This is a genomic window from Bacteroidota bacterium (assembly GCA_016722565.1).
Classification (GTDB): domain Bacteria; phylum Bacteroidota; class Bacteroidia; order 2-12-FULL-35-15; family 2-12-FULL-35-15; genus 2-12-FULL-35-15.
In genome coordinates this window covers 403,701-461,371 of the sequence record JADKIU010000001.1, presented here as the reverse complement: position 1 = coordinate 461,371, position 57,671 = coordinate 403,701, and the positions used below count along the sequence as shown (strand labels likewise).

Annotated in this window: 48 protein-coding genes and 2 tRNA genes (2 of these 50 cut by a window edge); 22 read left to right on the top strand and 28 right to left on the bottom strand. The window is 37.6% G+C overall.

Going from position 1 to position 57,671, the window contains the following annotated elements; genetic code table 11:
- Nucleotides 1-265, bottom strand: partial view of a T9SS type A sorting domain-containing protein gene (locus IPP64_01820; GenBank protein ID MBL0328172.1) — the beginning only. The gene continues 476 nt to the left of window position 1, outside the view; only the first 265 of its 741 coding nucleotides appear in the window; the start codon lies at nucleotides 263-265; its stop codon lies beyond the left edge, outside the window.
- A gap of 121 nt (nucleotides 266-386) precedes the next feature.
- On the bottom strand, nucleotides 387-1,913 hold the full coding sequence (locus IPP64_01815) for a hypothetical protein (GenBank protein ID MBL0328171.1): 1,527 nt from the start codon (nucleotides 1,911-1,913) through the stop codon (nucleotides 387-389).
- A 333-nt stretch (nucleotides 1,914-2,246) separates the two neighbouring features.
- On the opposite strand from IPP64_01815, the gene IPP64_01810 reads away from it, so the two are divergent.
- The 7 genes from IPP64_01810 to IPP64_01780 all read left to right on the top strand — a co-directional run bounded on the left by IPP64_01810 (nucleotide 2,247) and on the right by IPP64_01780 (nucleotide 8,781).
- Nucleotides 2,247-3,914: a choice-of-anchor J domain-containing protein gene (locus IPP64_01810; protein MBL0328170.1), complete on the top strand. Its 1,668-nt coding sequence runs from the start codon at nucleotides 2,247-2,249 to the stop codon at nucleotides 3,912-3,914.
- A gap of 137 nt (nucleotides 3,915-4,051) precedes the next feature.
- Nucleotides 4,052-4,564: a TlpA family protein disulfide reductase gene (locus IPP64_01805; protein MBL0328169.1), complete on the top strand. Its 513-nt coding sequence runs from the start codon at nucleotides 4,052-4,054 to the stop codon at nucleotides 4,562-4,564.
- 18 nt (nucleotides 4,565-4,582) lie between these two features.
- A complete protein-coding gene (locus IPP64_01800; protein ID MBL0328168.1) occupies nucleotides 4,583-6,244 on the top strand; it encodes a hypothetical protein in 1,662 nt (553 codons plus the stop codon).
- Between the two features lie 12 nt (nucleotides 6,245-6,256).
- Complete coding sequence (locus IPP64_01795; GenBank protein ID MBL0328167.1) at nucleotides 6,257-7,168, top strand: Omp28-related outer membrane protein; 912 nt, start codon at nucleotides 6,257-6,259, stop codon at nucleotides 7,166-7,168.
- A gap of 72 nt (nucleotides 7,169-7,240) precedes the next feature.
- On the top strand, nucleotides 7,241-7,861 hold the full coding sequence (locus IPP64_01790) for a PorT family protein (GenBank protein ID MBL0328166.1): 621 nt from the start codon (nucleotides 7,241-7,243) through the stop codon (nucleotides 7,859-7,861).
- A complete protein-coding gene (locus tag IPP64_01785) occupies nucleotides 7,845-8,420 on the top strand; it encodes a UbiX family flavin prenyltransferase (protein ID MBL0328165.1) in 576 nt (191 codons plus the stop codon). The genes IPP64_01790 and IPP64_01785 overlap by 17 nt, the downstream gene beginning before the upstream one ends.
- Nucleotides 8,421-8,586: 166 nt before the next feature.
- Nucleotides 8,587-8,781 carry a hypothetical protein gene (locus IPP64_01780; protein MBL0328164.1) on the top strand — a complete coding sequence of 65 codons (195 nt, stop codon included), beginning with the start codon at nucleotides 8,587-8,589 and terminating at the stop codon, nucleotides 8,779-8,781.
- Here the strand turns inward: IPP64_01780 and queG are convergent.
- The 3 genes from queG to IPP64_01765 are packed head-to-tail and all read right to left on the bottom strand — an operon-like array spanning nucleotide 8,771 to nucleotide 11,703.
- Nucleotides 8,771-9,694, bottom strand: coding sequence for a tRNA epoxyqueuosine(34) reductase QueG (queG, locus tag IPP64_01775; protein ID MBL0328163.1), 924 nt, complete (start codon nucleotides 9,692-9,694; stop codon nucleotides 8,771-8,773). The genes IPP64_01780 and queG overlap by 11 nt on opposite strands.
- An 11-nt stretch (nucleotides 9,695-9,705) precedes the next feature.
- Nucleotides 9,706-10,737 carry a Holliday junction branch migration DNA helicase RuvB gene (gene ruvB / locus IPP64_01770; GenBank protein ID MBL0328162.1) on the bottom strand — a complete coding sequence of 344 codons (1,032 nt, stop codon included), beginning with the start codon at nucleotides 10,735-10,737 and terminating at the stop codon, nucleotides 9,706-9,708.
- A gap of 48 nt (nucleotides 10,738-10,785) precedes the next feature.
- On the bottom strand, nucleotides 10,786-11,703 hold the full coding sequence (locus IPP64_01765; protein MBL0328161.1) for a hypothetical protein: 918 nt from the start codon (nucleotides 11,701-11,703) through the stop codon (nucleotides 10,786-10,788).
- Between the two features lie 66 nt (nucleotides 11,704-11,769).
- Here IPP64_01765 and IPP64_01760 point away from each other — a divergent pair, with 66 nt between their 5' ends.
- The 3 genes from IPP64_01760 (at nucleotide 11,770) to IPP64_01750 (ending at nucleotide 14,795) form a co-directional block, all read left to right on the top strand.
- A complete protein-coding gene (locus IPP64_01760) occupies nucleotides 11,770-12,453 on the top strand; it encodes a ComF family protein (protein ID MBL0328160.1) in 684 nt (227 codons plus the stop codon).
- A gap of 103 nt (nucleotides 12,454-12,556) precedes the next feature.
- Complete coding sequence (locus tag IPP64_01755; protein ID MBL0328159.1) at nucleotides 12,557-13,042, top strand: GAF domain-containing protein; 486 nt, start codon at nucleotides 12,557-12,559, stop codon at nucleotides 13,040-13,042.
- A gap of 76 nt (nucleotides 13,043-13,118) precedes the next feature.
- The gene (locus IPP64_01750; GenBank protein ID MBL0328158.1) at nucleotides 13,119-14,795 is read left to right on the top strand and encodes an Ig-like domain-containing protein; all 1,677 of its coding nucleotides are present in this window, start codon (nucleotides 13,119-13,121) and stop codon (nucleotides 14,793-14,795) included.
- 113 nt (nucleotides 14,796-14,908) lie between these two features.
- Here the strand turns inward: IPP64_01750 and IPP64_01745 are convergent, their stop codons facing one another.
- Both IPP64_01745 and IPP64_01740 read right to left on the bottom strand, forming a co-directional pair.
- The gene (locus IPP64_01745) at nucleotides 14,909-15,691 is read right to left on the bottom strand and encodes an amidohydrolase (GenBank protein MBL0328157.1); all 783 of its coding nucleotides are present in this window, start codon (nucleotides 15,689-15,691) and stop codon (nucleotides 14,909-14,911) included.
- A 137-nt stretch (nucleotides 15,692-15,828) separates the two neighbouring features.
- Nucleotides 15,829-16,983 (bottom strand): methionine aminotransferase, encoded by a 1,155-nt coding sequence (locus IPP64_01740; GenBank protein ID MBL0328156.1) that lies wholly within the window; start codon nucleotides 16,981-16,983, stop codon nucleotides 15,829-15,831.
- Between the two features lie 112 nt (nucleotides 16,984-17,095).
- Here IPP64_01740 and IPP64_01735 point away from each other — a divergent pair, with 112 nt between their 5' ends.
- The 3 genes from IPP64_01735 (at nucleotide 17,096) to IPP64_01725 (ending at nucleotide 18,890) form a co-directional block, all read left to right on the top strand.
- Nucleotides 17,096-17,602, top strand: a complete 507-nt coding sequence (locus IPP64_01735; protein MBL0328155.1) for an FKBP-type peptidyl-prolyl cis-trans isomerase — start codon at nucleotides 17,096-17,098, stop codon at nucleotides 17,600-17,602.
- Between the two features lie 62 nt (nucleotides 17,603-17,664).
- Nucleotides 17,665-18,075 (top strand): GNAT family N-acetyltransferase, encoded by a 411-nt coding sequence (locus IPP64_01730; GenBank protein MBL0328154.1) that lies wholly within the window; start codon nucleotides 17,665-17,667, stop codon nucleotides 18,073-18,075.
- A gap of 260 nt (nucleotides 18,076-18,335) precedes the next feature.
- Nucleotides 18,336-18,890: a hypothetical protein gene (locus IPP64_01725; GenBank protein ID MBL0328153.1), complete on the top strand. Its 555-nt coding sequence runs from the start codon at nucleotides 18,336-18,338 to the stop codon at nucleotides 18,888-18,890.
- Here IPP64_01725 and IPP64_01720 read toward each other — a convergent pair.
- Nucleotides 18,887-19,879: a CHAT domain-containing protein gene (locus IPP64_01720; GenBank protein ID MBL0328152.1), complete on the bottom strand. Its 993-nt coding sequence runs from the start codon at nucleotides 19,877-19,879 to the stop codon at nucleotides 18,887-18,889. The two genes, IPP64_01725 and IPP64_01720, sit on opposite strands and share 4 nt — an antisense overlap.
- Nucleotides 19,873-21,720 (bottom strand): tetratricopeptide repeat protein, encoded by a 1,848-nt coding sequence (locus tag IPP64_01715; protein ID MBL0328151.1) that lies wholly within the window; start codon nucleotides 21,718-21,720, stop codon nucleotides 19,873-19,875. The genes IPP64_01720 and IPP64_01715 overlap by 7 nt, the downstream gene beginning before the upstream one ends.
- 181 nt (nucleotides 21,721-21,901) lie before the next feature.
- On the opposite strand from IPP64_01715, the gene IPP64_01710 reads away from it, so the two are divergent.
- On the top strand, nucleotides 21,902-22,660 hold the full coding sequence (locus IPP64_01710) for a HEAT repeat domain-containing protein (protein MBL0328150.1): 759 nt from the start codon (nucleotides 21,902-21,904) through the stop codon (nucleotides 22,658-22,660).
- A gap of 103 nt (nucleotides 22,661-22,763) precedes the next feature.
- On the opposite strand, the gene IPP64_01705 is transcribed toward IPP64_01710, so the two are convergent.
- Together IPP64_01705 and IPP64_01700 are read right to left on the bottom strand one after the other, a co-directional pair.
- Nucleotides 22,764-23,375 carry a polysaccharide deacetylase family protein gene (locus IPP64_01705; protein MBL0328149.1) on the bottom strand — a complete coding sequence of 204 codons (612 nt, stop codon included), beginning with the start codon at nucleotides 23,373-23,375 and terminating at the stop codon, nucleotides 22,764-22,766.
- 165 nt (nucleotides 23,376-23,540) lie between these two features.
- Nucleotides 23,541-26,684 carry a DUF2723 domain-containing protein gene (locus IPP64_01700; protein MBL0328148.1) on the bottom strand — a complete coding sequence of 1,048 codons (3,144 nt, stop codon included), beginning with the start codon at nucleotides 26,682-26,684 and terminating at the stop codon, nucleotides 23,541-23,543.
- 358 nt (nucleotides 26,685-27,042) lie between these two features.
- Here IPP64_01700 and IPP64_01695 point away from each other — a divergent pair.
- From IPP64_01695 to IPP64_01685, 3 genes are all read left to right on the top strand, one after another.
- A tRNA-Gln gene (locus IPP64_01695) sits at nucleotides 27,043-27,115 on the top strand.
- A gap of 77 nt (nucleotides 27,116-27,192) precedes the next feature.
- Nucleotides 27,193-28,311, top strand: coding sequence for a peptidylprolyl isomerase (locus tag IPP64_01690; GenBank protein ID MBL0328147.1), 1,119 nt, complete (start codon nucleotides 27,193-27,195; stop codon nucleotides 28,309-28,311).
- Between the two features lie 22 nt (nucleotides 28,312-28,333).
- Nucleotides 28,334-28,888: a hypothetical protein gene (locus IPP64_01685; protein ID MBL0328146.1), complete on the top strand. Its 555-nt coding sequence runs from the start codon at nucleotides 28,334-28,336 to the stop codon at nucleotides 28,886-28,888.
- A gap of 14 nt (nucleotides 28,889-28,902) precedes the next feature.
- Here IPP64_01685 and IPP64_01680 read toward each other — a convergent pair whose 3' ends face one another.
- From IPP64_01680 to IPP64_01670, 3 genes are all read right to left on the bottom strand, one after another.
- Nucleotides 28,903-29,598, bottom strand: coding sequence for a response regulator transcription factor (locus IPP64_01680; GenBank protein ID MBL0328145.1), 696 nt, complete (start codon nucleotides 29,596-29,598; stop codon nucleotides 28,903-28,905).
- Nucleotides 29,599-29,823: 225 nt separating this feature from the next.
- Nucleotides 29,824-30,924, bottom strand: a complete 1,101-nt coding sequence (locus IPP64_01675; protein MBL0328144.1) for a HAMP domain-containing histidine kinase — start codon at nucleotides 30,922-30,924, stop codon at nucleotides 29,824-29,826.
- A gap of 74 nt (nucleotides 30,925-30,998) precedes the next feature.
- The gene (locus IPP64_01670) at nucleotides 30,999-31,433 is read right to left on the bottom strand and encodes a hypothetical protein (protein MBL0328143.1); all 435 of its coding nucleotides are present in this window, start codon (nucleotides 31,431-31,433) and stop codon (nucleotides 30,999-31,001) included.
- Between the two features lie 177 nt (nucleotides 31,434-31,610).
- Between IPP64_01670 and IPP64_01665 the strand changes: the two genes are divergently transcribed.
- Both IPP64_01665 and IPP64_01660 read left to right on the top strand, forming a co-directional pair.
- Nucleotides 31,611-32,306: a T9SS type A sorting domain-containing protein gene (locus IPP64_01665; GenBank protein ID MBL0328142.1), complete on the top strand. Its 696-nt coding sequence runs from the start codon at nucleotides 31,611-31,613 to the stop codon at nucleotides 32,304-32,306.
- A gap of 186 nt (nucleotides 32,307-32,492) precedes the next feature.
- A complete protein-coding gene (locus IPP64_01660; protein MBL0328141.1) occupies nucleotides 32,493-33,938 on the top strand; it encodes an aldehyde dehydrogenase in 1,446 nt (481 codons plus the stop codon).
- Between the two features lies 1 nt (nucleotide 33,939).
- On the opposite strand, the gene IPP64_01655 is transcribed toward IPP64_01660, so the two are convergent.
- Together IPP64_01655 and IPP64_01650 are read right to left on the bottom strand one after the other, a co-directional pair.
- Nucleotides 33,940-35,085 carry a sterol desaturase family protein gene (locus IPP64_01655; GenBank protein ID MBL0328140.1) on the bottom strand — a complete coding sequence of 382 codons (1,146 nt, stop codon included), beginning with the start codon at nucleotides 35,083-35,085 and terminating at the stop codon, nucleotides 33,940-33,942.
- Between the two features lie 11 nt (nucleotides 35,086-35,096).
- Nucleotides 35,097-38,504: a lamin tail domain-containing protein gene (locus IPP64_01650; GenBank protein MBL0328139.1), complete on the bottom strand. Its 3,408-nt coding sequence runs from the start codon at nucleotides 38,502-38,504 to the stop codon at nucleotides 35,097-35,099.
- A gap of 264 nt (nucleotides 38,505-38,768) precedes the next feature.
- Between IPP64_01650 and IPP64_01645 the strand changes: the two genes are divergently transcribed.
- On the top strand, nucleotides 38,769-39,755 hold the full coding sequence (locus IPP64_01645; protein ID MBL0328138.1) for an aspartate-semialdehyde dehydrogenase: 987 nt from the start codon (nucleotides 38,769-38,771) through the stop codon (nucleotides 39,753-39,755).
- A 150-nt stretch (nucleotides 39,756-39,905) separates the two neighbouring features.
- On the opposite strand, the gene IPP64_01640 is transcribed toward IPP64_01645, so the two are convergent.
- The 9 genes from IPP64_01640 to IPP64_01600 form a co-directional block, all read right to left on the bottom strand.
- Entirely contained in the window at nucleotides 39,906-40,571 is a 666-nt protein-coding gene (locus tag IPP64_01640) for a YdcF family protein (protein MBL0328137.1), read from the bottom strand.
- A gap of 14 nt (nucleotides 40,572-40,585) precedes the next feature.
- Complete coding sequence (locus IPP64_01635) at nucleotides 40,586-41,281, bottom strand: lipoprotein signal peptidase (GenBank protein ID MBL0328136.1); 696 nt, start codon at nucleotides 41,279-41,281, stop codon at nucleotides 40,586-40,588.
- Nucleotides 41,282-41,386: 105 nt separating this feature from the next.
- On the bottom strand, nucleotides 41,387-41,797 hold the full coding sequence (locus IPP64_01630) for a TraR/DksA family transcriptional regulator (GenBank protein MBL0328135.1): 411 nt from the start codon (nucleotides 41,795-41,797) through the stop codon (nucleotides 41,387-41,389).
- Nucleotides 41,798-42,330: 533 nt separating this feature from the next.
- Nucleotides 42,331-45,768 (bottom strand): isoleucine--tRNA ligase, encoded by a 3,438-nt coding sequence (locus IPP64_01625; protein ID MBL0328134.1) that lies wholly within the window; start codon nucleotides 45,766-45,768, stop codon nucleotides 42,331-42,333.
- 78 nt (nucleotides 45,769-45,846) lie between these two features.
- Complete coding sequence (locus IPP64_01620) at nucleotides 45,847-46,509, bottom strand: DUF2306 domain-containing protein (GenBank protein MBL0328133.1); 663 nt, start codon at nucleotides 46,507-46,509, stop codon at nucleotides 45,847-45,849.
- Nucleotides 46,510-46,513: 4 nt separating this feature from the next.
- Complete coding sequence (locus tag IPP64_01615) at nucleotides 46,514-46,930, bottom strand: RidA family protein (GenBank protein MBL0328132.1); 417 nt, start codon at nucleotides 46,928-46,930, stop codon at nucleotides 46,514-46,516.
- A gap of 128 nt (nucleotides 46,931-47,058) precedes the next feature.
- Complete coding sequence (locus IPP64_01610; protein ID MBL0328131.1) at nucleotides 47,059-47,847, bottom strand: hypothetical protein; 789 nt, start codon at nucleotides 47,845-47,847, stop codon at nucleotides 47,059-47,061.
- 310 nt (nucleotides 47,848-48,157) lie between these two features.
- A tRNA-Ala gene (locus IPP64_01605) sits at nucleotides 48,158-48,231 on the bottom strand.
- Between the two features lie 37 nt (nucleotides 48,232-48,268).
- A complete protein-coding gene (locus IPP64_01600; protein MBL0328130.1) occupies nucleotides 48,269-49,786 on the bottom strand; it encodes a tetratricopeptide repeat protein in 1,518 nt (505 codons plus the stop codon).
- A gap of 120 nt (nucleotides 49,787-49,906) precedes the next feature.
- On the opposite strand from IPP64_01600, the gene IPP64_01595 reads away from it, so the two are divergent.
- Complete coding sequence (locus IPP64_01595; protein MBL0328129.1) at nucleotides 49,907-52,297, top strand: gliding motility-associated C-terminal domain-containing protein; 2,391 nt, start codon at nucleotides 49,907-49,909, stop codon at nucleotides 52,295-52,297.
- 46 nt (nucleotides 52,298-52,343) lie between these two features.
- Nucleotides 52,344-53,084 carry a class I SAM-dependent methyltransferase gene (locus IPP64_01590; protein MBL0328128.1) on the top strand — a complete coding sequence of 247 codons (741 nt, stop codon included), beginning with the start codon at nucleotides 52,344-52,346 and terminating at the stop codon, nucleotides 53,082-53,084.
- Here IPP64_01590 and IPP64_01585 read toward each other — a convergent pair whose 3' ends face one another.
- The 3 genes from IPP64_01585 to IPP64_01575 form a co-directional block, all read right to left on the bottom strand.
- Nucleotides 53,085-54,074 carry an NAD-dependent epimerase/dehydratase family protein gene (locus IPP64_01585; GenBank protein ID MBL0328127.1) on the bottom strand — a complete coding sequence of 330 codons (990 nt, stop codon included), beginning with the start codon at nucleotides 54,072-54,074 and terminating at the stop codon, nucleotides 53,085-53,087.
- Between the two features lie 61 nt (nucleotides 54,075-54,135).
- Nucleotides 54,136-57,276, bottom strand: a complete 3,141-nt coding sequence (locus IPP64_01580; protein MBL0328126.1) for a CHAT domain-containing protein — start codon at nucleotides 57,274-57,276, stop codon at nucleotides 54,136-54,138.
- 36 nt (nucleotides 57,277-57,312) lie between these two features.
- On the bottom strand, nucleotides 57,313-57,671 hold the 3' portion of the coding sequence (locus tag IPP64_01575; protein MBL0328125.1) for a glycosyltransferase family 2 protein. It continues 295 nt past the right edge of the window; only the last 359 of its 654 coding nucleotides appear in the window; the start codon falls outside the window, past its right edge; it ends in the stop codon at nucleotides 57,313-57,315.

The following is a 57,671-nucleotide window of genomic DNA, read 5'->3' as shown; positions in this document are numbered from 1 at the left end:
AGTTGTAGCACAAACCTCCCCAACAAAAACGGGTAGAATCATCAGCAGCAACAGAGTAAATAGTTCTTCTGCATCTGTAAGTATGGGAAACAGCATCGGTATTGGTCACCAAAAACTCAGTAATGATACTGGTATTCGGACCAAGATTTACATCAAAAATGGTGTTTGAAATCTCAGTATGTGTTTCGTCTAACACATCCAAATTTTGTGCAAATCCAATAAAACTAAGTGCACCGAATAAAAAAGAAGTAATTATTTTTTTCATTGTAAAAACGTTTATTAAATAAAGGGATGATTTCTAATTGTAAGCTTATATACTTACAAATCTACAATTTGTTTCGAACTAATCCAAGTTTTTTAAATTGATTCTTAGTAATCGGAAAGCATTAAACACGCAATGGTTTTAACTTTCCTTTCACCACTTCTGCAAATTTTTTATTTTCTGTTTTGCTTTCCAACCACGACATGATATCAAAATACACCAAGAATTTTTCTTCCAACGGATCTTTCACAACCGGCTCCAACTCCTTGTGTAGCTGTTGAAAAAACAGCATAGATTCCTTTTTGGAATTCACATTTATCAACTTACGAATAGAGGTTAAAATGATTTTTTCCAGCTTGTACAGCTTTTGTTTGCTGGCAAGGAAACGATATGTTGACTTTATCCGATACTCCATAATATCAAATTTCCCTAATTCATAATGCAATACGATCTCCATGATTCTACCAATGCACTCTAAATCCTGTCGTATGTTGTAATTTTCTGCAATATTGGCTCTTACCAACCATTTCAGCGCCTGTTTATATTCTTCAGCAATCATCAAAAGAGCGGTTACTTGCCAATAAATAATTTCTTTTAATAGTTTATCTGACTCTTTGTTTTTCTCGAGCAATACTTCTATTTCAGGAATTAGCTGAAGGCATTTTTTCATGTTTCCCATTCGGAAATAGACATTCAGTTTTGTATTGTAAGCCTTTAAAAGAATGTTTAGCTTTTGAACGTCACTTTTGGGCTTTAAAATTTCCATTTTACTAATGTATTCTAAAGCCTCGTGGTACTTTCCGATGTTATAACATTGGATGCTGTGACGGTATAAAAACTGAGTCGGAAAATTGACATTCGTTTCGATTACTTGTGGATTCAACTCCAGCAAACTGATGAGTTTAGATGAAAACTCATAACATTTATTATGGTCTTCGATGTAGTTATAATAACTTGCATACAACTCAAAATACAACACCTTTGCATTAATGGAAAGCGCCTGTTTGTCGTTTTTTAAAAGCGGATTTTTTAAAAACCAATCGTAGCTCTTAATTTCTCTCTCGTTGCGAAGAACGCCCATTTCGATTCGCTGCACATACAGTCTGTTTTTCAGACTTTCGAACTCGGCCATGTTTTTAATTTTCATAGCACATTGTTCAATTTCCTCAATCAAATTATCGGAGTTATCCTTAATGTCACCAACATCGTACTGCATTCGATAGATACTTTGTTCCATTAAATTTATTTCAGGAATATAAGTAAGCTTTTCGTTTGTAAGTGCCATTTCCTTCGCCTTTTTAAGCAATTTTTTGGCTTGTGAATGCAATCCCTTATCAACCAATATTTCAATACGGTTGAGGATACTGCGGATTTCGGTTGTTGAATTTTTATGATAGGCTTCTAAACTTTCCAAAATCATATCGTAGAGATAATTTTTGGCTACGGCAAATTGATTGATGAAGCGTTCTGTCCTGAACTTCTGCAAAATCTTCTTTTCATCGTATTCCTTTTGATTATCAATCGCATCAAAAATTTTTGTGTAATTATTCTGTTCATTACGTACGTGAAAGTTGGCATACTTTTTAAAATAGCCCTTTTCCGATTTACTTAACGACTTAACCAGCTTGAATAAATTATCTGATGTTTTCACTTCAATCAATGTTATAGAATGACAAATTAAAACCTTTTATTTCAATTATCTACAAAAAAAATGAAAATTTCTTGCAAAACATAGTCATCGAATACTAAATTTTTACTTCACAAAAGCACTGTTTTTATTGATTTTTATGCTTATTGGCAACATTCAAATGCTAATATTAAATTTAATTGCACTTGAAAACGGATGAGTGGTCGTCTAAATTTGGTTTATCGAATGAATAGAAAAGAACTGAATTTATTTTGTTTTTCTTTTAAATAAGTGCTAAATTCGTTATTCGTGAAACAAAATCTCAAGCTTTATAATTAACCTAAATCCCAAATGAAAATGAAAAAAATTTTACAACTTATCGCGGCTGTGACTTTAACCTTCACAGCTGTTGAAAGTAAGGCACAATTGGCCGATGGAAGCATCGCTCCGGATTGGACACTTACTGACTTAAATGGTACCACACATAACTTGTACACCTATTTAAATGCTGGCAAAACAGTATTCATTGACGTATCTGCTACTTGGTGTGGGCCATGTTGGGGATACCACAACACCCATGCTTTAAGAGATCTTTATGATAACTATGGTCCGGGTGGAACAAATGAGTTAATGGTATTCTACATCGAAGGTGATGGAGCAACAACTTTAGCTGATTTAAATGGAACAACTGCAGCATCGCAAGGTGACTGGGTAACAGGAACAACTTACCCAATCATTAACCCTTCTGCGTCTGCAACAACTACTTTCAACGCAAACTATGCAATTGGTTATTTTCCAACCATTTACATGATTTGCCCAGATCGTTCAATTACAGAAGTTGGTCAAGCACCAATGACTACATTGTATGCTGCAAAATCTTCATGTTCAGTTGCTACTGCTGCTGTTGATGCTCAAATGATGTTATCATCTGCATTAAACACATCTTTAGCTTCTTGTGATAGCGTAACTCCTACTTTCCGTATTGGTAACGTAGGAACTACAACATTAACTTCTGCAACAATCACATTAAAAGTGGATGGTGTTACTCAAAAAACATTCACTTGGACAGGTTCTTTAGCAACTTATGGCAACACTACATTTACAGGTGTTAAAGTTGGTTCTTCGGTACCGGGATCTCACACAATTACTTGTGAAGTTTCTAATCCAAATGGTGTTGCTGATCCAACTGCAACAAACAACTCAACAACTGCTAACTTTATCATTTATCCTTCAACTGGTGGAGCATTAACTGTTCAATCTTTTGAAGCATCTGGTATGCCTGCAGCTTGGACGATTAGCAATGGTGGTGATGCATTAACTTGGGAAAATGCAACTACCGGTTATTCTTCTTCAAAAAGTATCAAATTGATGTGGTTCAATATTCCTTCTGGAGATATTGATATGGTAACATTAGAGCCAATGTCTTTCTTAACTGGAACTGGACATACAATGACGTTTGATGTTGCTTACCGTCAGTACTCATCTGAAAATGATAACTTAAAAGTTGAAGTTTCTACAAACTGTGGAACTACTTGGGCAACTGCTTACAATAAATCAGGAGCTACTTTGTCTACAATGGCTGCTTCAACTACATCATTCGTTCCATCTGCTGCTTCAAACTGGAGAAACGAAACTGTAAATTTATCAGCGTATGCTGGTCAATCTAACGTTTTAGTTCGTTTCAAAGGAACATCTGCTTATGGTAACAACATCTATATTGATAACATCAATGTTGCTGCTGCTGTAGGTGTTGAAGAAAACTCTTTGGTTAATGGAGTAAATGTATATCCAAACCCAATGGCGAACAATGCATCAGTTGATTTCAACTTAACTGCTGAAAACACAGTTTCTATTGTTCTAGTTAACACAGTTGGACAATTGGTTCAAAGTGAAAACCTTGGTAACATGAGCACAGGTATCCATACTTACCAATTGGATGCTTCTTCATTAAGCAATGGATTATACTTCTTAAACATTACTGTTGGAAACAACACAATCACTAAAAAAGTGTCTATTAACAAATAGTCATTACTAATAAAAAATAAATCAGCTTTTGGTATGTTTATTGACATTCAAAGCTGATTTATTTTTTTATTAATCTTTCAAAATAACATTTTATGAACCACAACGTATTCACAAATGCTGTAAGAGCAAAATCTCTGATGAGTAAAAAACTTATTTTTGCCGCAATTGCAATCATTGCTTTTGTTACAGTTCAAGCACAAACTACAAGTTCAATCCCTGCTGCAGATGTGAAAGCATTGGATGGGAAAACTGTAAACACCTCCAAATTCAGTAATGATGGGAAACCCATCATTATCAGCTTTTGGGCAACCTGGTGCAAACCATGCAAAAAAGAATTAGATGCCATTGCGGAAGTATATCCGGATTGGCAAAAAGAAACAGGCGTAAAGTTGATTGCTATCTCTACTGACGACTCTCGTAGTTCAGCAAAGGTAGCAACCGATGTTAAAAGTAAAGGATGGGAATACGAGGTGTATCAGGACGAGAACCAAGATTTTAAACGTGCCATGAATGTTGGAGATATTCCGCATACATTTGTGCTTAACGGCAAAGGCGAAATTGTTTGGCAACACAATGGCTATGCGGATGGTGATGAAGAACACCTGATTGAAATCATAAGAAAAGTTGCCAAAGGAGAAAAAGTAGATTAACCTATTATCTTATTTTTTGTGAGAAAAAAATATTTTGACACGATTAAATCATCCGTTCTTTTATGCGGATTATGTTATAGCGGTATTGCTACCGCACAAATTAATTTAAATAACCTGCCCAACATGGGCGATGTGCATGGTAATTTTCAGGCAACTGCACAATACTATGTTCCCGATACAACCATTGGAGCACCCAATGTTCCTGAAAAAATGTTGATGAACGGCTTTGCCAACATCATTTATACAAAAGGGAAATTCACTGCCGGTATTCGTTACGAATCCTATTTAGGTGCCTTGCAGGGATTTGATCCTCGCTATCAAGGGAATGGAATTCAATACCGTTTTGCCAGCTACAAATCAGATGCATTGGAAGTAACCGTTGGTAATTTTTACCAGCAATTTGGAAACGGATTGGTTTTACGGAGCTATGAAGAACGTGGATTAGGATTCGACAATGCGCTAGATGGTGTTCGATTAAAATACGAGGTAATTAAAGGTATTTATCTAACCGGCTTGGTTGGTAAACAGCGTTCATTCATGACGCAAGGTCCCGGACTTGTTCGTGGTTTTGACGGAGAGTTAAATATCAACGAAGTGTTTACAAAATTAGCTGAGAAAAAATTACGCGTTACTTTAGGTGGTAGCTTTGTGAGCCGCTACCAAAAAGATGAAGATCCTGCATTGGTCCTTCCGGAAAATGTTGGAGCCTCAGCCGGACGATTAGAATTAAATTATGAAGATTTCCGATTGAATGCCGAATATGCATATAAAATTAACGACCCGAATTCCGCTAACTTAGTTGGTAAAATTTACAAACCGGGCGATGCACAAATCATCATGGCCAGCTATGCTAAAAAGGGAATTGCAATCTCAGCAAGTGCCAGTAGAGCCGACAACATGAACTTTCGCTCCGACAGAGAAGCATCCGTGAACAATTTACTTTTAAATTACACCCCTGCATTGAATAAAAATCACACGTACAATCTTTTGACGTTTTATCCATATGCATCTCAACCAAATGGCGAATTCCAATATTCGGGTGAAGTAAGTGCTAAGCTTATTAAAAAACCAAAATGGAAAATGGATATTTTAATCAATTATTCAGGCTCCAACGATTTAGACACAACTCTTTTAAATCCTGCAACAGATAGCACGTTGCAAGGATATACCGTAAATTCCTACGGTCCCGGAAAGCAAGTTTACTTCCGTGATTTTTATGTGGAGTTGAATCAGAAATTTGGAAAAAAAATCAAAACATCTTTGATTTATTCACATCAGATTTATAACAAAAGTGTAATTCAAAAAGCAGGATTCCCAACCATCCATTCGGACATCATCGTTGCTGACATTTCCTACCGTTTGAAAAAAGAAGGAACTATCCGACTTGAAGCACAAGTACTCTCTACGAATGACGACCACCAAGATTGGGGGATGCTACTATTAGAATACACTATCAATTCACATTGGTTCATTGCAGCATTAGATCAATATAATTTTGGGAATGACCATGTAAATGAGCGCTATCACTACCCAAATGCAACGGTAGGTTACAATAAAAATTCCAACCGAATTACATTGAGCTACGGAAAACAACGTGCTGGTATTTTTTGTGTAGGCGGTATTTGCCGATTAGTGCCGGCATCCAATGGTGTTACCTTAACTGTTACAAGTAGTTTCTAAAACATTTTGACCATGAAGAAGTTTTTAATTTTATCGTTTGTGTCTTCCATCTTTTTCACTTCTTGTGATTTTGTAGAAAACCCTTACCCGGATACAAATGCAAACTTAGGGGATACCGCATCTTGTCCAACACCAACATTCCCAACAGTTACCACGCACATCAAAAAAATATTGATTGAAGATTTTACCGGCCACACGTGCGGAAACTGCCCGCGTGCCGCTAAAGAATTGCATGAAATTGATTCGATGTATGCCGGACAAATTGTAGGTTTGGGAATTCATGTTGGAAGTTTTGCTGTGCCTGCTCCAGGGTATGCTGGTTCTCCTTCAACTGCATTTACACAAGACTATCGAACAGATGTAGGTGATGCCTATGATGCTACATTCGGTGCATCTGATTTTGGATTACCACAAGGGATGTTCAACAGAAAAGAATTTGATGCAACATCCTTATCCCATTTAAAGTTTTTTCCGGGCTGGAAACCTTATGTTGCCGGCATCATTGGTGAACCGTCTGTTGTAGACTTACAAATAGCTGTTGACTATGATTTAGCTACCCGAAAAATTTGTTGTTCTATAAAAGATTCTTTCTTAACCACAATGAGTGATACATTAAGAATGGTTGTATTATTATCACAAGATAGTATTGTTAGTTATCAGGATAGTGTTGGAAACATTAAACCATTTTATGTTCACCGTCACATGCTACGCGATGCAATTACTCCATCCGGTGCGTGGGGTGAGCCGTTGGCAACTGGTAGCATTCCAGTAGGAACAACGCACATTAAAAAGTTTGCATATACTATTCCTGCTGCCTATAAAGGTGTTGTTTGTGATGAGCATCACTGTCATCTAATTGCATATATCTATCGTGTGAGTACCAAAGAAATTATTCAAGTGGAGGAAGTCAAGCTCCTCCCTTAAAATTAGCTGCCATTTCTCAAACGCCCATACATCAATTGTGTGGGCGTTTGTATTTTAATTAACTTTGTTACAATGAAGAATGCAGTCATAATCACACTATTTATTTGTGCTTTCACTTGTACAGCAAAAGCGCAAACGCGTTTTAAACCGGGTTTAAAAGCGGGAATTGCCACCAGTCAGGTGGAGGGAGATACCTATGGAGGATTTGATAAATTTGGTTTTGATGGTGGGGTAACGTTAAATGGAAAACTCAGTGAAAAATGGCGTGCACAATTCGAAATCTTGTTTGTGCAAAAAGGGAGCAAACATATTGGCGATGGCAGCAAAGGCGATTATAGTTTTTATTTGATGAGACTAAACTATGTGGAAGTTCCTTTGTTATTACAGTATCAGCTAAAGAAATTCACATTTGAAATCGGGCCGGGAATTGGTTATTTAATCAATGCAAAAGAATACGATGCAGTTGGAGAAATTTACAATCCGATTCCGTTTTATAAAACAGAAGTAAGTGCAAGCATTGGAATCAATTATCAGATTTATAAAAAATTAGGAATCAACTGGCGATTTACAAATTCAATGCTACCCATTCGCAAATACGCTTCCGGAGCGAGTTTTTGGTTTAATCCCGGACAAAGAAACAACGTATTAGCGTTTACTTTAACTTATCGATTTGGAGATGCAGAACAACCCTAAACATAAAATAGTAGTAGCCATTACAGGTGCAAGCGGTTCCATTTATGCGAAAGTGTTGTTGCAAAAATTACAAGCACTGCATGAACAAATTGAAACTGTTGGCATTGTGATGAGCGACAATGCAAAAGATGTGTGGAAGTTCGAATTGGGAAATTCCGATTATGAAAAACTCCCGTTTACCATTTATAACAAATCAGATTTTTTTGCGCCTTTTGCATCCGGCTCAGCAAAATATAACACGATGATTATTTGCCCTTGTTCGATGGGAACCCTTGCACGCATCGCTAGTGGCATCTCCAACGATTTAACATCACGTGCTGCTGATGTAGTTTTAAAAGAGCGCAGAAAATTAATATTGGTAACACGTGATACACCTCTGAGTTTGATTCATATCAACAATATGAAAACCATTACCGAAGCCGGAGGAATTATTTGTCCGGCCAGCCCCTCTTTCTACAGCAATCCCCAAAGCTTCGAAGAGCTTGCCGCTACTGTAATTGATCGCGTGATTGATTTAGCTGGACTGGAACAACAATCGTTTCGCTGGAGCGAGAAATAATAATTCTTGTCAACCTAGGTGAAGCAGAAGGCTTTACCATTTTTTAACAAAAATTTCATCAAAAATTCCTTTTTAAAAAAGTAACTTTGTCCTTGACTTTTCGTTTTAAATGAAGTAATTTAGTTCTAGTCAATAATAAGAGTGGTAAACCCTTAATACAAAGAGTATGTTTGAATTAAGTAAGAATATATTAGAAAAAGTGAGTTTTGATAAAGCACTTTTTCGCAAAGAGTTAATGAAAGCCGTAAAATGGCTAAAACCTGAGGAGAAAGCATTATTGATGATTTGGTGCTTAACTACATTCGGACATCAATATAAAGATGTGATTAACGAAGTGTATAAATCGGTTGTTAAGTCTTAAGAAACTCCATATTCCTTTTTAGTCCCGCAAACTTGGTTCGCTTTACTGCTGAATCCTTAAACACGCGCCTGAAGGTTTCTTCGGTGAGCTCTTCCCAATCTTGCCTTTTCATTCCTAAAAGTTCAGCATTTGCTTTGAAATGGGGTTCTGCATGTGGTTTTGAAAAACTGTTCCATGGACAAACATCCTGGCAGATGTCGCAGCCGAACATCCAGTTATTAAATTTTCCCTTTACTTCATTCGGAATGTTCTCTTTTAACTCTATCGTAAAATACGAAATGCATTTGCTGCCATCTACTACATAAGGTGCAACAATCGCATCCGTAGGACAAGCATCAATGCATTTGGTACAAGTTCCGCAATAATCTTTTATTGCTCCATCATATTCTAAATCCAAATCCACAATGAGTTCGGCAATAAAATAAAACGAACCGCTAGATTTATTGATGAGATTACTGTTTTTTCCAATCCAACCCAAGCCACTTTTTTTTGCCCATGCTTTGTCTAAAACAGGCGCTGAATCAACAAAAGCACGACCATCTACTTCTCCGATGTTTTCTTTAATAAATTCCAACAGCTCATTTAATTTTTCTTTGATGACTAAATGATAATCTTTTCCGTACGCATATTTGCTGATTTTTGGAGCTGCATCGTCAACTTGTTTTTCGGAAGGATAATAATTCAACAAAAGTGAAATCACTGCTTTGGCTCCAGGAACAAGCAATCGAGGATCTAAGCGCTTGTCAAAATAATTTTGCATGTAACTCATTTGTCCATGCATATTCTTATTCAACCAGTTTTCTAATCTTGGTGCTTCTTCTGCTAAAAAATCTGCTTTGGAAATGCCCACATAATCGAAACCGAGACGTTTGGCTTCTGCTTTAATGAGGGCAGTATGTTTGGAGGAGTTCATTGATGAATGAACTATTTCGTGTCAAATAAACTTCCTTTAAATCCACGAGGGATTTTACCAAGGTGTTTGTAAGCTTGATCTGTAGCTTCTCTTCCACGTGGTGTACGAACAAGATAACCTTCCTGGATTAAAAAAGGTTCATAAACTTCTTCAATGGTTCCTGCTTCTTCTCCAACAGCTGTAGAAATGGTTGTTAAACCAACAGGTCCGCCTTTAAATTTTTCAATTAACGTTGAAAGAATACGAATATCCATTTCATCCAACCCATTCTTATCTACGTTTAGTGCGGACAGTCCGATGTGTGCGATTTCAATATCGATTGAACCGTTTCCCTTTATCTGAGCAAAATCCCTGATGCGTCTCAACAAAGCATTCGCAATACGAGGTGTACCGCGACTTCTTCGAGAAATTTCATTGGCTGCATCTTCGGTGATGGGAACATTTAAAATTCCAGCTGCACGAATAATAATTTTTTTCAGCAACTTGGAATCATAATAATTCAATCTAGAATTGATTCCAAAACGAGCACGTAACGGGGCTGTAAGTAAACCACTTCGTGTAGTAGCACCAACCAATGTAAACGGATTTAATTTGATTTGAACACTACGCGCATTCGGACCGCTATCAATCATGATATCGATTTTATAATCTTCCATTGCAGAATAGAGGTACTCTTCCACAATCGGACTTAACCGATGAATTTCATCAATAAACAATACATCATTTTCTTCGAGGTTGGTTAACAAACCGGCTAAATCGCCCGGTTTATCAAGTACAGGGCCGGAAGTGATTTTTATATTCACCCCAAGTTCAGAGGCAACAATGTTTGCTAAGGTTGTTTTTCCTAATCCCGGAGGGCCATGAAGAAGTATATGATCCAAAGCTTCACTACGCTGTTTGGCCGCTTGCACAAATATTTTCAGGTTTTCAACCACTTCATGCTGACCAGTAAAATCATCAAACTCGGCCGGACGCAAAACTTTTTCGAACTCCTTTTCGGAAGAACTTAAGTTTTCACTATCTGGGTTGATGTTTGGATTCATATAATTTCTACTCCCTCTCCTTTTTCAAGGAGAGGGTTGGGGTGAGGTTTATTTCAACATAATGCTGGTTTGTCCAACAATAACATCATCACAAATGATATCAATTAAATACTTTCCAGGGATAAATCCACTTGGGCTTGGACATAATACATCAACCGCAACATCTTCATTGGTATAATTGATATCCTGTTTTGCCGCATAGTATCCTTTAGAACCATTAAATTTCACCATGTTTCCTTCGTCAGCTGATTTAGTAACTTCTTTCCCATCTGGTGACATGATGCGCACATAAACCGGTTTTACGCCTTTCTTTGCAATTTTATTTTCTCCGATTACAAACGAAACTTTAATGCGTTCAACACGAGAAGCTTTGGTTGTTTCCACTTCTTTTTTTCCCCCAGATTTAAACTTCACACCTTTAACAGTTGGGTTTTCCGCTTTTAAAATGGAACCAAGGTTTACAGTACTTTGCAACGATTCTTTTTCTTTTGTAAGTTGAGTCGTTACGCCTTTTTCAGCGGTAAGATCAGCTGTTACTTTATCTTTTTCTGCAATAATAACTTTGTTGTAGGTGTTCAAAGAATCAATTTGTACCACAAAATGTTTCATGATGGAACGCAAGGTCTCTGTTTCTTTTCTCAATTTAGAAATGATGTATGCATCACCTTTGTGTTTTTCTGCTTGAATAATTAATTCTGCAATTTCCGCTCTCTTTGCTTCTAATTCAGCTTGTACAGCTTTATCAGATGACTCCAACTTGGAATACTCATCTTGTAATTGCAACAAATCGTTTTTCACATTATCACGTTCAACAATCACTTCTTGTTTCTCAACAACAACGGTATTGGCTCTGTTTCTTTCTTTCCACCAAAGGAATCCGAATATACCATTACCGCCTAATAACAGCAATAACAGAATCCATAAAATTTTATTATTTGATTTTTTTTCTTCTTTATTGGTTTCCATATTTGAGGATTGTTTATTTTCGATATACAAAAGTAATAATTTTTAGCCTTTATTTCACAAAATCTTATGCTGAACGACTTTATTTCACTGATATTCCCACAAGTTTGCGCATCCTGCGGAAACAGTCTGTATAAGAACGAACAAACCCTATGTACTTATTGTGTTTATCATTTGCCAAAAACCAATTTTCACCTGAACAATGACAATCCGGTTGCTAAAATTTTCTGGGGAAGAGTGGATATCCAATCTGCCGCAGCATTTTATGGTTTCAACAAAGGTGGAAGGGTACAACACATTATTCACCAGTTGAAATACAAAGGGCGAAAAGAAGTCGGGTTTGCAGTTGGGAAGCTCTACGGTTATGAGTTAAAAATGTGTGATTCGTTTAAAACGGTGGATACCATTATTCCCGTTCCACTTCATTCTAAGAAAATTAAAAAAAGAGGGTACAACCAAAGTGAAGCGTTTGCCGAAGGATTGTCTGTCAGTATGGGCGTTCCTGCCAATGTGAAAACATTGTTCCGTGCCTATGAATCAGAAACGCAAACCAAAAAATCGCGTTTCAGTCGCTGGCAAAATGTAGAGTCGATTTTTCAATTAAAAGATATCAAATCACTGGAAGGGAAACATGTTTTATTGGTTGATGATGTGGTGACAACAGGCGCTACATTAGAAGCATGCGCACAAACCTTACAACAGATTCCCGGCATTAAGATTAGTGTGGCAACGATTGCATACGCAAGCAATTAGATCTCATCCCTAACCCCTCTAAAAAGGAGAGGGGAATAGCTACGCAATAGAAATATTACTCAAAATCATTTTCTTATCTTTGCAACCATAAGTAAAATCAACAATGGCTGAATCACTTTCTGTTTCGGGTACTACAAAAAAAGAGAAGTATGAATCACTTCTCCCTCAAATCAATGCTCTGGTTGAAGGAGAAACCGATTTTATTGCTAACCTGTCGAATATCATGTCTGCATTAAAATTTGGGATGGACTTTTTTTGGGTCGGCATTTACTTTGTGAAAGACAATGAACTTGTACTTGGACCGTTTCAAGGTCCGGTTGCTTGTACGCGAATTGGTTTAGGCAAAGGTGTTTGTGGAGCGGCTTGGAAAGAAAAAAGAACAATTGTAGTAGAAGATGTAGACCAATTTCCCGGACATATTGCTTGCAGTAGTTTATCGAAATCAGAAATTGTTTTACCTGCTTTTGATAAAAGTGGAACAGTAACGCTGATACTGGATATTGATAGCGAGCATTTGGCAACATTTGATGAAACCGATAGATTATATTTGGAACAATTAATGAGATTGATAGAGAACCTCAAGCAATAATATGTTGAATAAAAAAACAATAAAAAATTTCTTTGCTTCCTCAGCATCATTCCCTGCGGTAAAATTTTTCCTTTTCGTGCTCTTGCTTTCATCCTGCGCTCAGGTGGTTGCTCCCGGAGGTGGACCAAAAGATAACGTTCCACCCAAAGCGCTGAAATTTGTTCCCGACAGTGCACAATTGAACTTCAACTCTAAAAACATTGCTATTGAATTTAATGAATTTGTTACGTTAAAGGATTTAAACAATCAATTGCTTATTTCTCCACCTTTGGCTAAAACACCCGATGTCACAGTCAAAAACAAAACGTTAACCATTGAATTGGATAAGGCAGAAGTATTAAAACCAAATACCACCTATTGCATCAGTTTCGGAAATGCACTTCAGGATTTAAATGAAAACAATCCGCTTGAAAACTTTCAATACATTTTTTCTACCGGGACATTTATTGATTCGTTAAAACTAAAAGGGAAAGTACAAAACGCATTTAATCAATCAACCGAAAAAGGCTTACTCGTGATGCTGTACAGCGATTTAACAGATAGTGTTGTGTATAAATCACAACCCGATTATTTTGCAAAAACGGATAAAGAGGGAGCCTTTCAAATCAATAATATTAAAGCAGGAAAGTATAAGTTGGTAACGATAAAAGATGCAAACAACAATTACAAATACGATGGAGAGTCGGAAAGCATTGGTTTTGTAGATGCTCCAATAGATGTATCGGAGAAACAAAACATCTTGATTGATTTGTTTCAAGAACCATCAAAAAAAACATTCTTAAAAAAATACATTCATGATTCGTACGGAAAAGTCAGTTTGTATTTCAACCAAGGATCCGATAGTTTAAGAGTACAGCCGTTAAACAACGACCAGAAAGGGGTACAGGAGTATTTAGAGTTTTCTAAAAACAACGACACGTTAACGTATTGGATTAAAAACGTCCAAAAAGACTCGTTGATTTTACAAGTCAGCAATGGGAATAAAGTATTGGATACCCTTTCCATAAAATTTATCAAACGGGAAGATGCGGAAAAATCGAAAAAAAATCCGTTGAAATTGAAATTGGTGAGCAGTCCGGATGGGAATGAGAGTTTTGATTTAAACAGTAGCATTGCACTGAAATTTTCCAACCTCATTTCTACAAAAGAAAATGCTCAAAATGTTATTTTCAGAGAAGATACACTCACGTATAAATCCAAATGGTATCTAGGATTTTCAGGCTATAACGATGATCTGGTAAAAATTGGATATTGGGACTCTATAAGTAATGTAGCTGAAGATGCAAATAATCCTGGAACATATATTTGTTCTCCTGAATTTAAAAATTTCAGTCTGAAAGAAAACACCAACTACCATTTACTAATTCTGCCCGGCACTTTTACAGATTTTTTCGGGCTAACAAACGATTCCATAAAAATTAAATTTAAAACCCGTGAAGAAAAATATTATGGAAGTGTGAAGTTGAATTTAACGGTTCCACCAACGGATGGCATTTACATTGTGCATTTGATGGACGAAAGCGGGAATGTGATACGAGAAGAATTTGTGAGCAAATCGGTTGTATTGGATTATGGTTATTTATACCCAAGAAAGTATAAATTAAAAATCATTTATGATGACAATCGCAATCGTAAGTGGGATACAGGAAATTATCTAAAAAAGACTCAACCCGAAAAGGTCATTTATAATTCGGAGTTAATTAATATCCGTTCGAATTGGGATGCAGAGCTGGAATGGAAGATTACGGAATAACGGACAAAAACACACCCCTAACCCCTCTCTAGAGGGGAATAGATTCTACTCATCAACAAAATAATCTGTGAATCCCTATAGCTATCGGGACTGAGTAATCTGTGGTAAAAGCTTTAGTTAATTTCAAAATCATCCGCATCCAACATCACCGGAAAGGCTTTTCTAAACTCTACCAACTCTTGATAGCTTAAAGTGATTGTTTCAATTATTTCCTTTCCTGGCTCGATTTTGCTGATTGCTTCACCTTTAAAATTTAATGCAACCGAATCGCCTGAATGGTAAATAGCATTTCCGTCATTTCCTACCCTGTTCACTCCAATGGTATAACTTTGATTTTCGATGGCACGTGCTACCAGCAATGATTTCCAAGGATGTGCTCTTCTTTCCGGCCAGTTGGCAACATAAATCAAAACATCATACAAATTCTCTTTTGTGTTTCTTGCCCAAACCGGAAAACGTAAATCGTAGCAAATAAGCGGAGAAATTTTCCAACCTTTTAAATCAACGATTAGTTTTTTGTCTCCATGACCATAATGTTTATCTTCATCTCCCATTCTGAACAGGTGGCGTTTATCGTAGGTGCTAAAAGTGCCGTCAGCCTTCATCCACATCAATCGATTAAAATACATTCCATTCTCTTCACAAACAAAACTTCCAGTGATAACGCAGTTTTTTTCTTTTGCCTTTGTTTTCATCCACGCGATTGTTGCGCCTGTCATGGTTTCTGCAAACGCTTCCGGGCGCATTGTAAAGCCGGTTGTAAACATCTCTGGAAGTACTATCAAATCAGTTGCTTCAGAGATGGATGCAATTTTTTGAGAAAACTGTTCAAGATTTTTCTCTTTGTTTTCCCAATGTAAATCGGATTGTATGATGGTTATTTTTAGGTCGTTCATAGTGTTCGAGATTTTGCCACAGATTCACAGATTTGTCTATCAAAGAAAGAATTAAACGGATTTATTTAAAAAAATATTTTTGTAATTTCTTTACAAATAATTAAATCGGTGAATTTGTGGCTTCCTTTGTTGTAAAGCTAAATCATATTCAATATCTCAGCAGCTTTTGCTAATGTCTCTTCTTTCTTTGCAAAGCAGAAGCGCAACACATGATTATCAACTTGTTCATGATAAAATACCGAAATTGGAATGGATGCGATTCCAAATTCTTTTGTTAAACGGATAGCATACTCTGCATCCTTTTCTTTGCTTAAACCATTATAATTCAACAATTGAAAATACGTTCCGGCAGCGGGAATCAATTCAAATCGAGAACCTTTGATCGCATCAATAAAAAAATCACGTTTTTTCTGATAGAAATTTCCAAGCTCCAGATACTGTTCTTTTTGTTTTAAAAAATCGGTCAACGCATACTGAATGGGTGTATTGCAGGAAAACACCAAAAACTGATGCACCTTTCGGAATTCAGCCATTAAATTTTTAGGAGCTACACAATAACCAATTTTCCAGCCGGTGGTATGATAGGTTTTTCCAAATGAAGAAATGATAAAACTGCGTTCCGCCAAGATTGGGAAACGAGCAACACTTTGATGAAGTTGTTGATCGAAGATGATGTGTTCATATACTTCATCACTGATAATAATGATGTCTGTTCCTTGAACAATTTTTTGGAGCATCATCATATCAGCAACACTCATGATACTTCCGGTAGGATTATGAGGTGTATTAATGATAATCATTTTCGTATGATGATTAATCATCTTTTTTACACTTTCCCAATCAATCGTATAATCAGGAGCTTGAAGCTGCATATAAATGGTTTTCCCACCATTTAATTCAATAGCCGGTTGATAACAATCGTAAGCCGGTTCAAAAATAATGACCTCATCCCCTTCACGAATGATTGCTGAAATGGCAGTGTAAATGGCTTGTGTAGCTCCAGCAGTGATGGTAATTTCAGTATCAGGATCATATTTGGTGCCGTAAAGAGCTTCTGTTTTTTCTGCGAGTAGCTCCCGTAAGCCAATCAATCCGGGCATTGGCGCGTACTGATTGTGTCCGGCTTTCATGTATTTATTTACCAAAGCAATCAGTTCTTCGTTGCAGGCAAAATCAGGAAACCCTTGAGAAAGGTTGATAGCATTATGATCCACGGCCAACTTACTCATCACAGAAAAAATGGTGGTGCCTACGTTGGGGAGTTTGCTATTGATGAGGTTTGGATAATTCATACAAATCGTTTAAAGTCTAAAGTTAGAAAGTTCCAGCTTTATAGATAAGCGAAAATATACTATTTCCATAAAAAGTTTACCTTTGCGGACTTAATTTTTAAAAAACAACATCATGACGATTGAAAACAACGCTGTAGTTTCGGTAAACTACACTCTTCGTGTTAAAGCAACAGGCGAACAAGTAGAACAAACAAGTAAAGAACATCCTTTCGTATTTATATTCGGAACAGGCGGTTTATTAGAAGATTTCGAGAACAACTTACGTGGTAAAAAAGCGGGAGATGAATTTGATTTTTTTATTGAACATGCACGTGGATATGGAGTTCGTGACGAACAACATGTAGTAATGATTCCTATCGAAGCATTTTTAGGTGAAGATGGAAAATTTGACGAAGAAAATGTAAAAGTTGGAATTACTCTTCCAATGGTTGATAATGAAGGAAACCGTTTATATGGTAAAGTAATGGAAATTACTGCTGAGCATGTAAAAATGGATTTCAATCATCCGTTAGCAGGAACAGATTTGCACTTCAAAGGTGAAGTATTGGAAATCCGTCCGGCTACTGAAGATGAGTTGGCACATGGCCACGTTCATGGTCCACACGGTCACCACCACTAATAAAAAAATATGCAGTAAGCAGTTGACAGTTGTGTCAATTGTTTACTGTTTTAATATACTTCATGACGTTCAGAACTCCATCCGAACAAGAATTTACTCAAATTCGAAACTACATTCAACAGTTCGAGCTGGACAACCGCAATCTAAAACAAGAGGAATTTATTGCTGCTTTCCGAGAAAATGAACTTGTTGGCTTTGGTCGCTTGCGAAACCATGGCGATTGTTTTGAACTTTGCTCCTTAGGTGTTGTTACTAATCATCGCAGACAAGGCATCGGGAAAGCCATTGTCGCAGATTTAATTAAACGAAGCACTTCCGATATTTTCCTTGTTTGTATTATCCCCGATTTCTTTACTCCTTTTGGTTTTCAAATCGTGAACACCTATCCTTCCGCCATCCATGACAAACTCAACTATTGTACGAGCGAATTGGTCGTTCCTGAAATGTATGTTGCAATGCTTTTAGAGAAGTGACTAGCTTTTACAGAAGTGACTAAGTGACTAGGCGACTAAGTAACTAAGCGACTTTTCAATACTTTCCTACCCCAAAGTCTTTTTCGTGGCGCTATTGGCCTGCAATGGATTTAATGACAGTTTAGTAGACTTTAAACAACAGTTAAACACCATTTTAAAAACAGATAATAACTGAATTATAAACTTTAATGCGGTTTAATTGGATTTTATTAACAATTTTTCATAGTTTTGTCTAGTTATCAACAAAAAAACGGCTTCTTATGAAAAAACTTACTTCGGAAGAATACAACCAATTGCCCATTCGCGGGAAAGGTCGTAGCTCGCATGTTTTCAACTCCATTGTTAATTTACAAGTTGGAGAGGCTTTGTTAATAGAGAAAAGTGATTGGAAACGAAAAGCAAGTCCGAGTACCCTTGTTCGTTATATTGAAAAAAATCATGATATGCGCTTTACTTGTGGTTCTTTAGCCGGAGGGAGTGGCTGGGCAGTAAGACGAATAGATGGAATAAAAAAAGAAACTGCACAAAAAGAAACACCAACACCTACACCGACACCAGCACCGACAGCAAATAATACTCAAGATGCAGATCGTTTACAATTGAAATCAGATTTAGTGGTGTTTTATTTGGGTCGTATGGCTTTCCATAAAATCGAACGCATCGAAGATTCCATTAAAGCTTCGGTGGGGCATTTCTGGAAAAGCGACAGCACCATCATCAAAGAGCTTTTTGGAGAGATTATTAAAAGCTTGGAAGAACAAGGTCATATCGTGATAGAAAACGGCAAAACCTATATTCCGCTTCGCAGAAATTAATTTCCAATCAATACAAATGCACCCCAATAAAATGGTTCCTTGTATTTCACTTTAATTTGTTTCTGCGCTTTGATAAATGCATCTTGTTTATTTCCTGAAACTACATAGTTTTTGTAGAAATTTGTCATGAGTTCCATCGTGGCATCATCACTCACTTGCCATAAACTCATAATAATTGCTTTTGCACCGGCAACCTGAAATGCACGTTGTAAACCATACACCCCTTCACCGGCTTTGATATCGCCCAAACCTGTTTCGCAAGCGCTCAATACAACCAATTGTGTATTATCAAGCGACATGTTCATCGTTTCATACGCAGTTAAAACACCATTGTCTTTATTGGTTAAATCACTCGTGCCATCAAATACTTTTTCGCAATTCGCTAAAAGCAAACCGGAACGATGCAAAGGATTATTTTTCGCTTTCGATGTTTCGATACCAAGAACTTTTTCGTCTTCAATTGCATTCGTATTTGCCAAGAAGAATCCATGTGTGGCGATGTGTAAAACACCGGTCTGCGCCAACTTCACATTTGTTTCTGTTGCTTCATTCCCTTCAAAAATGGCAGTTTTATAGCCGCTGGATTTCATAATCGGATTGATGTTGTCAATTTCCTTTTTTGTTCCTGGCAATGCAGCAATAAAACCTTCTTCACCATAAAATGGATAACCCACCAATGTGGCGGTTTTAATCGCTACAGCTTGTTGACTCTTTTTCAATTGCAATACATCCTTGGAATTGGTCACCAAGACAAGGTTTTTGGAATCAATCAAATATTTTCCGGATGGATCTTTTAGTGTATTCAAACTAATCTGGTTATATGCACCATCCAATGAAACATAAATTGTTTTTTTGCCGACAATCGACTTATCAATTTGTTCCCAGAACTTAAGATACGAGTCGCCATCGGCTTTCATATTTTTAATATTCCCTCTGTACAGCTTAATATCATCTGACTCCAGCGCTACACCATTTTTATTGATTAACAAAACAGGTTGAGTTGCATTTGTGTCAACACCAACGTAGCATAATAGATTTCGTTTGTAAATACACCGTTAAACTTTTTAAATTCGATAATGTCTACAATTGCTTCCTCAGCAGTTAGCTGTTTCGCCAAATCCAAAAAGGATATTGATGATCCGGAATAACCTTCTTTAAAGGCATTTGACTGAGCAGACAATTTTTTCTCTAACGCATTGGTTTCTCCTTCTAACGAATCTAAATTAATTTTTTCTTCTGCTAATTCTTCTTTCGATAAGGTATACAAACGCGCCAATAATTCTTTTTGATCCAACCATTGGGTATACATGCCTTTTAGCTCATCGTTGCCTCCCGATAAAATTGCATTCTTTACTTTGTTGGTGGCGCTCAACAACAACGCTTTTGTTTTTAACTGATAATTGAACATTTGTCCGATTAACTCAGGATTAGTAGCACTTCCGTCCACAACAAAAGAGTTGAAGCGTTGTAATCGTGGAGAAATTTTATCCCAAAATTTCGCCTTTTCACTTTCACTCATCGGAGCAAAATACATATCGATGTAAGACATGGTCGCATCCATCACAATGGTATAATTTGTAGCCGCTTCTTTGATTTTTTGTTGTTGCCATTGCAAAATGGCTAAGTCTTCCAACGAACGAATGTAATCAGGATGTGTTTTGCCTAATAATTCACCACGCAATTTTTCTGCAGTGATTAACAAAGGTTCTGCTTCTGTTAACTTATTATTCATTCGGTAATAGTTACCTAAATCAACCATCGTAGCAACAGTTGCAGGATGTTTCTCTCCCAATTTTCTCTTATAAATATCTTGTGCTTCCTTCAACAAAGCTTCCACTTCCGTGGTTTTTCCCATTTGTAAGTATAACGATGCCAAGCCTCTTTTTAAGTAGGCGAAATCAGGGTGATTTTTTCCCAGTTTCTTTTCTTTCAATTTGATGGCATTCAAATAAATCGCTTCCGACTCGGTGAGTTTACCCATATCTTGATAAAGCAAAGCCAGATTGATGGTTAAGCGAATGTAATTGCTCGATGATTCCTTCAATTTTTCTTTTGTAATCACCAATACTTCATTCATTAATTTTTCAGCATCGGTATTTCGTCCTAACAGTTGCAGCAACATGGCTTTATTATTTAATGCAATTGCATACGGGACAGAAGTTTTTCCCAAAGCAGCACCATTATCTTCAATCGCCTTATTTATGAGCTCTTCCGACTCATTATACTTTCCTTCATCTTTTAATAAAACTGCTTTGTTGTTTTCAGAAGCTGCATAAGCAGCCGACTTTTCATCCAATTCTTTACGTAAGCTCAATGCCAAATCCGAAAACTTTTCTGCTTTGGTATATCTACCGGTTGTTTGATATAAGAGAGCCAAATTGCTTTGTGATAAAGCATAATCAGCCGTACGTGTTGCACCATTTTTTTCATAAATAAACATTGCTTGCTTAAAATTAAATTCCGCAGTACGAAATTTATTGGCAGCAAAAGCTAGTTCTCCGGAGTTATTGAAATTTTTTGCACGGTCAACAGTTAAATCCGTTTCGTCTTTGTTTGTTCCAATCTTATACCCTTCAATCAATGAGTTTTTAAGGCGATCTGATTTTTCCTTTGTTTCGAACAAACCGGCATTATCGCTGAACGAAATGGCATAATTGAAATTCGACTCATCGTATTCCTTTCTGGATTCATCCATTTTTTTCTCTCCGGCATCCTTTGTTTTTTGAATTGCATCTTTTTTGACTTTATCCAACGACCCTTTGAAGTCGATTTGAGAAATGGAAACAGAAGAAGAGGAAAGAGTAAGAATTAAAAAGAGTAGTTTTTTCATAATGTTTGGGGTCAAAAATTTCGATTCGAAGTTAGGAAAAAGGGCGATTCTGAGGTGCTTTTTATTGTTTAATCTATCGTGTTGACCTCACCCCTGCCCCTCTCCTTGAAAAAGGAGAGGGGTCGCGCTCCGAAATAAAAGTTAATAATTACATTTGATGGTATTTATTCCATCTCAACACATGGCCTTTTATGATTTGAATAAGTCTGAACGCATTGAATTGGTTGATAAAATTAATCAACAGATTTTATCGGAATTAAAAAGCGGGAAGCCCAAATTTATCCTGGACATTTTTTCAGATGAAGATACCTACATCCGAAAAACAGGTTATTTAGCGATTGGAAAAATTTACATCGCCAACCCATCCCTTCACCCTTCCATATTTAAGTTACTCGACAAACTTTTCAAACACGAAAACGAGAAGATTCGTCAAACTGTTATTAATGCTGCAGGAGAGATTGGAAAAAAAGATTTTCACCTCATCGAACCGTTGATGAAAGAAGGATTGATGGATGATCACCATTCAGTGCGTAATGCGGTGATTGGTTCAATAAAAAAGATGGGAGAAAAAAATCCAAAACCGGTGCTTGCATTTGCGAAGCAATTTTTGAATCATCCTGATAAAGAAATCCGCAGAGAAATTTGTCATGGTATTGAACTGCGCGGAAGAACCCATCCACAAGATATTCTGCCACTATTAAAAGAATTGCAACACGATAAAACAGCACGGGTTAGAAACACGTTGGTGCACGTAATCGGACAAATTGCTTACAAAAAAGGTTGTTTGGAAACCGTAGTTGAAGATTTAAAAACCTGGGAGAACAAAGAGTTGGTGAAAGCTGCTCTTGAAGAAATCATTGATGTGCATCATCGGTATCGGAATTTTTCTGTAAAAACACAGGAAGAAGCGATGGAGTATATTGAGAAGCATTATAAGTAACTAAGTGACTAGGTGACTAGGTAACTAAGTGGTGAGAGGTGGGTGATAGCGTGATTGTAGCGGAGCGTCATTGGGAGCGTACCTCGCAATAACGTTTTAAAATCTACTTCAGCACATCAAACACAAAACCGTTTTCTTTCGCAAATTTTATAAACTTTGGTAATGCGTATTCCATGTTATTCTGAGCTTTGTAACTATCGTGAAAAACAACAATGGAGCCATTTCTAACATGATCCGTAACATTTTTTAAGCATTGCACCTTGCTTGTGTTTTTATCATAATCGCCACTCAATACATCCCACATAATAACGGAGTATTGCTTTGAGATAAGTGCCAATTGTGATTTTTTTATTCTGCCATAGGGTGGACGAAATAATTTTGAATTCACCACCTCAGCGCACTTCACTACATTACGGAGATATTGATTGCCATGGGCATTCCAGCCATTCATGTGGTTGTAAGTATGATTCCCAACAGCATGTTTTTCAGCTAGAATACGTTGGTAAATGGATGGATTTTTTGAAACATTTTCTCCCACACAAAAAAAGGTTGCTTTGATTTCTTCCTTTTTTAAAACATCGAGTACCCAAGATGTAATATGCGGAACAGGCCCATCATCAAATGTTAAATAGATTTTTTTTTGTGTTGTAGGAACTCTCCAAATTGCTTTTGGATAAAGTTGACGAAGGAGATATGAAGGGCGGACGATGTACACGTATAGGTTCTAATTGAACTAATTTTAAGTTATATCATCATCCTTTTAATTAGCTTTTCAACCCCACCCCTCTCACCTCATCCGCCTCCGGCACCTTCTCCATATGGAGAAGGGAAGCGGAAGTAATTTTCTAGGAGAAGGCTGGTGCCTCGTGAGTATAATTCTTTACTGTGGTCGGCTTCTGTTAGAATTCGGCAAACTATAATCTTGCACCGCTTTCATATAACGTTCCTGGAAATCTTTTGCCAAGTCCATTTGTTTAAAGTAGCCTGCAAACGAAACCAATTGTTCCATAATGCCTTGTGCTTGTTTCAATTCACTTCCATAGCTAGGAATTTGATCTCTGTCTAATCCATAGATGTAATTGATGTTATTTTCATAATTGTCAAACAATTTTTTCGCCAAAGCATTTGCTTTGTCCATTGCACCTGCTTGGTAATATGCAAACACAACTGAGTAAAGTGTTCCGTCAATCGGACAGTTTTCAAATGGTGTTACTTCCAAACATTTGTCAAGTACTTTAATTGCTTTGTCTTTTTTACCTTCTTCCACCAATGCAGTTGCAAGTGTTCCGGCACGTTGACGGATGTTCAATACACAAGAGCTCAAGAATACATTATCCAAGAATGTTCCTTGTTTTTCCATTCCGCCCCATTTAAATTTATTCATGAAATTATCATACATAATTTCAGTAGCCACACGTGTTTCTTGTTGTGCTTCTTCATCGTTTTGTTTCACTGGAACTAAACGATACGCCAATCCTTCCAACTGTAAGTAAGGAGCAAGGTTTAAGTAAGAACTTGCAGGAGCAGTAGCAGCGAAGTAAACCGGGCGTTTCCAGTTATTGTGTGCCAACAAATCTAAAATCATTACATCATTTTTCTGAAGGTAACTTGCAGAAGATGTTCCCGGCACAGATGGTGACCAATCGATGCTTTTAACGATACGGTTTGCCAATGCTTTTGGCACCGTTCCGTTGTTGACAACGGTTGCGCTATCCACCGGAATACTCATGTTTTTAGTCGGGAAGAAATTGTACCAGGTATCTTTCGAAACTTGAACCGTATGATCCATGTCTTCGTTCTTGATAAATTCAATTAAATCTTTTACGTTGATGAATCCTTGAATTTGTTTTCCTTGGTAGTTACTGAACAATACAGCCTCACGTGTTCCTTGACGGTATTGGTATTTTGTAAATGAAAAAGGAACCGGATCAGAATCGTATGCTTTGTGAACCATTTGATCGATGTACCAATCAGTGTTTAGGAGTTCCAAACAAACAACACGCACATCGGTACGGATGCCTTCCACCTCTTGTGCATACCAGAGTGGGAATGTATCATTATCTCCATTGGTAAATAAAATTGCATTTGGTGCGCAGGAATTCAAATAGTTGGCTGCAAAATCTCTTGCAATGTATCTGTCAGAGCGATCATGATCATCCCACTCTTCTTTCGCCATAATGGTCGGAACGGCTAATAAGCACACAACCGTTGCAGCAATAGCGCTGGTTGTTTTGTTCATCCATTTTGCAAGGAAATCGAAAATAGCCAATACACCAATACCAATCCAGAAGGCAAAGGCATAGAAGGAAGCCGCATACGCGTAATCACGTTCACGTGGTTCCATTGGTTTTTGATTCAAATAAATTACGATGGCGATACCGGTGAAGAAAAACAACAATCCTACAACAGCAGCATTGCGTCTATCTTTTTTCACATGGTAATACAAACCAATCATCCCTAAAAGAAAAGGTAAACCGAATAAGATATTTCTTGCTTTATTATTATCTGCACCATCCGGTAAACCTTGTTGAGGCCCTAATCGCCATTCATCAATAGCAGAAATTCCGCTAATCCAGTTTCCTTCGGTAGCGTTACCATGCCCCTGAATATCGTTTTGACGGCCCACAAAATTCCACAAGAAATAACGGGAATACATTTGTCCGATTTGATATTTAAAGAAGAATTTTAAGTTTTCAGCAAACGTTGGAATTTCTTTAGAAACATTTTCACCGGTTTGCGGATCGCGAATGGTTTTGTGTTTAAAGTTTTTCGGGTTGGTCCATCTGCGGTAACCGGCAACGTGTTGCGGTTGGTCGCTCCACATACGTGGGAAGATGGTACAAAAATCTTTGTCGTATACGCGGATAGCACCTTTGCGGTGATCCCAAATTACATATTCCCCTTTTTTATCATCTCTCACATACACAGGATTTCCATCTTCATCGTCAACAGCAGGAGCAGAATAATATTGCCCGTACATAATTGGCCAAGTACCATATTGTTCACGGTTCAAATAAGACAATAAGTTAACCGCATTTTCAGGGTTGTTTTCATCCATTGGAGGATTTGCTTGAGAGCGAATCACCAACACTAAGAAAGAAGAGTAACCGATTAAGATAACGGTGAAACAAAGGATAACGGTATTTAAAATTGGTTTCACCTTTTGAGCAGTGTAACGCAATCCCCAAACAATACCACCGATTAATAAGACACCATAAATGATGGTACCGCTATTGAAGGGTAATCCCATTCCATTTACAGCCATCAATTCCGTTTTCGCAGCTAATTTTACAATCAATGGAATCACACCCGCTTGAATACCACCTAGAATAACGATGGAAATAATACCTGTTAAGATTAAGCTGTTACGGCTAATTTTTTGATTCTTTTTGAAGTAATAAATGAAGACGATAGCAGGAATGGCCACCAAGTTTAATAAATGGACACCAATCGATAAACCGATTAGGTAGGCAATAAGGATAATCCAACGATCAGCATGCGGATTGGTATCCACTTCGCGCTCCCATTTAAGGATACACCAGAAAACGATGGCCGTAAAGAAGCTGGACATCGCATATACCTCACCTTCAACAGCGGAGAACCAGAACGAATCACTGAATGTATAGGCCAACGCACCAACGATACCAGCTCCGAAAACCGCATACATATTAGCAGTTGTGAATGCTCCGTCTTTTTCAACAATTTTACGGGCAAGAGCTGTAATAGACCAGAATAAGAAAAGAATGGTGAAGGCACTGCACAAAGCCGACATGGCATTGATCATCATCCCCACTTTAGAGACATCACCAAAGGCGAATAAACTGAAAAAACGACCAATTAAAACGAATAAAGGCGCACCGGGAGGGTGACCCACTTCCAATTTATAAGCACAAGCAATATATTCCCCGCAATCCCAAAAAGAGGCGGTAGATTCCATTGTACTCAAATAGGTAAAGGAGGCGATTAAGAATACAAACCAACCGATTATATTATTAAGACGCTGATAATTAGTGATATTATTCATATTTTTTTCTTTATATAACGCTTGCGAAGATAATTAATAAAATGAACTGGGTAGCGATTTTAAGCCTAAAAATTGTTAAAGAAACAGCCACAGATTCACAGATTGGTTTGATTTATTATTTCGCTGAGGCCCAAATGCAGGAGATTCTTTGTTTTAACCATATTATACATTTATTACTGCATTCACGATGAGCAAAAAACAATCCTTCCATAAGCTTCATTTTTGACATAAAAATCTGTGTATCTGTGGCAAAGGTTGATTTTTGAGGACTAAAATTCCAACAAAATCAAATAAAATTTTGAGGGTTAAATATATTTATTAATTTTGCAACCCTAATCGCAGAAACGCGGTTCAAGATTGTCCGATGGTGTAACTGGCAACACGTCTGGTTTTGGTCCAGAAGAGTCCAGGTTCGAGCCCTGGTCGGACAACACAACAAGCTCGAAACCCTTAACTAGAAATAGTTGAGGGTTTTTTATTTCTAAGCTTCTTTCCCTATATTTACTTCATGAAAAAACACTTACTTCTTTTCTCATTTGTATTTCTCCTTACCTCCGGGTTTTCACAAACGCGGGTATTCACGGGTAAGCCCATGTATGAAATCCTGACAAAGCGTGCCGGGATCTATTTAGGAACCACCACCATTGAGTTGTTCCCCAACATTGCTCCCTTGCATACTGCTAATTTTGATAGTTTGGTGAATACTTCTTTTTATGATAGCACCGCCTTTCACCGTGTGATTCCTGGTTTTATGATTCAAGGGGGTGACCCGAATTCCAGAAGCGGACCCATCTCTACGTGGGGATTGGGTGACCCCAGTCAACCTACCGTAAATGCTGAATTTACTGCTGCTCGCCATATTCGTGGACGGTTATCTGCTGCAAGAGATACATCAATCAACAGCGCCAACTCTCAATTTTTTATTTGTGTAGCAACGGCTGCATGGTTAAACGGACAATATTCAGTTTATGGAAGAGTCACCTCCGGAATGGACATTGTTGATACGATTGTGAATGCGCCAAGAGATGCGTCTGATAATCCTTTACAAAAAATCGAAATGTTCATTACCTATATCGGTTCGAATGATACAGTTCCCGTTGCACCTACCTTAAACCTGCCTGTAAATGGTTCGGTGGGCGCTTCAACAGCAAAACCATTAAATTGGATTGCACAGAGTGACGGCATTATTTACCATGTGGAAGTATCAACAGATTCAACATTTGCTACCACGTTTAAATCGGTGGATGTAGGAACAAATGCTTACACGGTAACAGGATTATCCTATGGCAACAAATATTTCTGGCGTGTACGCACCAACAATGGCGGACATTTTAGTCCGTACTCCGAAGTTCGTCACTTTTATGTTTCCGGTACAAGTATTGATGAGTCTGCAACCTTATCGGTAAATGTGTATCCGAATCCAAGCACCGGAAAATTTTTATTCTCAAACTTAGAAGATGAAAACACGATTGAGATATTGGACATTACCGGAAGAATCATTTATAAGACCGTTACAAAAAATGCATCAATTACAATTGATTTAACAAGCCAGGCCAAAGGAATTTATTTTTACAACATCCGAGTGAAAAACAAAAAAGCAAAACAAGGAAAAATTATTTTACAATAGTTTCTTTTAAATTATATCACACATGAAATACGAAGTATTCACGAATACCTTAAGTAAAACCTCAAAAATGAGTAAAAAAATCATCATCATCGCAATCGCATCGATCTTCAGTGTTACAGCTTCTGCACAATTAATGTCATTAGGGTTTGTAAAAAACTGTATGGGTTATAACCGCACCGCTTATGAAAATGAGTTGTTTAAAAAACATTATTTTAAGGTAGAGCATGCGGTAGAAAATCCACAAAATGCTTTGCTGAAAGGTGCGACATCCTATTCCAACGAAAAAACTCCTGCTGATGGTGAGATTAAAATATTATCGTTGATTACCGACAAACAACAAATCACAGAAATTTATTTTGTGAATGGTCCGAAGAATGATTTTTCAAAAAACTTTACGGATGTCTATAATCAAATGGTGTCCTTTTTTAACAATCAAACATCATTTAAGAGTACAAAATACAATGTAGATGTTACGAAGTTTACAAAGGACAAATCGAATTATTACGTGTATAAACTAAAAGAAATAATGGTGATTGTTATAGCGAATGTGAAGCTGGAAGACACCTATTTCAAATAGTTTTTTTGCTCCTGCTATTTTCCGGTCAACAATTTAAATCCTTTTCCGTGAACGTTGATTAACTCAACCGAAGCATCTTCTTTTAGATATTTTCTGAGTTTCGCAATGTAAACATCCATGCTTCGTCCGTTGAAATAATTATCATCGTTCCAGATGGATTTTAAGGCAAAATTTCTATCCAACACATCGTTGGCGTGCAAGCAAAGCAATTTTAAAAGTTCTGCTTCCTTTGTAGTTAGTTTATGTTGTACTCCTTTTAAATCCAATACTTGGTGTTTATAGTCGAATTTATATTTCCCAATTTTAAATTCTTCCTGATCTGAATTTTTAATTGTTTTATTGTCTGTTCTACGCAAAATGGCTTTGATGCGTAGCAACAATTCTTCCATGCTGAAAGGCTTGGTAATGTAGTCGTCCGCTCCAACCGAAAAGCCTTCAATGGCATCTTCTTTCATGGATTTGGCCGTTAAAAACACAATTGGAATATTGGGGTCAATGGCTCTGATTTCTTTCGCAAGTGTGATACCGTCTTTCACGGGCATCATCACATCCAGAATACAGATTCCGAATTTATCTTTTGAAAAAACATCATATCCTTGTTTTCCATCTGTTGCTAAAACAGTTGAAAAGCCTTTTGCTTCCAGATATTCTTTTAAAAGACTTCCTAAGTTCGGATCATCTTCCACCAATAATACTTTTGTTTTTTCCATGTTTCTAATATAGATTAAATTTTTAACTCTTCGTCTTTGAATGCATGTAAACTATCTGCCACAGATTCACAGATTTTTTACATGAATAATAAATAGAACAATTTTAACACTCAAAAAATCATTGCCTATGGCAATAAATCTGCCTTTAATTTTTTAATCTGTGAATCAGTGGCAGGTTTTCTAAGTCCCATTATTCCACAAATTATTCTCCATGTATGGAGAATATTAATTTTTTATTTCAAAAGGCAAATACAAGGTAAACATACTTCCTTTGCCCAATTCACTTTCTACTTTTATAGAGCCGCCATGTTTCTCAACAACAGCTTTTACGTAACTCAAGCCCAATCCGAAACCTTTCACATTGTGAATGTTTCCGGTAGGTTCACGATACATGGTATCAAAAATACGTTTTTGGTTGTCTTTGCTAATCCCAATTCCATTGTCTTGCACGGAAATAAAAATTCCTTCATCATCATTTTTAGTACTAACGATAATATCCGGATTGTCTTTCGAATATTTCAATGCATTGTCAATTAAATTAAACAGGATGTTCGTAATGTGCACCCTGTCGGCATTAATAACAGGCTTTGTTGCATTTAATTGCGAAGTAATTTGTCCTTCTTTATTTTCAACTTGTAATTTAATGTTTGTGAATGTTTGCTCAATTAAATTGTGAATGTCGATGCTTTGCACTTTTAATTTAAACTCCCCTTTATCCAAAATAGCTGTTTGCAGGATGTTCTCCACCAATAGACTCAAACGTTTGTTTTCATCGCCAATCATTTTCACATAGTTGCTCACACGCTCCTGCGATTTCTCAACGGATTTATCATTCAACACTTCTACCGCCAAGGAGATGGTGGATATCGGTGTTTTGAACTCGTGCGTCATGTTACTGATAAAATCATTTTTAATCTCCGATAGTTTCTTTTGTTTGAAAATGGTAGAGATGGTATAGTAAAACGAAAAAATCAAAGCTAACATAAACGCTAATGAAACCAAGAGCAATCCCCACATAGAACTTACCAGATAGCGGTGCTGATTTGGAAAATAAACAGAAAGAAACTTTGGTTTAATAAAAATATTATCGGGTGAAAGGTTTACCTTAAAAGGTGATTCATAAATTTTTTTTCCTCTTTCCGAAATGGCAACTGAATCGGCTGGTATGTTTTTAGAGGAGGTGACAGCAAAATCATACTTTGCAGAAACGCCTTTTTGAAGCAACTCAAATTTTAAAATAGAATCTAATAATACAGTATCGACCTTCTGGCTAAATCCATTATAAACATTCACGCTTACCAACTCATCAAAAATGTCGTTTACCATTTCGTTCTTGTGAGAAATCCAATTTTGGTTGGATTCAGAAGCAAACTGCTGAAAGAAAGAAGGACCATCTTCTTCTACACGTTGGTGAAAATTACCGGAAGCGGTATCGCTGGTGTATTCTTTTGGCGCATCTTTTTTATGACTACGCCATTGGAGTCGGTTGAATATTCTTCAATAATTTTTACGTTGACATTGTTGTTTTGGATGACGCAATTTTTATTGTCGATCATTGAATCACACACCAATTCTTTGTTTTTATGAAGAGGGCCACCAATGCTGGCGGTAATGATTCCTTGCTTCCTGAAGTTAAATTTTTGTGTGATTTTAGCAGCAGCCGAATGTTTCTCCAAACGCAACACAACATTGTTCAATGCTTCATTTACACTTTGTTCGAAACGTTCTTCACCAAGTGTAATTGCATTGTTTACCCAATAGATTTGTATCGCTATCAGTCCAAGCAATGCCAAGCTTGCCATGATGGTAATAATGCGTATGTTCCCTTTGTTCATCATTAATATTCCCCAAAAATAAGGGTTTAGCAAGTGTAGAAACCCGACTTAACATAATTTAACAGGGTTTAACAAGGCTTTAACACCGGTAGGTTTGAATGTAGTCTATGTTTGCCTCAGAAATTTCTAGCTACAAAAAACAAACGCATTCATACTCATTTTAAAAAACTAAAAACCATGAACAGAAATTACACCACAGCATTTATGAGCTTCGTGCTTGTGACAACAATGGCAAGCGTATCGTATGCGCAAAGCCCAAAAGTAAAAACCATTACCATTGTCAATGGGGATACCACCATCACCGAAAGTAATTTGGATGAAAAAGAAATGGCTAAAATGGAGAAAGAGATGGAAATAATCATCAATGAGGAGGGAGACAAAAAAGGAACAAAAAAAATTGTGAAGAAAATTGTGATTAACGATGAAAAGCATGATGGCGAAGCAATGGCTTATGCCTATACGATTGATGACGATGGCGGAGATCTAGAAATAATTACAGATGAAAATGGCAAAGAAATGAAGGTAATTGTTAAGTCTACGCTTCCGGAAGGTGGCACTGGAGATGCTAAATCAGGGAATGAGAAAAAGATTGTAAAGAAAGAAATTCGTACAGAAGGAGCATCAAAAGAAAAAAGCAATTTAAATGTGAGTATCAGCATTAAAAACACAACTGCTAAGGTGGAAATTGAAACCAATAGCAAGGAACCCATGAACGTAAGTGTATTGGATGAAAATGGCAAACAAGTGTTTTACGATACACAAAAAGTGGGTGGAAAATATAGTAAAGAGATTCCTTTAGGAAAAAAGGGTACCTACTTTTTAAACTTTATCCAAAACAAAGCGTCTACTACAGAGAAAATCATTGTTGAGTAAATCTATCTACCATCCATGAAAAGATTTCGTGCAAATTAGCAATGATGAAAAAGGCTCCGAAAGGGGTCTTTTTTATTTTATTTTCATTAAATTTGAAGAAATAAAATTCACCACTAAGGCGCTAAGAACACTAAGAAGCACTAAGCCTTAGTGAAGCTATGTGAACTTAGTGTCTTAGTGGTAATTATGCTAAAAATAAAAAACTACATCAACGGTGAACTCATCGAGCCAACAGGCAAACAGTACATCGACAATTATAACCCAGCTACCGGGAAAGTATATTCTCTTATTCCGGATTCAGACGAAAAAGACGTTGAATTAGCTGTAACTGCTGCACAGAATGCATTTCCAGCTTGGAGTACAACACCCAAAGATGAGCGTTCCCGCATCATGTTAGCAGTTTCTGCTTTGATTGAAAAAAATCTGGACCGCTTGGCTGTTGCTGAATCGGTGGATAATGGAAAACCTGTTTCCTTGGCGAAGATGGTGGATATTCCACGTGCTGCCGCCAACTTTCATTTTTATGCAACAGGTATTTTACATTATGCTTCTGAAAGTCATTCGATGGAAGACACTGCCATTAACTATACTGTGCGCAATGCAGTAGGTGTTGCCGGTTGTATTTCTCCTTGGAATTTACCATTGTACCTATTCACCTGGAAAATCGCTCCTGCTATTGCTGCTGGAAATTGTGTGGTGGCAAAACCTTCGGAAGTAACACCGATGACGGCCTATTTACTTTCTGAATTGTGCATTGAAGCCGGCTTACCAAAAGGTGTTTTAAATATCGTTCATGGATACGGACATAAAGTAGGATCCGCAATCACAGCTCATCCAAAAATTCCATTGATTTCGTTTACCGGTGGAACAAAAACAGGTGCTGAAATTGCGAAAGTGGCTGCACCGATGTTTAAGAAATTGTCGTTAGAACTTGGCGGGAAAAACCCGAACATCATTTTTGCAGATTGTGATTTTGAAAAAATGATGAAAACCACTTTGCAATCGTCCTTCGCAAATCAAGGACAAATTTGTCTTTGCGGCTCCCGCATTATGGTGGAACGTCCACTATACGAAAAATTCAAAACCGAATTTGTTGCTCGTGTACAAAAAATGAAAGTTGGAAATCCAGCTGCCGATGATACACGAATTGGTGCGGTGGTTTCAAAACCGCACATGGAAAAAGTATTGTCGTATGTTGAATTGGCAAAACAAGAAGGCGGAAAAGTATTGTGCGGTGGAACACAGGTGAAATTAGAAGGGGAATTTGCCGAAGGTTATTACATTGCTCCAACAGTGATTGAAGGATTAACCTACAATTGCAGAACAAACATGGAAGAGATCTTCGGACCCGTTGTAACCATCATACCGTTTGATACAGAAGAAGAAGTATTGCTGTTTGCGAATGCAACACAATATGGTTTAGCATCGACTGTATGGACAGAAAATTTAACCCGTGCACACCGCGTTGCGAATAATATTCATGCAGGAATTGTATGGATTAACTGTTGGTTGTTGCGCGACTTAAGAACTCCATTTGGAGGCGTAAAAAGCTCCGGTGTGGGACGTGAAGGTGGTTTTGAAGCACTTCATTTCTTTACGGAGCCGAAGAATGTTTGTATAAAGTTGAGGTAGGTTACCTACTCGTACGATCTGTCATATTTAAATCGTTATCAAATGGACTCTTTGTAAATGGATGTACCAATTGTTTAACATATCCTTTGGGATAATTTCCTTCGTGCACTCCGGTTCCTTCCGGCCAAGTAGTCCCGGGCAAATAATAGGTGCCAAATATCTTATCAATAAAAGGGAATATTGTTGCAAAATTCTTACCATAGTATTTCGGATCTTCACAATGATGCCAATGATGATATTGAGGAGTTGCAAAAATATATTTCAAAAAACCAAAATTTATTCTGGTATTTGAATGTATCAACACCGCATGAATGGCCATAAATATAATGTATGTATTAAATGTAAGTGAGGAAAATCCGAATACATACAACGGAATAAATGTGAATGAACGCACCACAAAAATATCTACAAAATGCGTTCGGCTACCTGCTAACCAATCCATGTTTTTTGTTGAATGATGGATAGAATGAAAGCGCCACAAATAGGCTCTGGAATGAAAAAAACGATGCGCCCAGTATTGGAATAAATCCGTAATAAAAAATGCTAAAAACAATTCTACTACAAAGGGCAGACTATTCACCCATGCATGAATTCCGGAAAGACCAATCCAACCAAAAAACAATGCAGCGGGCTTTTGAGTAAACACTCCGAAAAATTGAATGAACAAATGGCTGATGACAAAATACACCAAATCCGTTCGCCACTCTTCATGAAATCGGGACTGTTCTTTGTTCTTAGGCCAAACCATTTCAATTGGAATAAATATCAATGCCATCAATAATAAATCCAATAGCATCCAATCCAATCCCAAATGCCATGTTGTTTTTCCAACAGCTCTACCTTCGACACTAAAGCCACCAATTAAAATCGTAAGCACCGAAATCAGAATTCCGATTAAGGCCCATGATTTCTTTTTACTCAACATAAAACTAACGACTGCAAAAAAGAAAGAGGCAATTATTACTGTTGTGAGCAATAGTTTCATTGATTCACCAGTGTACACTTCTCTAAACTGAGGAGAAGTAAAAATTTCTGGAAACTTAAAACAGAAAACGGCAAGAAAAGAAAGTGATGCTAAGAAAATAGATGCATAGCCACTAATCTTTCCTTCACCTATTGCAAAAGAGCTTGTTGTTTTATTCGTCATAAATGGATCTTTTAGAGCTTCCCTGCTAACACGCAAGTCTTTTTGTAATGTTTTACGGTGCCTGTTAAATCAAACACTTCGAAGTAGAAAATATAAATTCCGATTCTTGCTTTTTCGCGGTCGTCATTAATTCCATCCCAAGAGAACGTTCCTTTTACGCCTAACAATTCACTTTGAATCAGGTGTTTTACAATTCTACCTTTGCTATCGTAAACCGTTACGTTTGCAGTAAATCCGGGTGTATCAAAATGGTAATTGATATTTACTACATCTGCTACTCCATCTTCATCCGGTGAAAACACTTCGGGTGTAATTTCAATGGCACTTTCAGTTTCTCCGGCATCGGAATACTGAGAATTTTTATACGCAGGTGTTGCAAAACCAACTGCTTCGGCTGCTGAATGCCAATTGGTGCGGTCTTGTGTCAAACGTTCAAAATCAATTCGCTCCAAGGAAATGCCTTCTGTTTCATTCAACAAACCAAAGTGCATGTTGTCGTAATATTTAAAATTGTCGATGATCTCTGTAGCCGTTGATAAACAAACCGTTCCCCCATCATCATTCATCGTAGGAAGATTAGCCATGTCTAAAAACCCTTCCGGATTGGTGGTGGTGAACTGTGATTGAACGATTGCACCGTCCTCACTCAACAAAATATATTCTTGCGGAAAAATCAAATAACCATCTGTTGAAATTGTTTCCGGAGCAAGAATCGTATTTGTAATCGTATCAAATTCGGAAATAGAAATTGTTTTTAAATCAATTACTTTGTTGGAACGATTATAAATTTCTACAAAATCAACACCGGGTGTTTTGGGATTAAACAAAATCTCATTGATTACAATATCTTTTGCAGCAGCAGGTTCCGGGATAGCAAAACGCGCTGAATTATCAGTTCCCAGTGGATTTCCAACACAATCGGTAATGACATTGTTAACTGTAATCGTATAAATTGTTCCCAATGATAACGTTGTTCCCAATGTTAAACGCACACTTTTATAATCTGGTGCAATCACGTGAACGAGTGTTGGGTTTCCTACGCTGTTATCAATTGTATAAATTGCAGGATTCATCATGGATGCACTATCCAAGGGTTCGTTAAAATACAATTGAATGGTGTCTGTTGCAATAACACTTACACGCACAACTTGAGGTGGTGTATTATCAGGATTACTTGCATCAATAGAGTTCTGCACTCCGGGTGTTCCACCATTTGAATTGTTGGAGGCGCGCCAATTATTCATTCCGGCACAAGGATTTGAAGGATCTATTTGTTCCAAACTATAACCACCTTCTTTTTTAACAACATCCTGATACCAAGCATCGGAATAAGAAACGGTTGAAATCACCATTCCTTGTGGCGATTGCAAAGTGAGAATTTGTCCGGTATTTGTTAACGAAGGAAAACTAACCAAGGCCTCTGCATTGATTCCCACAGGCATTCCCGCTAATCCAGTAACGGATGTTATCACAATAAAACTATCAGCAGGCACAATGATACTCGGTAAAATTTTTGTGTTGGTGCCGGCAGAAAATTTCCAATTATTAAGGTTAATCGGGAATGCTGTAGTATTGTAGAACTCAACATATTCGTTATTTGGCAATATCGTAACAACAGGATCCGGATCTGCCATAATCTCATTGATTACAATATCAAAGGGCTGGACGATGTGGTAAGAGAAATTGGCGATACCCGGACTAAGCATGTTTCCGGAGCAATCACTCAGGCTGGTGGTTGACAAGATGTAAGAAGAATCCGACATCAACGATGTTGCTAAAACAAAATCCACACAATTTAAACCACTGTTTGCAAGTGCAGAAACCGGATTCCCGATTCCATTGTTTATGCTGTAATTCGCGAGAACAGCAATTTGAGAACCATCCAAGGCTTCAGAAAAACAAACGGTAATGTGAGTTGAATCAACAACAGTAATACTTGCAATGCTTGGCAAGGTAACATCGGCAACCGTTGAGTAAACGCTGTTTTGAATTCCGGGCGTTCCACCTGCTGCATTGCTAGAAGCAATCCAGTTGTTTGCAATTGGACAACCAGTAGGTGCATTCGGATTGATTAACTCCAATGTCCAACCGCCATCATCTTTAATTGCATCTTGGTACCAAGTATCCGAATAATTAACAGAATCAATGGGCACTAACAAATCCGTCAATAAATGCAAATTATCTCCAGTATTGTTCAGTGAAGGAAAGGTTGTTAAACCAAGTGTATTTCCAAAAGGGGAAAAGAGAGAAGTATCCGCCATCGGACAAAGAATCACATATTGATTCGGTGCTAAAATAAAACTTCCTAACGTTCCTGTAGAAGTTCCATCGGTAAACTTCCATCCATTCAAATCAAAGGTATTCGTGCTGTTATTGTATAACTCAATAAATTCTATTGCCGGCAAACCAACAACAGGTGAAGGATCCGCATAAATTTCGTTGATGATAACATTTCTGTAAGCAGCAACAACAGGAGCGATATAAGTAAAGCCTGTAGTTGCGGTTGTAATGGCATTCGCACTTAAATCTTGAACATTAATTACAGTTAAGGTATTTAACAATGCGTTGGTGAATACTGTTGCAAAGGTTAAATGCACCAAACTTAAATTGGTAGCATCACGTGTTGCAACCGATGGATTTCCTAATCCATTATCCGCTGAATAATTTGTAAGTGTTTGAGACGTTGTCAAATCAACATTTTCATCAAACAATACATCTACTTGGGTGCTGGAAATAACCGTGGATGAAACAATGGTTGGAGCGGTTACATCTAAAATAATCGGACCGACATATATATCATCGTAAAAATGCTTGAGATGAAATGTTGCGGTAGATTGCTGGATAAAAATTCCGAAATAAGCAGAAGTCGTGATGGCTGCATCGATAACACTGCCTTCAGTAAAATAACTGGAACCGGTTCCGGTTAAATCGCGTTGCAAGGTCCAAAGGTTGGTGGCATCTCGTGTTACTTTTAGTTTGATTAGATTGTTTGATAAATTGGTTTGTCCATCAAGTCCATCAATAATTTTTAAATTGGTTCCGGAGGTACGTTTGTAAAGACTAATCTCATCGGTGGTATTTCCAATTCTTACAAAATAGCCACTGTTGGTAGTACTTTCTAAATTTGCCGAATCCGACATTAAATAGATATCGGTATAATTTGCGGAGGAAGTAGGAAATTGAAGATTGATATACAGTTCCCATTGCGCATTGGTAGCCGTTGTTGAAGGCGTACTCAAATGAAAACCATAAGATGCTGTTGAGGAATTGGAACGTAATTGTCCGCCTACCACCGTAAAATCGGCTACATCACCACTCCAAACGGGAGCAGCAGTAAAGTCACCATCAGTGAAATTGTCAGTAACCTGAGCGCTACCAAAAGAAGTAAGTAGCAAAAAGAAGAAAACAATCGAGCGCATTCCTATCATAATTATCAAGTAAATATAGGAAAAAGGGGGGAGAGCAAAATTAAGAAATGATTAAATAATTAATCAAAAGTTTTTGCCAATTAAAAAAAACAAATTAGCTTTGTTGCGTTCAATGAAAATGACATTAAAAAATAAAAAGCACGGTAAGAAACGTTTCCACAGCGGGAAGGTAAACTAGTGTTTTGTATATAAACGTATAATCACAGAAACCTTTCCAAGTTGGAAAGGTTTTTTTATTTTAAAAATAAATAACATATGAAAGTAGCAGTAGTAGGCGCAACCGGCTTAGTCGGCACCAAAATGATTCAAGTATTGGAAGAACGTAATTTTCCGGTAACAGAACTAATCCCTGTAGCATCCGAGCGTTCGGTTGGTAAGGAAGTTTCGTATAAAGGAAAAAAGTTTAAGGTGGTCGGAATGCAAACCGCTATTGATATGAAACCAAACGTTGCTTTATTTTCAGCAGGTGGAGGCACTTCGTTGGAGTGGGCTCCAAAATTTGCTGCTGCTGGTATTACCGTGATCGATAACTCATCTGCATGGCGCATGGATGCAACAAAAAAATTAGTGGTTCCGGAAATTAATGCAGAAGAATTAACTGCAACGGATAAAATTATTGCGAATCCAAACTGTTCTACTATTCAGATGGTGGTGGCTTTAAATCCATTGCATAAAAAATACAACATTCAACGGATTGTTGTTTCTACGTATCAATCGGTTACTGGAACGGGTGTTAAAGCGGTTGATCAGCTAATGAACGAACGCAAAGGAATAAAAGGAGAAATGGCTTATGCGTATCCAATCGATTTAAATGTAATTCCACAAATTGATGTATTTACCGATAATGGTTATACCAAGGAAGAAATGAAAATGGTGAATGAAACCAAAAAAATTATGGATAACAACATTCGTGTAACGGCAACAACAGTGCGTATTCCGGTGATGGGTGGACATAGTGAAAGTGTGAACATTGAATTTACGAATGAGTTTGACATGAATGAAGTTCGTACGATTTTACAAAATGCACCGGGAGTAATTTTGGTAGATGATGTGAAAAATTTAAAATACCCAATGCCGATGGATGCGCATGATAAAGATGAAGTATTTGTTGGTCGTTTGCGCAGAGATGAAACACAACCAAAAACATTAAACATGTGGATTGTTTCGGATAACCTACGCAAAGGCGCTGCTACGAATGCGATTCAGATTGCTGAGTATTTGGTAAGTAAAAAATTAGTTTAGGACCTCATTGCGAGGAACGAAGCAATCTCTCACGAGGAGGAGTCGAGTTCCCAATTGGCAAAGATTGCTTCGTTCCTCGCAATGACGATTCTTTCATGATGAAGGTTCTTTGCAATGACGTTTCTTTCAATCAAAATTGCAATCAAGCAACTACTCTTTCCCAACAGGAATCCTCCCACCTTTCGAATAAAATTCTCGTTCCTCCGGTGTTTCTCTTACTTCAATCGAAACAAAATTCAGTTGATATGCTTTTGAACTTTCAATTTCAAAATCTTTCATTTCAATTTTTGAAAGCAAGGGAATGGCAATGGGGACAAGACTAATATCCAAATTGAATTTATCGACATAAGGCGATATCATGTTAGATTGAAACGGATCTGTTGCCATTGCTACTGTTTTAAAACCCTTTTCTTTTGCCAATTGATAACCGTAATATAAATTTTCGGTGGTATGTTCTGCTTTGGTTTCCAAAAAGATATGCTCCCTGGGAACGCCCATCTTTTCAGCATACAGCGCCATAATGGCTGCTTCGGTGTAAGGCGAATAAACGGCACTTCCACTGTAAATAATGTTTTTTGCGAATCCGCTTTTATAGAGGTAAACCGACCAATACAGACGCCATTTCATCACCATGTTCCATTTAAGTCCGTTATACTGAACACCGGGAACAATAATCACATCAACAGGTTGAGCGATTACTTCTTTTAGTAAAAAGCTTGGCAATAAAAAGGTGTTGTAATAAAAATGGAGGGATGTAAATAACAATCCTGCAAGCGTAAGAAGAATGAAGTATCGTTTTATTTTTGAAAAATTCATTCCATCAAAACGAATTATTGACCTACTTCTTCAATGGTAGGATCTGTTGCTGTTGGTGCAGCAACATTCTCTGTCACATTGAGCGGAGTCGAAGTGTCTGCAACTTTCTTTTTCCCGAAGAATCGTTTTTGATAAAGAATAATCATTCCTACACCAACGCTGATGGAGAAATCGGCAAAGTTGAAAACGGGACGAAAGAACTCAAATTCTTCGGTTGCCCAGATCGGGAACCAAGAAGGGAAATGACCTTGAATCACCGGAAAATAAAACATATCCACTACTTTCCCGTGCAAGAAGGATGCATAACCACCTTCTTCAGGGAGGAAACGTGCTACTTCATAATTGCTATCACTGAACAGCATTCCATAAAAAGCACTGTCGAGAATATTCCCAATTGCTCCGGCAAAAATCAGAGCGATACTTACAATGTATCGTTTATCTTCTTTCGCTTTTGCCAATGTCCACAAGTAATAGCCAATACCACCCACGGCAATGATTCTGAAAACACTTAAGAACAGCTTTCCAAATTCACCACCAAATTCCATCCCATATGCCATTCCATTGTTTTCAGTAAAATGAATGATTGCCCAATCGCCAGCCATGCGCACTTCTTCTCCGAGGAAAAAATGTGTTTTCACATAAATCTTGATTAGCTGATCAATCAATAAAACAATAAAGACAATTAATAATGGTTTTCTCACAAAAATGATTTTAATGAATTCCTTCAGGACAAAAGTAAAAAATACTTGGCTTAAAACTGCGAAAAAAAAGCTGTTCCAGTAAGAACAGCTTTTTATGAAAACAGGGTAATCGTATTAAGAATTTTGCTCTAGTTTTGCTTCAATCGCTAATGTAGCGTGAGGAACGCTTCTCAAACGTTCTTTAGAAATCAATTTACCGGTCGCTCTGCAAATTCCGTATGTTTTGTTTTCGATACGAATTAATGCATTTTGAAGGTTTTGAATAAATTTCTCTTGACGGCTTGCTAAGTGCGCTGTTTCTTCTTTCGACAATACATCAGAACCATCTTCTAACAATTTGAAGGTAGGAGAAGTATCATCTGTGCCATGATCATCTTTATGAGACAATGTGCTCTTTAACAATTCGTAATCTTTTTGTGCTTCAGTCAATTTTTTAAGAATCAATTCTTTGAATTCTTTTAATTCATTGTCAGAATAACGTGTACGTGTATCTGTATTGATATGTGGTTTAGGCGCAGGACCCATTGGTTTACGGATAGAAGGTGTTTTGTATTCTACCACCATTGGTGCTTCGTCTGAACTATAATCATCATCTGTTACAAATTCACGGCTTTTTTTCTTAGCAACCGGTTCTGCTTTTTTAACAACAGGAGCAGGTTTTGCAACAACAACAGGTTTAGCTGGAGCTACTACTTTTTTAACTTCTACTTTTTTAGCAACCGGTTTTGCAACTGGTTTCACAGCTTTTTTAGGAGCAACTTTTTTAGCTACTACTTTTTTCACTGCTTTTTTAGGTGCTGCTTTCGCTACTTTTTTTGCTACTTTTTTAGGAGCAACTTTCTTCGCTACTTTTTTTGCTACCACTTTTTTAGCAGCTTTTTTAGGAGCCACTTTTTTTACCACCTTTTTAGCTACAGCTTTTTTGGTTTGCTTGCTTTCTTAGGTGCAGCTTTTTTTGCAGGTTTCTTAGGTGCTTTCTTTGCAGCTTTTTTTGCAGGTTTAGCAGCTTTCTTAGCCGGTTTACCTTTTTGCGTTTTTTTAGCCATTTGTTGTTATTATTAGTTTAGTAGTTTAGTTATTGTAATCATGGTCTTAATCTCCTCATCCAGTTCAACTTCTGAGCCTTTTGTAGCCTCCACAGTATCAACAAGTTCGAGCGATGATGCCAAAATTTCCGCGCAAATATAGTCCAAATTATTATTGATGGCTGAATTTATCGCAGAATTTCTCTGAATTTTCACGTCAATGCGGTCTGTAACCTCCAGATTACTATCCTTTCTCAAGTTCTGAATTCGATTCACCAACTCTCTTGCAAGTCCCTCCTCACGCAACCCTTCCGAAATTGTAACATCCAGAGCCACAGTCAATTGACCCGAATTGGCAACCTTCCATCCCGGAATGTCCACCGGGATGATTTCCACATCTTCGGTCTCCAAAACAATCGTTTCCCCTTCAAATTTCATCTCAAATTTGCCGGTTTTTTCGATTCCCGAGATAATTGCCGGTCCGTTTTCATTCGCAAAGGTTTGTACCGACTTCATATGCTTCCCGCATTTTTTACCCAAGGTTTTGAAATTCAATTTCAGATTTTTCACGATTTGTGTTTGCGACTCATCTACCAAATCCAAACTCTTCACATTCACTTCCGACAAAATCAAATCTTTTACCGCTTCAATTTTTGCTTTGTAGGAATCATCCAAAACAGGAATCTGAATTTTATTCAATGGTTGACGCACGCGAATATTTTCTTTTTTACGAATCGATAAAACCATTGAAGAAATCTTTTGCGCCAATTCCATACGCTCTTCCAAATCTTTATCAATTAAGAATGTATCTGAAACAGGGAAATCACTCAAGTGAATGGATTGAGATTTATCACGACCGGTAATTGAGTTTAAATCTGTAAACAAACGATCCATGAAAAATGGTGCAATCGGAGCGGAAAGTTGCGCGATTACTTCCAAACAACGATATAATGTTTGATACGCAGCAATTTTATCTTGCGTATAATCACCTTTCCAGAAACGTCTTCTGCACAAACGCACGTACCAGTTACTCAAATGTTCATCCACAAAACTTTCGATTAAACGACCTGCACGGTGCGGCTCGTAATCGGCATAGGCTTCGTCAACTTTTTTAATCAATGTATTTAATTCAGAAATAATCCAACGATCAATTTCCGCACGTTCCAACATTGGGATTTCACCTTCTTTGTAATTGAAGCCATCCACGTTTGCATACAATGCGAAGAATGAATACGTGTTGTGAAGTGTTCCGAAAAATTTACGTTGTACTTCTGCAATACCTTCAATATCAAATTTCAAATTATCCCAAGGAGCCGCATTGGTAATCATATACCAGCGGGTAGCATCCGGACCGTATTTCTCAATGGTTTCGAATGGATCAACAGCATTGCCCAAACGTTTACTCATTTTTTGTCCGTTTTTATCCAACACCAATCCGTTAGAAACAACATTTTTGAAAGCAACCGAATCAAAACACATGGTAGCGATGGCATGCAAAGTAAAGAACCAGCCACGTGTTTGATCTACACCTTCCGCAATAAAATCAGCAGGATAATATTTTTTCTGATCAATTAATTCTTTGTTTTCAAACGGATAATGCAATTGCGCATAAGGCATTGCACCGGAATCAAACCAAACATCAATTAAATCCGGTTCACGGAAAAGCTTTTTGCCATTGCGTTCCAACACGATGTTATCAGCATACGGTTTATGCAAATCAAATGTATTGTAATTTGTTTCCGACATATCACCTGCGTTAAATTTCGCAAGTGGATTTTCTGTCATTGCTTTTTTCGCAATAGCATTTTCAATTTCTTTTTTCAACTCCTCTACTGAACCAATCACAATTTGCTCGGATTTATCTTCACTTGTCCAGATTGGAATTGGAATTCCCCAAAAGCGTGAACGAGATAAATTCCAGTCGTTCAAATTTTCCAACCAGTTCCCAAAACGTCCAGTACCGGTTGATTCCGGCTTCCAGTTGATTGTTTTGTTCAAAGCAATCATTCTGTCTTTGTAATCAGTCGTTTTGATAAACCATGAATCCAATGGATAATACAAAACAGGTTTATCGGTTCTCCAGCAATGCGGATAACTGTGTTCGTAGGTTTCTTTTTTGAAAAGTTTTCCTTCTTCCTGTAATTTTAAAACGATGCGTTCATCCACACTTAGATAGGCTTTCAGCTCTTTTATTTTTCCGGCAGCTTCTAAAATGGATTTTTGATTTTTGAATTCCGCTTCTTTTTCTGCATCGGTTAAATACGCTTCTTTCACATATTCTTCGCCATACAAAAATGTTCCGTCTTTTACTTCAGGTAAAAATTTACCACGTTTGTCAACCAATGTTAACGACCCAATTCCGTTTTGTTTCGCCACTCTAAAATCGTCTGCACCAAAACTTGGAGCAATGTGTACGATACCTGTTCCATCTTCTGTAGTAACGAAATCACCGATGATTACTTTAAATGCATCACCATCTGTTGGTTGTGCAAATGGTAAAAGTTGTTCGTAAGAAATTCCTGCTAAGTCAGAGCCTTTGAATTCAGAAACAATTTGAAAAGGAATAGCTTTATCTCCAGGTTTATAATCTTCGAATTTTAATTCTTTATTTTTTTCAGGAAAATGTTTTCCCACTAATTCTTTAGCAAGAATCACATTTGTAAGTGTATGAGAAAAAGGATTAAATGTTTTCACCAAAACATAATCAATATTCTTTCCAACCGCCAATGCAGTATTAGAAGGCAATGTCCAAGGGGTAGTGGTCCAAGCTAAAAAGTAAACATCACCCTCCAACTTTAAACTTTCCAACTTTGGACTTTGAACTGCTTTAAACATCGCAACAGCCGTTCTATCCTTCACATCTCTATAACATCCCGGTTGGTTCAATTCGTGCGATGAAAGTCCTGTTCCAGCAGCAGGAGAATACGGTTGAATCGTAAATCCTTTGTAGATGGCACCTTTCGAGTATAAATTACTCAACAACCACCAAACGCTTTCAATGTATTTGTTATCGTAGGTGATGTATGGATGTTCCATATCCACCCAATAGCCCATTTTTGCAGTTACATCCGCCCATACATCGGTGTATTTCATCACATCTTTGCGGCAGGCAATGTTGTACTCTTCAACAGTAATTTTTTTACCAATGTCTTCTTTTGTGATTCCTAAGGTCTTTTCAACACTTAATTCTATTGGTAATCCATGCGTATCCCAACCGGCTTTACGTTTTACCTGAAAGCCTTTTTGTGTTTTGTAGCGACAAAAAATATCCTTAATTGAACGAGCCATTACGTGGTGGATACCTGGTAATCCGTTGGCGCTAGGCGGTCCTTCATAAAAAACAAAAGGAGTTTTTCCTTCACGCGAAGTGATGGATTTTTCGAAGGTATTATTTTCGTCCCAGGTCTTTTGAACATCCTTCGCTGTTTGCGAAAGGTTGAGGCCGGTATAGGTTTTATAATTTTTGCTCATAATTGAATGATCCAATTCGTGTTTAAAAAAGGATTGCAAAGGTAGTAAAATATCTATAAAAACCTATTGCTTAAAGGCTTACGCTTTATCGGAATACTGCTTTTTGTACTTTTTGATAACACGTGTGATGATTACCACACCAACAGCAGTGGGCAGAAGCCACAATACAACACCTGGAATAAAAGGAAACAAACGATAATTATTCACCAAGAAAGCCGTTGTGGTAGCGATGTAGGCGCCTCCCATTTGCCCAATGTGTTTATAATACCAAAACATTTTATCAGTAGGCGGTTTGGAAAACTTTCGCCATTCTTGCCACACACCCAACGCATAAAACACTCCAAAAACCAATAAAACAATTCCGGCTGTATTATTTTTGCTTGCATTAACTATTCCTAAATAAAGCATACAGATTGCTGCAATTCCACCTACAATGATACCAACATAATCAAGGGCTGCAGCCTTTTGTCCTTGATTTAATTTTTTAAGATATAAGATACGGTATCCGCTAAAAGCTGCTTGAAAACTAAAGAAAGCAATCAATACAAAGAAGATCATTTCTTTGTAAAGCGACATATAAATGCTGGAAACAAAAATGATGGCCATGCTCCAGAAATAGAGCTTGCCATTCAAACGATGTGCTTTACCGCCTTTGCGAGTAAGCATCGCAATGAGTCCGGTGATTAAAGCAGTTGCTCCTGCTAAAATGTGAATGATTTTAATGATTTGATAAAGCCCCATCAGATTAAACGGTCGCAATCACTTTTAATTCAATCGCAATAGGTGTTGGCAAACAATTGATTTCAATGGTTGTTCGGCAAGGTTGATTGTCTTTAAACCACTCTGCATACACTTTGTTATAAGTGGCGAAATCATCTTTCATATTTGTCAAGAATACTTGTACATCAACAATATTATCCCAGCTGCTGCCGGCCTCTTCCAAAATCCATTTGATGTTTTGAAAAACAGATTTGCATTGCGTTTCAATATCATAAGAAACGATGTTTCCTTTATCGTCTAATTCCACTCCGGGAATTTTTTTGGTACCACGTTCACGCGGACCAACTCCTGAAAGGAATAATAAATTTCCAACTTTTCTTGCGTGTGGATAAGCGCCTACGGGCTCAGGTGCTTTGCTTGAATTGATTCTGTCTTCTGCCATTTTTGCTTTTTGTAAAAAGGATTTCCCGTCAGAACGTTTCCGATCAGGAACGGGCTCGCAAATATAATGGTATCAAGGGAGAAAAGCAAAAGGCGGAATACTGTGTTAACACTGTGCTAAGTTGAACATCACAAATCTTCGCTCCAGAGTTTTTTGAAAGGATAGTACGTCAAGCCGATTGCACAATAAGGTAAACGGTTTTTTAAAGATGCGCTTCCCAGCACAAATACACCAAATACATTGTTTTTGACTTTAAAATTATAATGGATTTTTGCCTGTCCCGAATAAAAACCAATCGATTCAACATTCGATTTTTCATTTTCGATAAGTACCGTTTCTGCATGTGTACTGTATCCAGGATAGACCGTATCAGCCAAAGTAATATAATCTGTTCTATAGCCATTGGAAACAGTTGTTCCCTTTATACTGGAACCCAATGAACTTATTAAAGAAATATTCAACCCTTTCGCAACCGTGAAATTAATTCCACAATTTATCGCCACTATATAATAGTCTCCTGAAACAGAAACATACGCAGATTGTGCATAATACGGAGGGGGATTACTTCCATAACTTGGAGTGAATCCAGATGAAGACACTAGGTCATAATTTGTTTTAACATTCAAATAGGAAACGCCCAAGATATGCTTTACAATTTTATCTTTTCCGAATATACAATTCAAGGCTACATATGGGCTTATGTGATATTTGTCGCTTAGCGAATTTTTACTATAATCGTTGCCATTGCCATGGCGATCAGCACCATTTATCCTCACAGGGATGGCATTAAACCTTCTGTTGTAGGTTACACCTGCTTCCACATTGAACTTTATCCAATCACCAATTTTTACATCGTTGGAATGAGAAGTGGGAGTATTTATTAAGGCAGGTTTTACTTGTGATTCTGGGAGTATCAACGTTAAAAATCTCTTTCACACCGTTATTAAATTCAGCACTAACAAAATCAGATTTAAGGCTGATGTACAAGGGTCCGTCAGGATTATCAAACCGTTTGTACTTTATCTCAGTTGCATTTATCTCCACAATATTCACTTGCAATTCCGTACCATCATTTTTAATTAGCTTGTCTTGTGAAAAAACAGAATTAAAAAGTCCGAAAATGAACAAGAGTGTTATGTTTAGTTTCAAATCCATCAAATCAAATTTAATGAATAGTTTCACTAAAACAAAATCTCCATATGACTGGAAAAAATTTCAGAGTTAACGTGGAGAATACCGGATTCGAACCGGTCGCCTCTTCACTGCCAGCGAAGCGCTCTAGCCAAATGAGCTAATCCCCCAATAATTTCGTGAATTTACAGTTTTTCGGTGAGTGGGTTACTTTTTCTTCAACCTATTTATATTTTTCTCAATATACTTCTCCGTTGGCAACAACGATTGCTGAATTCTTCGGGCGTATTTAATGCTATCGATTATTTGCAGCTGTTTCTCTTCCACCATTCCTTTTTGCATTTCTACTTCTGCCTTTTGTTGTTCTACAAACAATTTTTGCATTTCAATCACATCCTTCTGTTTTTTCGTGATTCGCAACGAACGTGAAACGAAGGCTGCAAAAACGAGTACTAAGATGAATCCAACCACTACAAATCCAATGATGAGTTTTTGCTTTCTGTTTTTTTCGTCTGCAATGGCCTCTTGATTTTCTAATTCTTTTTTATGTTCCGCTTGAGCAATCGCTTCCTTTTTTTCAAACTCATAGGTCATCTGACTTTGTACAATTTGATTGCGAGATTCTTGGTTGCTTAAACTATCGCGATGCAAAATGTATCGCTTGTGATTTTCAAATGCGCCCTTATAATTTCCTGTTGCACTATCCAATTGCGTCAAGGCGATGTAGGCATTTTTCAAAACTTCTTTATCACCGGTTGTATCTGCCAGAAGTATCGCTTTCGTTAAAAACTCACGCGCTTTCGTAAAGTTTTTTTGCCCGGTATACGCTTCTCCCATATTACCATAAGAAACAGCAATCCCTTGTTTGTTTCCAATCGATTCGTTTATTTTCAAAGCCAAATCATAATTTTCCAGTGCTTTGGAATAATCACCACGTAATTGATAGATTAACCCAATATTACTATGTGCATAGGCATTCGTTGCTTTGTAATCGATTTCTTCTGAAATCTTTAACGACATCAAAAAATTAGGTAATGCTGCTGCATAATTATTTTGTTTTGCAAAGGTATTTCCGATGTGTTGATAGGAATCTGCAATCCCTTTTTTATCATTGATTTCAGTATACAGTTTTAATGAGGCAAAATTACTCTTCAACCCAGACTTAAAATCATTCAAATAAAAATATACGATTCCAATGTTTCCATACGCATCTGCCATTCCCTTCTTATTCCCTGCTTGTTGATACACTTTCATGGCTGCAAAATAATTTTTTGTTGCAACGGGATATTGACCTAACCGCAAATTGATATTCCCGATATTGTTATAACACGAAGCGATGCCTTTTTTATAATCAATCTTTAGTGCGAGCGCCAGTCCTTTTTCATAAAAACCCAAAGCATCCTGGTTTTTACTTTCATCTTCCAAAAAGTATCCGTTATAAATAAAACCGGTAACCATCCCTCGTTCAAAATTTATTTTTTTTGCCAAGGCCATGGCGTCCGTCAAATACTTTTCCGCTTTTGCTCTGTCCTCAAATTCGTAATACAAAAACAAGTCGTGCATCACATTTACTTGCAACGTATCTCCTTTATTGGCTTTTACAATATTTATAAGTGAATCTGGTGTTGCATCTTGTGCAATGAGCGGTTGAAAGGAAGTATAAAAAAACAATGCAAATAGTAGGTATTTAATCGAACTTTTCATTTTGCAAATGTCGCTTTTCATTTTATGGATTTCCAAATGTAAACAATTTAGCGGTTCTTTTACATTTATCTAAAAGGGAGAATTCTCTTGCTTTTATGCAAAAAAATAATAACTTTGTTAGTGTCTAAAACTACACTAAACATGCTACTCTCAAAAAATAGTTTAGGTACAACTCTTTTATTGTTTCTCTTTTGTATCAGCACTGTTGCTATGTTTTCACAAAGCAAGGAGTCCGCTCTTACCGCCAATCTTCATACGGAAGAACAACGTAATATCTTAGAAGACCGCCAACAATGGCGAGAGGTAGAGAGCGAACGAAAAATGTTTTCAAGTACATTCATTACCCCAGACGGAAGAATCATTACGCAATACAGCAAACAGCCCATCAACTATTACAATACGAGCGGAGCACTTGTTCCTGTAGATATCACACCAACATTTTCGAACAGAGGGCTCTCTGCAAACAATCAGCCCAATGCTGCAAGTGTATTAACAAACGGTGCTATTGAAATAAATACAGGCGACCATTCCACCATTCTTTTTTCAAAAAACTGTACCGTGAATGGCATTGCCCTTTCCACTTCCGAACTGAAACAACAAGGTGTAACGGCTACCATGAGCACTAACGTCCCGAACATTACCAAAACATTTGAATTTCGTTTCAATGGTGTAAAGTATAACTATGTTTTAAATGCTCCGATTGCTTCAACATCTGATTTTATAATTGAAGAAGAAATAGAGCTCCCTCAAAATGCAACACTCCAGCCGGATGCAATGTATGGACAGCAAGATGAAAGAGGATGGTTGGGTGCACTTCAAATTCTTGATGCTAGTGGAAAAGAATTAGGAACCATGCGCGGAGCTGTTTGTTACGATGCTGCGAAAGCGTTTATCACTGCTGCATATAGAATTGAGATTGTTGGCGGAAAACAAAAAATAAAAATCATTGTTCCAAACTCTTGGATGAATGATCATGATCGCGTTTTCCCGATTACCATCGACCCATTGGTTACCGGTCCAACAGCTACTTACCTTGGTACAGGCGGTGCAATTCCTTCCTGCATAGCACCAGCAACAGGCGCGGATAGCATCTTAGTAACCATTCCAGCTTCCATTTCTGTAACCGGATTATTTGTTAGCGGTAGCTTTTATGCCAACCCATTTACAACAGCAACGATGAGTCAAGGTGCTATGTATTTCAAAACAAGTTGCAACACCTCTACCTCTTTCACTGTTACCGGAACGGCAGGCGCTACTCCAGGAACCGCCTACCTTTCTGTTTATGATTTAAAGAGTCCTTTGTTATGTTGCAAACCACAATCCTGTGCGACACAAACCTTCTATTTATCAATGCTCATCTCGCGAACAGGTCCCGGAACAGGTTGTAACACCACCTATATTTATCATGATCCATTTGGCGGTTACCCCTTTAGCGCTTATGTGGAAGGCCATACCATTGAAGGATACGGACCACTTTGGAATGTTACACCCAACAATATTTGTTCAAACGTTTGTACGATCACCGGAACGGTTTACATCCGTTATGGTGTTCCACCATTTACCATCACACACCCCTGGATGGCTGGCAGTGTAACTGTTGGAACACCCTTAGGATGTTCCATCGCTGCAACACCAAAAGCATTGACGCTCACGATTCCAAGTTGTCCTTGGACGTGCGACACCATTTCTACGTTATCTGTTCCTCCACCTACGGTTACGGATGCCTGTGGCAATCTGATGACCGGCATTTCTCCAAGAGTAATCACCATCAAAGAAGTACCGGAAGTTACTGCTTCGCCCAATCCCATCACCATTTGTTCGGGTGAAACATTTAACACCACACTTACTCCTTGCATCGGAACGAGTGTTGTGAGCTGGAGTGGAAACGCAACAAGTGGAACGGGGACAACAATCAGTCAAACACTCACCAACACCGGAACAACTGTTTCTACTACAACCTATCAAGTTTCTGCAATCAACAATACCTGTCAATCGGATACGATTACCTTTACTGTAAATACAGACCCATTGCCCGTTGCAGGATTCTTGGCAACACCTCAACCGGTTGTCATTAACACACCATTATCGTTTAACGACAACAGTATTGCCTACGGTGGCAGCACCAGCAATTGGCTGTGGAGCTTTGGTGATGGAAGTTTTGATGTGAGTCAAAATCCGACACATATCTATTCCGTTCCAGGAATTTATAACGTTTGTTTAGCAATGCAAACCTCCAGTGGATGTGTTGATACGATTTGTCAAGATGTTACAGTTATCCCAGCCGAAATTGTATTACCCAATGTTGTAACTCCGAATGGCGACAATGCCAATGAAATGCTTTATTTTAAATACTTGGAATATTTCGGTACCAATAGTTTAAAAGTATATGACCGTTGGGGACAAATCGTTTATCAAAAAGAAAATTACTCGAACGACTGGGTGCCAAACGGTGTTTCGGATGGGACGTACTACTATTTACTGGTCGTAGAAAACGGAGATAACTACCCGGGATTCTTACAAGTAATTAAATAATAGCCTTACATTCGTACAACTATTTTTTCTAAGGCTATTCATTTTTATGGATTCGATTTTCAATATTATTTCTGGTGGACTCGTTCTGGTTCTCCTATTTTTTATCTACAAATACCTTGAAACATTTTGGTCCTTCAAGCTTGCAAAGCCCTACAAATGGGAAGATTCCGTAAAAAACAAGTTGGTCTCCGAAAATTTAAAAACACTGGAGCGAAGCTATTTTGACAAGATTCGTTTTTACAACTTTTGGTTACAAATTGAACGACTCAAAAAAGAAAATGTAAAAGGTGACTTTGCTGAGTTAGGCGTCCACAAAGGAGAAACAGCAAAAATGATTTTTGAAATGGATCCAACACGTACGATTCACCTGTTTGATACCTTTGAAGGATTTAATGCCACAGATTTGAAACATGAAAACAAACAAGGTGGAAAATATACCACCAAAGAATTTTCCGACACAAGCTTAGAAGAAGTAAAACAATACATCAACGCTGGAAATCAGGCCATTTTTTATCCCGGGTATTTTCCAAATACCGCAATCGGGTTAAATCAAACAACCTTTGCATTCGTTCATTTGGATGCCGATTTATATTTACCAACGATCGAAGGCCTAAGATTTTTTTATCCAAAACTTGCACCGGGTGGTGTTATCATTATCCACGATTATAATCACACCTGGGACGGCATCCCGAAAGCATTAAAGGAATTTATGACAACCATTCCCGAAAGCTTGGTAGAGCTTTCCGATTGGAAAGGCAGTGTTATACTTGTGAAAAACAGTAAGTAATTACAAATATTTATTTTCGATAAACCATTGCTTTGCCTCTTTCACGCCTACTTCAATCGGTGTTTGAGGCATTTTTAATTCTTCAACCGCCTTTTTAGGACTGAAGTAATGGCCATCACATGCAATCTGTGCAAGGTTGATGGTAAGTTTCGGTGGTTTACCGGTAATTGCCGCAGCAACCGTTCCTAACCAGCCAATGGTTAGCAATAAAAACCGAGGGACAACAAATTTCGGAAGTTTCGTTTGTCCGAGTGCCGCTGCAATACGATTTACAGCATCCACATAGGTAATATTTTCTCCACCCAAAATATAGGCTTCGCCTGTGCGACCCATTGTTAGAGCGTTACAGGCGCCAACAGCAACATCTTTTACATACACCCAATTTTTTCCTCCGGAAGAATAGCCCGGCAATTCACCTTTCGCAATAGCAATAATCATTGCACCAGAACTGGGTTTCGAATCGTATGGACCAATCATAAAGGTGGGACAAACCACAACAGCATCCAACCCTTTTTCTTTTACAGCTGCTAACACTCTTTCTTGTCCGAGTTTCTTGCTATCAATATAATCTACTTTGTATTTAGCAGATTTGTAGGCGGTGGTTTCGTTTCCGGGATTGTCGATTGTTCCGTATCCAAAGGAGCTTGCACTTCCAATGTGCACCAATCGTTTCATTTTATTTTGAAGGGTTGCTTCTACTGCATTTTCAGCACCTTCTACATTGATTTTAAAATATTTTTCTCCACGTGTAGGCCACATGTCGGTGATGGCAGCAACATTGATGAAATAATCACATCCTTTCGAAAGCTCAATCAACTCTGCTTTATTCGTCACATTTCCTCTGACAATTTCTATTGGTAATCCTTTTAAAGTAATAGGATCATGCGGACCAAACACCAGTACTTTCACTTCATATTTTCGGGCAAGAAGTTCGCGAACAATATTACTTCCCAAAACGCCATCCGGACCGGTTACAAAAACTTTACTCATACACTTTTATTTTTTGCAAAGATACTATTATTTGATGGTCATAAAAATTGACGAACGTCATCTACTTCCCAACCATCACAAAAGCTCCCCAATAGTAAGGGTCCGGGAATTTCTCTTTCAATTTAAGTTGTGCTGTGCGGAATGCTTTTTGACGATTTTCTGCCGATGGATCTTTTAACCACTCGCGATAAAAATTACTCATCAATTCTTGTGTTGCAAAATCATCTACCACCCACAAACTCATCACCACCGATTTGGCTCCGGCTACCATGAATGCACGTTGTAAACCGTAAACACCTTGACTGTTTTTCATTTCACCTAAGCCTGTTTCACAAGCTGACAAAACGACTAAATCTGTTTGTGTCAGATTCATATTTGCCGCTTCATAAGCTGTCAAAATTCCATCATCCGTGGTATTGTCTACCATCGAATCTCTGGCAATGGCAGCAGAACCCGCCATCATCAAACCGGAACGTAACAATGGATTTTCTTTTGCAATGTTTGCTTGCATTCCCATCACAACACTTGCATTGTCTTCCACATCTTTTAAGAAAAAACCATGTGTAGCAATGTGCAAGATTTTCGGGTTTTGAATTTTTTTAATTGCCTCTTCTGTGGCTTCTGCTTGCAAGTGTTCGTTTACTTTCCAATTTTTTGATTTCAAAATTTTTGTGATCGAATCTGCTTCAATTTTTGTTCCCGGTAGTTCTGCCAACTCTGTAAAACCATATCGTGAAAGAGGCTCAGAGGATTTTACTTCGGCAGTTGATGGAATAAAATCATAATCCGGGAACGAAAATATTTCAGCTGTTTGGGAGGAGGAAGCAGAAACGGTTTCTAACAAATCCTGTGAGTTGGTTAACAATACAATATTGGTTTCATCAATCAAGTATTTTTTTGTTTCCGGATTTTTTAAGGTGTACAAATTCACCTGCTGATAGACACCATCAGGAGAAAAATAAACTTTTTTCGCTGTTCCAATTGCTGCTTTTAATGGCTTCCACAAAGCATCATAAGATGTTTCGTCTGCTGCTTTTGTTTTTATTAAATTCCGGTACGAAGCTGCTACTTTTGTATCAATCTCATCCCCATTAATAAAGATAAACTTAGGCGACTTACAGGTTTTATCAATCACCATTGCAGAATAATAAACCGAATCCGTCCAACGGCTTTTAGTATAAAAATCCGTTCGTACCATCTCCACAACACATTCATCTGCTTTTAATTTTTGTTGAATGTCTTTCCAAGATTTTGACTCTTCTTTCTTCTTCACAGAAATGTTGGAAGCAGAAGTAATTTTTTGCTCCAATTCATTTGCTTGTTTTTCCATTGCAGGCAAATCCACACCTATCTCTTCTAAATCTTCTGAGGTCAAGCGGTATTGTTGAACAATTGTTTCGCGCAATTTTAATAATTCCTCGTACTCTTCTTTTAATTTCTTATCGCCACTTTCAGCAACCTGAATTTTTACTTTTCCGGTTTCTTTCAAAAGAAGCGATTTAACTACCAATTGATTATCATACATCCTTTCAACCAAGTCATCATGATTTTCTTTTGGGAACTGTGTTTTCATTTCAATGACAAATGAATTGAATGTTTCAAATGTATTGCTCACCGTGAAATAAAAATCTGTTTTTTCCTTTTCACCCAATGAAGGAAAATACTTTTCAATTAAAAATAAAAAACCTTTGATGGAATTTAAATAATGTTTTTTAGCATCCTTAAAATTCCCGCTTTCACGATAGGTTTCAGCCAAATGATATTCCGTATCAATATAATCGTAATGCGTTTCGCCCAATTTATTCTTCAAGATCTCCATCGATTGTAGTATCAACGGAATAGCTTTATCGTATTGATGCAACATGCGGTAGGTCCCAGCCAATCCGCCTAAATACAAACCATATTTATCACTGTTTTCACCCACCGATTCTTTCGCCAATCGCAAACATTCTTCATACGTTTCTTTCGCTTTTTCTATTTTGCCGGTGGCCTTGTAAACAAATGCCAGATTGTTTAAACAGTTGGCATAAAAACGATGCTTCTCACCCAAAATACGTTTATAAATATCTGCACATTCTAAAAAATGTCTTTCGGCATCTTCATAGTAACCCACTTCCGACTCCAATAAAGCGAGGTTATTCAAAGCATTTGCATAATTCGGATGATCCGTTCCCAACAGTTTTTTACGAATAGCAATCACTTCCATAAAAGCATTTGCTGCTTCTTGTGTCCGCCCCATGGTACGATACAATTCGCCTAAGTTATTTACAGGATTCGTATAATCGGGATGATTGGTTTTGTTTAAGGCTTTATAAATCTCAATCGCTTTTTTATAAGAGACTTCTGCTTCCGAATATTTACCGATTGCTTTTTGAACCAATGCTAAATTATTGAGAGAGGTTGCAGCCGATTGTGAATTTTCGGGGGATGTTCGCACAGCCTCTGCCAGAGCAGGTTCTGCTTTTTCATAATCACCCATGGTGCGATACAGTTCACCAAGATTATTTTGTAAGGTATTGATTTGAGACTTGTCTTTATTTTGTGTTTTGAAATAATTTAGCAAGGCAACAAAAATCTCTTCTGCTTTCTCATATTTACCTTGCCCTTGATATACAATAGCAATGGAACCGAGAGCACCGAGGTAATCCGGACTATCATTTCCCAAGATTTCTTTGTAGAAATTAACGGCAGCCGCGCACATTCCTTCTGCATCATTATAGCGACCCATATCAATATAAAGCGATGCTAACGTATAAAAACAACGGGTATACTCCACACTGCTTTGTCCGAATGCCCCTGCCAACACAGGCAATGATTTGATATAGAGCGGTTCAGCTTCAGCGTATCTGCCTTCTTCTTTATAACATCCGGCTAAATTAAAAAGGGCAAGTGCATAATGGTATTCGCTTTCGCCTAAAGTAGTTTTTGCTTTTTCTGATGCCATTAAAAAGTAATTGCCCGCCTCAGTATATTCTTCTGTGTTATAATAAACCGATCCGCAAGTATTGAGAAATTCCACCAACAGGGTATCGTCTTTAATCTTATCCAATTTGGGAATTAGATTCGCAATTAACTTCTTTGCAACATTGTATTGATCGTGGTAATAAGCAGAATCAACTTCCTCAATTTGTTTGCGATAGTTTTGAGAAACAGAAACAAAGGAAATACTGACAAGAAAAAGCAGGAGAAGTAATTTTTTCATTAAAACAAAAATAGAACAAATTCTGCTACAATCTAATTAAATCGTCAATAGCAAATTGGTAACAGAACCTTCTGTATCTCTGTGATAGATGTAGGTTGGAACATCCGTCTTGTAGATGAGACAGCCTGTATTGACAATTCGATCGTATAAATCAGAATCTTCACCAAGGAGAATATTGTTAAATCCTTTTAAGGAATACATCAATTCCTTTTCAACAAAAAAAGTTCCTCCGGTTTCGCACTTATCCAGGTGAATCAGCTGCGAAGCGTTAAAGCGGTCGGGCACATACGGACTGCCGATTATTTTTAATCCCCCGGATATAAATTTCAAATTGGGCGTTGCCATCAACATCTTTTTTCTGGATTCCAAATGATTCGTTTCGTATTCATCATCCG

Coding starts and splice junctions, on each gene's coding strand:
- IPP64_01810 (MBL0328170.1), top strand. CDS start 2,247: ATGAAAAAAATTTTACAACTTATCGCGGCTGTGACTTTAACCTTCACA.
- IPP64_01805 (MBL0328169.1), top strand. CDS start 4,052: ATGAGTAAAAAACTTATTTTTGCCGCAATTGCAATCATTGCTTTTGTT.
- IPP64_01795 (MBL0328167.1), top strand. CDS start 6,257: ATGAAGAAGTTTTTAATTTTATCGTTTGTGTCTTCCATCTTTTTCACT.
- IPP64_01790 (MBL0328166.1), top strand. CDS start 7,241: ATGAAGAATGCAGTCATAATCACACTATTTATTTGTGCTTTCACTTGT.
- IPP64_01785 (MBL0328165.1), top strand. CDS start 7,845: ATGCAGAACAACCCTAAACATAAAATAGTAGTAGCCATTACAGGTGCA.
- IPP64_01780 (MBL0328164.1), top strand. CDS start 8,587: ATGTTTGAATTAAGTAAGAATATATTAGAAAAAGTGAGTTTTGATAAA.
- queG (MBL0328163.1), bottom strand. CDS start 9,694: ATGAACTCCTCCAAACATACTGCCCTCATTAAAGCAGAAGCCAAACGT.
- ruvB (MBL0328162.1), bottom strand. CDS start 10,737: ATGAATCCAAACATCAACCCAGATAGTGAAAACTTAAGTTCTTCCGAA.
- IPP64_01765 (MBL0328161.1), bottom strand. CDS start 11,703: ATGGAAACCAATAAAGAAGAAAAAAAATCAAATAATAAAATTTTATGG.
- IPP64_01760 (MBL0328160.1), top strand. CDS start 11,770: ATGCTGAACGACTTTATTTCACTGATATTCCCACAAGTTTGCGCATCC.
- IPP64_01755 (MBL0328159.1), top strand. CDS start 12,557: ATGGCTGAATCACTTTCTGTTTCGGGTACTACAAAAAAAGAGAAGTAT.
- IPP64_01745 (MBL0328157.1), bottom strand. CDS start 15,691: ATGAACGACCTAAAAATAACCATCATACAATCCGATTTACATTGGGAA.
- IPP64_01740 (MBL0328156.1), bottom strand. CDS start 16,983: ATGAATTATCCAAACCTCATCAATAGCAAACTCCCCAACGTAGGCACC.
- IPP64_01735 (MBL0328155.1), top strand. CDS start 17,096: ATGACGATTGAAAACAACGCTGTAGTTTCGGTAAACTACACTCTTCGT.
- IPP64_01730 (MBL0328154.1), top strand. CDS start 17,665: ATGACGTTCAGAACTCCATCCGAACAAGAATTTACTCAAATTCGAAAC.
- IPP64_01725 (MBL0328153.1), top strand. CDS start 18,336: ATGAAAAAACTTACTTCGGAAGAATACAACCAATTGCCCATTCGCGGG.
- IPP64_01715 (MBL0328151.1), bottom strand. CDS start 21,720: ATGAAAAAACTACTCTTTTTAATTCTTACTCTTTCCTCTTCTTCTGTT.
- IPP64_01710 (MBL0328150.1), top strand. CDS start 21,902: ATGGCCTTTTATGATTTGAATAAGTCTGAACGCATTGAATTGGTTGAT.
- IPP64_01700 (MBL0328148.1), bottom strand. CDS start 26,684: ATGAATAATATCACTAATTATCAGCGTCTTAATAATATAATCGGTTGG.
- IPP64_01690 (MBL0328147.1), top strand. CDS start 27,193: ATGAAAAAACACTTACTTCTTTTCTCATTTGTATTTCTCCTTACCTCC.
- IPP64_01685 (MBL0328146.1), top strand. CDS start 28,334: ATGAAATACGAAGTATTCACGAATACCTTAAGTAAAACCTCAAAAATG.
- IPP64_01680 (MBL0328145.1), bottom strand. CDS start 29,598: ATGGAAAAAACAAAAGTATTATTGGTGGAAGATGATCCGAACTTAGGA.
- IPP64_01675 (MBL0328144.1), bottom strand. CDS start 30,924: ATGGTAAACGACATTTTTGATGAGTTGGTAAGCGTGAATGTTTATAAT.
- IPP64_01670 (MBL0328143.1), bottom strand. CDS start 31,433: ATGAACAAAGGGAACATACGCATTATTACCATCATGGCAAGCTTGGCA.
- IPP64_01665 (MBL0328142.1), top strand. CDS start 31,611: ATGAACAGAAATTACACCACAGCATTTATGAGCTTCGTGCTTGTGACA.
- IPP64_01660 (MBL0328141.1), top strand. CDS start 32,493: ATGCTAAAAATAAAAAACTACATCAACGGTGAACTCATCGAGCCAACA.
- IPP64_01655 (MBL0328140.1), bottom strand. CDS start 35,085: ATGACGAATAAAACAACAAGCTCTTTTGCAATAGGTGAAGGAAAGATT.
- IPP64_01650 (MBL0328139.1), bottom strand. CDS start 38,504: ATGCGCTCGATTGTTTTCTTCTTTTTGCTACTTACTTCTTTTGGTAGC.
- IPP64_01645 (MBL0328138.1), top strand. CDS start 38,769: ATGAAAGTAGCAGTAGTAGGCGCAACCGGCTTAGTCGGCACCAAAATG.
- IPP64_01640 (MBL0328137.1), bottom strand. CDS start 40,571: ATGAATTTTTCAAAAATAAAACGATACTTCATTCTTCTTACGCTTGCA.
- IPP64_01630 (MBL0328135.1), bottom strand. CDS start 41,797: ATGGGTCCTGCGCCTAAACCACATATCAATACAGATACACGTACACGT.
- IPP64_01625 (MBL0328134.1), bottom strand. CDS start 45,768: ATGAGCAAAAATTATAAAACCTATACCGGCCTCAACCTTTCGCAAACA.
- IPP64_01620 (MBL0328133.1), bottom strand. CDS start 46,509: ATGGGGCTTTATCAAATCATTAAAATCATTCACATTTTAGCAGGAGCA.
- IPP64_01615 (MBL0328132.1), bottom strand. CDS start 46,930: ATGGCAGAAGACAGAATCAATTCAAGCAAAGCACCTGAGCCCGTAGGC.
- IPP64_01600 (MBL0328130.1), bottom strand. CDS start 49,786: ATGAAAAGCGACATTTGCAAAATGAAAAGTTCGATTAAATACCTACTA.
- IPP64_01595 (MBL0328129.1), top strand. CDS start 49,907: ATGCTACTCTCAAAAAATAGTTTAGGTACAACTCTTTTATTGTTTCTC.
- IPP64_01590 (MBL0328128.1), top strand. CDS start 52,344: ATGGATTCGATTTTCAATATTATTTCTGGTGGACTCGTTCTGGTTCTC.
- IPP64_01585 (MBL0328127.1), bottom strand. CDS start 54,074: ATGAGTAAAGTTTTTGTAACCGGTCCGGATGGCGTTTTGGGAAGTAAT.
- IPP64_01580 (MBL0328126.1), bottom strand. CDS start 57,276: ATGAAAAAATTACTTCTCCTGCTTTTTCTTGTCAGTATTTCCTTTGTT.